Below are 43,018 nucleotides of genomic sequence, written 5' to 3'. Positions count from 1 at the left end.
ATTCTTTCTGGGAAAGAAGGGGGAGGGGGGGGGGGGGGCTGTGGGGGGGGGGGGTGGGGGGGGGGTTTTTGGGTTCCCACCCAAAACCCCCCCCCACGACCACCCCGGCCGACCTCATAAAGTGCGACGCATGAAGACCGAGGTAGTCGGCTACGGCGGGACCCGCATCGGTTTGTGGGTCGAGGGCGCCGAGAACACCCGTCCGATCGTGTTCGTGCACGGCTGGGCCCAGTCCGCCAAGGCCTGGGCGCCGCAGCTGGCGGATCCCAAGCTCAGCGAGCGGTTTCGCCTGGTCGCGATGGATCTGCGCGGGCACGGCGATTCCGAGGTGCCCTCCGCCGGCTACGACGATCCGCGGGTCTGGGCCGAAGATCTCGCCTCGGTCCTCGACTTCGCCGGTGAAGACGCGATCGTCGTCGGCTGGTCCTACGGCGGGCTCGTGATCACCGACTACCTCCGCGTGCACGGCTCGTCGAGGCTCGGCGGCGTCGTCTTTGTGGGCGCCATCACAGAAATCGGCAAGAACCGGCCCGGCGGCAAGGTCGGGCCCGCCATGCGCGAGGCCATCCCGGCGGTGCTGGCGGACGATCCGGCGGTCGCGATTCCCGCGTTGGTGCAGTTCAGCGAGCGGATGACCGCCGCCCCGGTGTCCGGCACGCTCACCCAGTCCTTGCTCGGCGCGTGCCTTTCCACTCCGCCCGCGGTGCGTTCCGCGCTGTTCCGGCGCGACATCGGGAGCGAGGACGTCCTTCGCGATCTGGACAAACCGGCACTTATCGTCCATGGTCTCGCGGACGCTGTGATCGATCCGACGTCGGCGGAATACGCGGCGGGGAAGATTCAGGGGGCTGTCGTGCGTTGGCTACCTGAGGTGGGGCATCTGCCGTTCGCCGAAGCGGCGGACGAGTTCGGTGATCTACTGCGCCGGTTCGCCGATCAGTAGGACTTCGGGAGTGTTGACCAGGTGACGATCCCCCTGCACGGGTTCGACGCCGCGCCCAGGCGCGTCGCGGTGCTGTCGTTGCACACCTCTCCGCTGGAGCAGCCGGGTACCGGCGACGCCGGCGGCATGAACGTCTACGTGAGCCAGACGGCCACCGAGATGGCCCGCCGCGGCGTCGAGGTCGAGGTGTTCACGCGGGCGACGTCCTCGGATCAGCCCCCGATCGCCGAGCTGGCGCCCGGCGTGGTGGTCCGGCACATCCCGGCCGGGCCGTTCGAGCCGCTGGGACGCGACGAGCTGCCCGCGCAGCTGTGCGCGTTCACCGCCGGGGTGCTGCGGGCCGAGGCGTTCCACGAGCCGGGCTACTACGACCTCATCCATTCGCACTACTGGCTTTCCGGTCAGGCGGGCTGGCTCGCCCGCGACCGCTGGGGCGTGCCGCTGGTGCACACCGCGCACACCCTGGCCAAGGTCAAGAACGCCGCGCTCGCCGAGGGCGACACCCCGGAGCCGCGCACCCGCGTGATCGGCGAGGAGCAGGTCGTCGAGGAGGCGGACTGCCTGGTCGCGAACACCCGCGTCGAGGCCCGCGAGCTGATCGAGCTGTACGACGCCGACCCGCACGCCGTGCACGCCATCCCGCCGGGCGTCGACCTCGACCGATTCACCCCCGGTTCCCGGCCCGCCGCGCGCAGGGCCCTGGGCCTGCCGGAGGACGCGATCGTGCTGGCCTTCGCCGGCCGCATCCAGCCGTTGAAGGCGCCGGACGTCCTCCTGCTCGCCGCGGCCGAAATGCTGCGCGAGCGGCCGGAGCTGGCGTCGCGGCTGGTGGTGCTGATCGTCGGCGGGCCGTCCGGGACCGGGCTGGAGCAGCCGCAGGCCCTGCGCGAACTGGCCGTCTCCCTCGGGATCGAGGAGCAGACCCGGTTCATGCCGCCGCAGCCCGGCCAGTCGCTGGTCAACGTCTACCGCGCGGCCGACATCGTCGCGGTGCCGAGCTACAACGAGTCGTTCGGGCTGGTCGCGCTCGAGGCGCAGGCCTGCGGGACGCCGGTGATCGCGGCCGAGGTCGGCGGGCTGCCGGTCGCGGTCCCGCACGGGGTCTCCGGGCTGCTCGTGCCTTCGCACGACGCGAAGGACTGGGCCGGTGCGCTCGCGAATGTCGCGCTGCGGCCCGGCTGGCGTGCCGAACTTTCGGCCAACGCCGTCGTCCACGCGCGGCGCTTCTCCTGGCGCCGTACGACGGACCGGCTGCTGGACACGTACGCTCAGGCGACCGGCGCGTTCCGGCGTGCCCTCGAACAGCGCGCGGAGGTGGCGGTTTGACGCTCGACGAGACCTTGCGGTCCTCTTTGGACAATGCGGGCCTGGAATACGAAAGGCGTGGCGAGGGAAAGTACTTCGTCACCTTGCCCGGTACCAAGAAGTTGCAGACCAACTGCTGGCTGGTCGCCGGGGACCACGCCTTCGCCGTCGAAGCCTTCGTCTGCCGCCGTCCCGATGAGTCCCATGAGGACGTTTACCGGTTTCTGTTGCGCCGCAACGCGAAGCTGTACGGCGTGCACTACACCGTGGACGCGATGGGCGACATCTACCTGGTCGGCCGGTTCGGCCTGGACACGGTCACCGAGTCCGAGTTGGACAAGATCCTCGGGCAGGTGCTGGAAGCCGCCGACGGCGATTTCAACACGTTGCTGGAACTCGGATTCGCGGAATCGATCAAACGCGAGTGGGATTGGCGCGTTTCCCGCGGCGAATCGCTGGCGAACCTGCAGGCGTTCAAACATCTCGTCGAGCCTTCGAACGGACACGAACCCGGAGCCTTGACCGACTCGTGACCCGAACGGTGCAACGGCACCGGATCCGGCTCCGTCTCTTTCCGCGACACTGGAGGGAGACGGTCTTGATGCGCAAGCGAGTGAGATGGGTCGCCGCCGCCGGCATCGTGCTGGCACTGGCGGGCTGCTCGGCGAACGATTCCGGCGGTGAATCCGCCGCGATGCCGATGTCGGCCGACACCAAGCAGGCGGCGCCGAACCAGGGGACGCCGAACAAGGAGGCCACCGACAGCAAGGCGGGTTCGGGCAAGGCCCCGGCGCCGGCGGGGCAGCCGGGGATCGCCGATCGCAAGCTGGTGCGCACGGCGAGCCTGGAGCTCACCGCGCCGAACGTCGCCGACGTGATCTCGCAGGTGCGCGTCATCACCCAGGGCGCCGCCGGCTACACGGGGCAGGAGAGCACCCAGGAGAAGCGGGCGTCGGTCAACGTCATCGTGCCGGCCGAGCGTCTCGACGGCGTGCTGGATCAGCTGGGGAAGCTCGGGAAGCAGGTCAAACGCGAGGTCACCGCGACGGACGTGACCGAGCAGATGGTCGACGTCGATTCACGGCTGGCCACCCAGCGCGCGAGCGTCGAGCGCATCCGTGCGCTGCTCGCGAGGGCGACGTCGGTCTCGGAGATCGCGTCGGTCGAGAGTGAGCTCACCAGCCGCGAGGCCGAGCTCGAGTCGCTCCAGAAGCGGCGCGAGAGCCTGGCCGGAAGTGTCGCCATGTCGACGATCTCCCTGCAGGTGAAGGCCGAGACCGTCGCGGCGGCGGAGGAATCCCGCAGCGGGTTCCTCGGCGGGCTGGCCGACGGCTGGGACGCGTTCCTGACCTTCGGCGGCGGCCTGCTGACCGTGCTCGGCGCGATGGCGCCGTTCCTGCTGGTCTTCGGTGTCCCCGCGGCCGCGCTGGTGTGGTGGCTGCGCAAGCGGCGCCGTCCGGCGGAGCCCGCGATGGCGACCGCCTCGGATCTGCCGTCCGCGCCTCCGCTGGACTGAAGCGTGAGTTCCGGCCCCAAGCACGCATGTTCGGTCTTCAAGCACGCGTGTGCGGGACTGGGCCCCGAAGAGAACAGGCGGGACGGCTCGAGGGAGGGGGGAGTCGCGATCTCGAGCCGCCCCGCTGAAGTTCCCGCCAAGGTGGACCCGGTGACGAGGGGGATGCCAACGGGGCCGGCGGGCGCCGCGACTCGGCAGGGGGGAGACGAGTCGCGGTCGTCACCCGCGTCGAACCGGGGAGTGCGTGGAATCCGGCCGCGCGGGACGTAGTCAACCTGTCAGATCTCCACCTGTAATCACAAGACTACCGGTTACTCCGTTCGAGTGAACTTGGAAAATGGGGATAACGGAGTGCAGTCTGATTTCCGGAGATCGGGACTTGTTGGCAACCCGTCTTCTGGACGGGTGAAGGTGTTACTCGCCGGTAACGCACTCTCCGTAGAAACAAGGCGAAGCGCGGCCCTCTGACCGGCACTTCCGCTCGCTCTGGCAGGCTGAACCCCATGGCTGAGCTTGGGACTCTGGTGCTGCTGCGTCACGGGCAGAGCACGTGGAACGCCGAAAACCTGTTCACCGGCTGGGTGGACGTGCCGCTGTCCGAGCAGGGCGAGCAGGAGGCGCGCAAGGGCGGGCAGCTCCTCGCGGAGTCCGGTCTGCTGCCGGACGTCGTGCACACGTCGCTGATGCGCCGGGCGATCTCGACCGCCAACCTGGCGCTCGACGCCGCCGACCGGCACTGGATCCCGGTGAAACGCGACTGGCGCCTCAACGAGCGGCACTACGGCGCGCTGCAGGGCAAGAACAAGAAGCAGACCCTCGACGAGTTCGGCGAGGAGCAGTTCATGCTCTGGCGCCGCTCCTACGACACCCCGCCGCCCCCGATCGACCCGGCCGACGAGTTCAGCCAGGTGGGCGACGCGCGCTACGCCGACCTCGGTGACGCCGCCCCGCTGACCGAATGCCTCAAGGACGTCGTCGCGCGGCTGCTGCCGTACTGGGAGTCCGCGATCGTGCCGGATCTGCGCGCGGGCAAGACCGTGCTGGTCGCCGCGCACGGCAACTCGCTGCGGGCACTGGTGAAGCACCTCGACGGCATCTCCGACGACGCGATCGCCGGGCTCAACATCCCGACCGGCATCCCGCTGCGTTACGACCTCACCGAAGACCTCAAGCCGGTCACCACCGGCGGAACCTACCTGGACCCGGAAGCCGCCAAGGAAGCTGCGGCCGCCGTGGCGAACCAGGGCCGCTAGACCCACGCATTTCGTCCTCTGAATGCGGTAGTTCGCTCTCGAACCACCGCATTCAGAGGACGAATTGCGTCAGGGGAGCGGCCCTGGTTCGCCACGGCGGCCGCGGCCTTCCACCCCTCGGGCAGCCGCTGGAGGCGCAGGACGATCGGCAGGTACCGCTTCGTCGCCTGCCCGGCCGCGTCCGTGACGTCCGTCGTCGCGAAGAGCAGCACGCTCGCCTTGTCGTCCACGACCTCCATGACCGCGGCGGCCGGGTTCGGCGACGGCGACGCCTTCGTGCCCCCGGACCGGATCTGGTTCAGCCGCGTCGCCTTGTCCTGCCGGAACTGGGTCAGCAACGGTCCGGTGGACACCGACTCGTAGCGGGCGTACGTGCCTTCGGGGTCGGCCGGGTCCACGTTCAGCAGGGCTTCCGCGGCGCGGAGGGCGCCGTCGCGGGCGGAATCCCGCACCCTCGCGAACACCCGGTCGCCGGCGCCCGGTTTCTCCGCCGCGGGCGAGGGCGCGGACGGGTTCACCTCGACCTTCCCGATCCGCCAGCGGTCGCCTTCGCGCACGGTCGCGAGCAGCACCGACGCGATGCCCTTGCTGGTGGCGCCCGCCCTGGTGCTGCTCTGGTCGAGCACCGTCAGCACCCGCGCCTTGTCCGGCGTCTCCTCGACCGCGGCCGAGACGATCACCCTCGTCACGAGTTTGATCGGTTCCGCCGACTTCCGGACCTCGGCGAACAGTTTCGCCAGCTCCTCGCGCGCGCCCGGCGTCAGGTTGCTGTCGATCGCCTTCTCGTAGGCGGGGACGGCCGTGCTGTCGTAGGAGAACACCGCCTCGGTGGCCGTCTTCACCGCCGTGAGCACAGCGGCCGTCCGCACCGGGTCGACCAGCGCGAGGTTCGAGGGCGGGGTTTCCGGCTCGGGCCGGGCAGTGCCGGAGACCGTGGTGGTGCAGCCCGCGAGCGCGAGCAGTACCGCGAGCCCCGCCCAGCGCTTCACAAGAGGCCGAGTTCCCGCGCCCGCGCGTCGACCTGGAGCCGCGACGTCACGCCGAGCGCGACCAGCAGTTCCGAGACGCGACGCTGATAGGTGCGCACACCCATGCCGAGGCTCTTCGCGGCCTTCTCGTCCTTGCAGCCGGTGGTCAGGAACTCGAGGATCTGCGGTGCCTCCATCCGGATGTCGGCGAACCGCGCGTCGAACGTCTCCAGGGTGGTGGACGCCAGCCAGGCGGTTTCGAACAGCGACAGGATGCCCTGCACCAGCTCGGGGCGCGAGATGACGCTGTACGAGCGCACCGCCTTGCCCTCGTCGCCCGCCATGATCGCGACCCGCTCGTCGAGCAGGATCGTCTCGTTGATCTCCTCGGTGCCGATCCGGATCTGCGCGCCGAGGCCGGACAGGTGATGCAGGTGCTCCGCGGTCTGCTCGTTCAGCAGGACACCGGGGCGGTACAGCTTGCGGATCCGCTTGTCGCGCACCAGCCGCTCACCCTGCCGCGTGAGCGACGGCCGGGAAAGCGCCCAGGTGTAGAGGTCGTCGGCCGCGCACGCGATGTCGGTCGCCGCGACGAACAGATGAGCCGTCCGGTCGAACAGCTCTTCTTCTCCGCGAATCAGGGAGATGTCACTGACGAGTTCCACGGCGACAGTCTTCCAACATTCCCCGGCAGCCGTGACGGGAACGTCGCTATTCGCCGGTGAGTGGGCGGAACACGGTCCGGAGAGTCACGACGAAAGTCGGAATCCGGGCAAGAGTCGTCACCGATGTCCCCGTTTCGGGTGACCCGTCTCACCCGGGAGGTCTCGGCCACGTGAACGAGGCCTGACCTGCAGGCGAACAGGGCGTCCCCAGGTGTCATAGGCATCACGAGTACGCGGCCGGGACTAGGCCAAAAGCCTACCCACGCGCTTACGATTCCCCTGTGACCACGCCTGTTGCACTCGCCATGGCCGTCGGCGGACTTATCGTCGGTGTGGTTTTCGGCTTCCTGATCGCGAGGGGTCGCACCCGCCGCGAGGAGCGGCGACCGACCGGCCCCACCGTGGCCGAACTGCTCGAACGCCTCGTGCGGTCCAGCAACAACGGCGTCGTCGTGCTCAACAAGTTCGGCGACATGGTCCTGCACAACCCGCGTGCCTACGAGCTCGGGCTGGTGAAGGTCAACCAGGCCGATCCGCGGGCCCGCAAGGCCGCCGAGCAGGTGGTCGAGACCGACGAACCGATGGAGATCGACCTCTCCCCGCTGGAGGCGAGGGGGCGTCAGCCCGAGGCCGTCCTCGGCGAGGTTCGCCCGCTCGGCGACGGGTTCACCGTGGTCGAGGCCGTCGACCACTCCGAGGCGATCCGCCTGGAAGCCGTCCGGCGGGACTTCGTCGCGAACGTCAGCCACGAGCTGAAGACGCCGGTCGGCGCGATCGCGCTGCTCACCGAGGCCGTCCTCGACGCCGCGGAAGACACCGAGGAGGTCCGCCGCTTCGGCGGCAAGATCCTCCGCGAATCGACGCGGCTCGGCCAGCTCGTCACCGAACTGATCGCGCTCTCGCGGCTCCAGGGCGCCGAGCGGCTGCCCGACCTGAACGTCGTCGAGGTCGACGCCGTGGTCCGCGAGGCGCTCGGCAGGACGACGCTTTCGGCGGAATCCGCCGAGATCACCATCACCACCGACGCGGCCAGCGGGCTCCTCATCGAGGGCGACCGGACGCTGATGGTCACCGCGCTGTCGAACCTGCTGGAGAACGCCGTCGCGTACTCGCAGCCGGGCAGCCCGGTGTCGATCAGCAGGCGGCTGGTCGACGGGAAGGTCGAGATCGCGGTGACCGACCGCGGCATCGGTATCGCGGAGGACGAGCAGCAGCGCGTCTTCGAGCGGTTCTACCGCGCGGACAAGGCTCGGTCGCGGGCGACCGGCGGCACCGGGCTGGGGCTGGCGATCGTCAAGCACGTGGCCGCCAACCACGGCGGTTCGGTCGGCCTGTGGAGCCGTCCCGGCACCGGGTCGACCTTCACGCTGCGGATCCCCGCGCACATCCCCGCCGAACCGGCCGCGCCCGCGAAACAGGCTCCGCCGGCGTCCCGGCCGGAGAAGACCCCCGAGCGGACACCCCGTCTCGTGGCAACAGGGCAAGAAAGCCCCGACCATGGAGGAAACCTGTGACGAGGGTTCTCATCGTCGAGGACGAAGAGTCGTTCGCCGACCCGCTCGCGTTCTTGCTCCGCAAAGAGGGCTTCACCGCCGCCGTCGCCGTGACGGGGCAGCAGGCACTCGAGGAGTTCGACCGCAACGGCGCCGACATCGTCCTGCTCGATCTCATGCTCCCCGGGATGAGCGGCACCGACGTCTGCAAGCAGCTCAGGCAGCGTTCCGCCGTACCGGTGATCATGGTGACCGCGCGCGACAGCGAGATCGACAAGGTCGTCGGCCTGGAACTCGGCGCCGACGACTACGTCACCAAGCCGTACTCGGCCCGTGAGCTCATCGCGCGGGTGCGAGCGGTGCTGCGCCGCGGTGGCGAGCCGGGCTCCGAAGGCGATCTGGCGCCTCTGGTGCTGGCGGCCGGGCCGGTGCGGATGGACGTCGAGCGGCACGTGGTGACCGTCGACGGCCAGGAGGTCTCCTTGCCGCTGAAGGAGTTCGACCTGCTCGAGTACCTGCTGCGCAACGTGGGCCGCGTGCTCACCCGCGGGCAGCTGATCGACCGGGTGTGGGGTGCGGACTACGTCGGCGACACCAAGACGCTCGACGTCCACGTGAAGCGCCTGCGCTCGAAGATCGAGCCGGACCCGGGATCGCCCCGGCACCTGGTCACGGTGCGTGGCCTGGGCTACAAGTTCGAGACGTGACAGGTCCGGTACCCGCCCCTGCGATACAGATCACGGTTACGGTTTCGTGACCTGATGTGGGGGCGGGTACCGTAGACGCTCGTGCGCCTAGGGGTACTCGACGTCGGTTCCAACACCGTCCACCTGCTCGTGGTCGACGCCCACCGTGGCGCCCACCCGACCCCGATGCATTCCGAAAAGGCCGTCCTCCGGCTCGCCGAGCAGATCACCCGCAACGGCGACCTGAGCCGCGCGGGCGCGGACAGCCTCGTGCGTGCGGTCGAATCGGCGAAAGCGGCCGCGGCGCGGCTCGGCTGCGAAGAGGTCATGGCGTTCGCCACCTCCGCGGTCCGCGAAGCCAAGAACGCCCCGAAGGTCCTGGCGAAGGTCCAGGAGCAGACCGGCGTCGAACTACAGGTGCTTTCCGGGATCGACGAATCCCGGCTCACCTTCCTCGCCGTCCGCCGCTGGTTCGGCTGGTCGGCGGGAAAGCTGCTGGTGCTCGACATCGGCGGCGGCTCTCTGGAGGTCGCGATGGGCCGCGACGAGGAGCCGGATCTGGCCGAATCGCTGCCGTTGGGCGCGGGCCGGACCACCCGGACGCGGTTCCAGCACGACCCGCCCACCCGGTCGGAGCTCATCGCGACTTCGGTGTGGCTGGAAGAACAACTCGCCCCGCTCGCGAAGAAGGTCGCCAAATTGGGTGAACCCGATCGGGTCGTGGCGACGTCGAAGACGTTCCGGTCGCTCGCCCGGCTGACCGGAGCGGCGCCGTCGGCCGGCGGGCCGCATGTGCGCCGTACCCTGACCGACACCGCGTTGCGCCAGCTCATCGCGTTCATCTCCCGGATGACCGCCCATGACCTGGCACAACTCGAGGGGGTCAGCGCGAGCAGGTCGCATCAGCTGGTGGCGGGCGCGCTCGTCGCACAAGCCACCATGCGGGCGCTTTCCCTGGAAGAACTGGAGATCTGTCCGTGGGCGCTGCGAGAAGGTGTCATCCTTCGACGGCTGGACCATTCGAACGGTGCGGACGAGACTGTGGGCGGCAGCGCCCGACTGGACTTAGTCGACGGAGAACGGGCACGGTGAAGTGGTGACGGAAATGCGGATGACGGTGGACAGCGCGCGCGACGCCGCCGATGCCCCGTCGCGTGCCGGTTCGCAACGGCTTGAGCGCGCATTGGACTGCACGGTATGACGGACGAGACAGAGAGCGGCCAGCCACAGAAGACCGTGGCGGAGCTGCTCGCGCAGCACGGAGCCCAGCCCGAGGGCGGGCGCCGCAGGCGACGCCGCGCGGCCGACGACGACGAGGCTCCCGAGCCCACTCGCGGGCGGCGCGCGCCGTCCCCGAGCGATACGGCGCCGCAGGCGATCATCGACAGGGTGTCCGGCGACACCCCGCCGCCTGCCAACCGTCCGCCACGCCGCTCGCGCCCGCAAGATTCCGGCGCGCGTCCGCTTCCGCAGCCGCAGCAGGACTCCGCGCCGCTGCCGGTGCCGCCGGACGTCGCGTCCACCCCGACCCGGCAGACGCCGCCGGTGCGCCCGCCGCAGGAGCAGAGCGGTTATCAGCAGCGTCCGCCGCAGCAGTCGGGTCAATTCCCGCGGCCGGCTCCGCCGCAGGAGCAGAGCGGTTATCAGCAGCGTCCCCCGCAGCAGTCCGGTCAGTTCGTCCGGCCGGCTCCGCCGCAGGAGCAGTCCGGTTACCAGCAGCGCCCGCCGGACTCCGAGGGCCTGCCCCCGCGTGGCCGTCCGCGTCCGGAGGAGACCCGTGGCGCGATGCCGCCGGTCCGCCGTCGCCCGGAGCCGCCCGCCGGACCCCCGTCCTCGGGGCTGTCGGCGAGGCTCGACGGCGGCCTCGACGCCCCGGCCGAAGACGTGCAGGACCAGCCGGGCCCGATGGCCAGCGGCGCGTTCGCGACGCCGCCCGCCCAGCCGGCGCGGCGCCGCCGTCCCGCGGCGCGCCCGCCCCAGCCGAAGGCCGAGCCGAGCACCGAACAGTTCGCCGCGGTCGGTGACGAACCAGCGGCCGAGCCCGAGGTCCCCGCGCCCGTCGAGCCTCCGGCGCCGCCCGCCGGCCTCGCCGGATGGCGCAAGCGCAGGCAGAAGGTGCAGTCCGAGGACACCGAAATCGGTGGGATCCCGCCGGTGCCGCCCCCGGTCGCGCCCGTCGAACCGGACGCCGACCCCGAGCCGGACCCGTTCGACGCCGGTCCGCCCACCATGGGGCATCCGGCGCCGATGCCCTTCGTGCCGCCGCATTCGCTCGACGACCGCGACCGGCAGGACAACCTCGACGAGTACGAGCGCGAGTTCGCCGACCCGGCGTACCCGGACGGTGGCCCGGACTTCGGCCGCGACGACTACGGCTACCGCGCCGACGACTACGAGGACGACTACGACGACAGCGTCGACGACGTCGTCGAGGAGGACGAGCCCGCGGCGCCCGCCGAGAAGGTCTCGCCGGGGAAGCAGTGGCTGGCGCTGGCCGGCCAGCTCGCCCTCGGCGTCGTCGGCGGCGCCGGTGTCTGGCTGGGCTTCAACTGGCTGTGGGTGAACATCCCCGCCGCCGCGCTGGTCGCCGCGCTGCTGGTGATCGTCGCGCTGGTGTGGATCGTCCGGAAGATCCGCAAGGCGGAGGATCTCCAGACCCTGGTGCTCGCGGTACTGGTCGGACTGGTGGTGACGGTCTCACCGGCCGCACTCCTGCTGGTCGCGCGTTAGCGGACTCGGGAAGGATGCCGGAATGGTTCAGCAGATTCCGGTAGGTCTCTCGACGGCGTCCGTCTGGCCGTTGCGGGCGGGCACGGCGTTCGAGCTGGCCGCCGACCTCGGTTACGACGGTGTCGAGGTGATGGTCTGGGCGGACCCGGTCAGCCAGGACATCTCCGCGCTGCGCCGCTGGTCGCGCCGTACGGGTGTGCCGGTGCTGTCGATCCACTCGCCTTCGCTGCTGATCACCCAGCGCGTGTGGTCGCCGGATCCCGAGGTGCGCCTGCGGATGTCCGTGGACGCGGCGCAGGAGCTCGGCGCGCGCACGGTCGTGGTGCATCCGCCGTTCCGGTGGCAGCGCCGCTACGGCGACGCGTTCGGTGACCTCGTCGACGAGCTCGAAGAAGCCAGCGGGATCGAGATCGCGGTCGAGAACATGTTCAAGGTCCGGCCGCCCGGCGGCTCGCGGACGTCGCGCGTGTCGGCCTTCCGGCCGTCGATCGACCCTACGGACGTAGGGTTTCGCCACTACACGCTCGACCTGTCCCATACAGCGGCAGCCGGGATGGACGCCCTCGCGCTCGCCGAACGGATGGGTTCCGGGCTCGCGCACGTCCATCTGGCGGACGGCACGGGCCTGCCGAAGGACGAGCACCTGGTGCCCGGACGCGGGATCGAGCCCTGCGCCGAACTGCTCGAAAAGCTCGTGAACAGCGATTTCTCCGGGCAGGTCGTGCTGGAGATCAACACCCGGCGGTCGCCGAGCGCGGCGCGGCGGTCGCGGGACCTCGCGGAGTCACTCCTGTTCGCGAGGCTTCACCTCGGCCAGTGACAAAGATCGTCTCCGGGTGCGGAGATTCATTCCTCCCTGCGCTCGAGGCGCTGGTACACGTAAAGTTCCGACCGTGAAGCAGCTGCGCTTGTTGATCTCCCGCACCCCGATGGATCGGCTCGTGGCCTGGGTCAGTGCTCGGTGAGCGCGGCTGACGAAACGAGCACCTCCTTCGACGCGGCGTGCGCGACGAGATCACTGGGTGACGGCACTTTCACGGCGGTCCTCCGGACCGAATGGTCGATCGGTGGACACCCCCACGGCGGCTTCCTGATGGCCTTGATGGCCAGGGCCGCCCTCACCTTCCTCCACGAACGCGGCGAGCCGCCGTCCGAGCCGCTCGCGATCAGCGCGGAGTTCCTGCACCCGCCGGCGGTGGGGCCGGTGTTGCTGCGCATGGACGTCCGGAAGGTCGGAAGGCGCGCCTCGGTCGTCGCGGTCACGCTGGAGCAGCGGGGCCGCAGTTGCGTCGAGGCCAGGGTGACCACCGGGCGGCTGCCGATGCGGCGTCCGGAGTGGACCGACGTCCCCGCCATGCCCGCGGAGCCGCCGCCCGGCGCGGTCCCCATGACCGGTGAGACCTCCGAAGGCCGGTTCAACCTCGCGAAGGGCTGCGAGGTCCGGCTCGACCCCGCGAGCGTCGGCTACCTGCACGGCCGGATCGGCGACCCGCCGAGGATCCGGCTGTGGGTCCGGCCGAGGCACGGGCTCGCGGATCCGTTCTTCGCCCTGCTCGCGAGCGACGTGAACCCGCCGGTGGTCTACAACCTCGGCCGGGTCGGCTGGGCGCCGGCCGTGCAGCTGACCGCGTTGCTGCGCACGCGGCCGGCGCCGGGCTGGCTGCGGGTGCTCGTCCAGAGCCAGTCGGTGCACGAGGCCTGGTTCGACTCGGACGCGCTCGTGGTCGACGCGCAGGGCAGGCTCGTCTGCCAGGCGCGGCAGCTGGCGCTTGCCCCGGCGCCCGGTGGCTGACGGCCGTTTGGCACGCTGAAAGACATGAGCGAGCTTGCGAGCGAATCATCGACGCAGTGCCCGCTCATGCGACGGAACGTGACCCAGTACGGGAAGAAGGCATGAGCGTGATCGCGGTTCTGGGTGCCGGGAAGATCGGGGAGGCCCTGCTCTCGGGCCTGCTGCACGGCGGGCACAGCCCGGACGACCTGCTGTTCACCGAGCGGTACCCGGCGCGCGCGGCCGAGCTGACCGAGCGCTACGGCGTGCACGGGGTCACCGTCGCCGACGCCGCCCGCCGGGCCGACGTGCTGGTCGTCGCGGTCAAACCGCAGGACATCGAACCGGTGCTGGACGAGCTCGCGCCGTTGCTCGGCGCGGAGTCACTGGTGGTCTCGCTGTGCGCGGGCCTCCCGACCGCCCTGTACGAGCGCAGGCTGGCCGACGGCGTCCCGGTGGTGCGGGTCATGCCGAACACCCCGATGCTCGTCGGAGAGGCGATGAGCGCGGTCTCCGCGGGGGCGCACGCGACCGCCGAGCACATCGCGGTGGTGAAGGACCTGCTGTCGCACGTCGGGCAGGTCGTCGAGGTGCCCGAGTCGCAGCAGGACGCCGTCACGGCGCTGTCCGGCTCCGGGCCCGCGTACTTCTTCTACCTGGTCGAGGCCATGATCGACGCCGGGATCCTGCTCGGCCTGCCCCGCGCGCTCGCCGGGCAGCTGATCATCCAGTCGGCGGTCGGGGCGGCGAAGATGCTCGCCGAATCCGACGAACACCCGGTGCTGCTGCGCGAAGCCGTCACCTCGCCCGCCGGGACGACCATCAACGCCATCCGCGAGCTGGAGAAGCATGGCGTCCGCGCGGCGCTGCTGGCCGCCATCGAGGCCGCGAAGGACCGCTCGACCGAGCTGGGCGCCGCCCACGATCCCCGCATTTAGTCCTCTGGATGCGGTAGTTCGTCGTCTGACTACCGCATTTAGAGGACTAAATGCGTAGTCGTACGGGCCCATCTCGGTGACTCGCGTCGCTTTAGCCACACGTGTCCCGCTACTCTCAGGAGAGCACGTGCGTGTCGATACCACAGGTGGGGAAGCCTCGTGGCGCGACACGTGTCGAAGGACACGGTGAAACATGCCGCCGAACAAGAAAGACGATCTGCCCTCAGTGGGCCAGGTCCAGTTCCTGACGGTCGCCGAGGTGGCCACGCTGATGCGGGTCTCCAAGATGACCGTCTACCGCCTCGTTCACTCGGGCGAGTTGCCCGCGGTGCGCGTCGGGAAGTCGTTCAGAGTGCCCGAAAAGGCCGTTCATGAGTATCTGCAGGGCGCGTACTTCGACGTGGGCTGAGGCCCGTTTCGCGGGGCACAACGTGCCCGCCCGAGGGCGTCTTCCGGGGCGCGAGTACCCTGGAAGACCGCTCGTGCCTGTGCGCTCCACCCGTTGGACGCTGCGCCGGGCAGCGTGACCGACGACGAAGGAAGGAGCGCTCACGATGGGCTCTGTGATCAAGAAGCGCCGTAAGCGCATGTCGAAGAAGAAGCACCGCAAGTTGCTGCGCCGGACGCGCGTTCAGCGTAGGAAGGCCGGCAAGTAAGACACAGCCGGTGAGTGGCCCGTCCAGTTTCTGGACGGGCCATTCCCATTTGGTGGGCGGTTTCCGCCCATCCGAGTGAGACGTGCATCCCCTCTGCGAGCGGCTGGTTAATAGCATGTAAGCGCTGCCTCGACTACCCCTAATGAGCGGTAACATCTCAAGGGCAGCCGCGCGATGCTTCCCATGAGTGCAGGTACGCGCACACTCGGTGGATCGACCAGTGCTCAAGGTCATCCGGACCCCGTGATCGAAGTCCGAGAACCGCCCAAGCCGCAGGGAGTCCTATGCCGTCGAACATCGTGCTCGTGACCGGGGTCGGGGGAGACCTTGGCGGGAAGCTGCTCGCCAGACTCGGCAACAATCCGGAGTTCGAGCGGGTGATCGGCGTCGACACCACGCCTCCGCGCAAGTCGGTCCTGCAGCGGATGGGGCACGCCGAATACGTCCGTGCCGACATCCGCAACCCGCTGATCGCCAAGGTGATCAGCACGGCCAAGGTCGACACCGTGGTGCACGCGTCGTGCACCGCGCATCCGGCCGGCCCGGCTCGCCGGACGGCGATCAAAGAGGTCAACGTCATCGGCACGATGCGGCTCTTGGCGGCCTGCCAGCGCTCGCCGCTCGTGCGCAAGCTCGTGGTGAAGTCGACGGCCGCCGTCTACGGCGCGGGCGCGCGCTCGCAGGCCGTCTTCACCGAGGATTCCGAACTCATCCCCACCTCGACCAGCGGTTACGCGAAGGACGCCGTCGAGATGGAGGGATACGTCCGCGGGCTACTCCGTCGCCGTCCCGACATCACGACGACGCTGTTGCGGTTCGCCAACATCATCAGCCCCGAGATCGACACCGTGCTCTCGCGCTACTTCGCGTTGCCGTTCGTCCCGACCGTCTTCGGCTACGACGCGCGGCTCCAGCTGCTCCACGCTTCGGACGCGCTGTCGGTGTTCGAGCAGGCGACCCTGAACGACAAGCCAGGCGTGTTCAACGTCGGTTCGGACGGGGTACTCACCCTCTCGCAGGCGATCCGGCGAGCCGGCCGGGTCGAGCTGCCGATGCCCAGCGGTGTCGTGCCGTCGGTCGGCAAAGTGCTGCGCGGAGCCCGCGTGGTCGACTTCTCCGCCGACCAGGTGCGGCTGCTGAACTTCGGCCGCGTCGTGGACAACACGAAGCTCAAGAAAGATTTCGGCTACACCCCGCGCTGGACGACGCGGGAAGCGTTCGACGACTACATCTCCGGCCGCGGGCTCCGTCCCGTGGTGGACGGCGGCAAGCTGGCCGGGTTCGCGAGCAAGGTGCTGGTGGCCGCGGCGACCGGACAGGCGGCGCACCGGTGAGCAGGCCACACGAGAACGATCCCGAAAACTCTCACGAAGGCGAGGCGGAAAACGTGAGCGGCGCTGAAGCGCAGGTCATCCCGTTGCACGGCCCCGGCAGAGAGAAGCCGGACCCGGCGGTCGAAGCGGAACGGGATCTTCGCGAGTCGGAAGAAGCGCGAGAACATCTGGAGCAGGAGCGCCGGGCGGACGCGCCCGTCGTCGAATTCCCCGGGGCGGCGCGCGTCGCGCCCGCCAGGACCCGTCCGGCCGACGCGGATCTCCTCCCGGCCTCGCTCAGGACGGCGCTGGGGTTCCTGCGTGACCGGTTGACCGGTGACTACACCGTCGACGAGTTCGGCTTCGACGCCGAGCTCACCGAGACCCTGCTGTTGCCGCCGCTGCGCGCGCTGTACGAGAAGTGGTTCCGCGTCGACACCTTCGGCGTCGAGAACCTGCCCGCCGACGGCGGCGCACTGCTGGTGTCGAACCACTCCGGCACGTTGCCGCTCGACGCGCTGATGACCGCCGTCGCCGTGCACGACCACGTCCCCGGCGGCAGGCATCTGCGCGGCCTCGGTGCGGATCTGGTGTTCCAGGTGCCGCTGGTCGGCTCCTTCGCCCGCAAGTCCGGGCAGACACTCGCCTGCGCCGCCGACGCGGAACGCTTGCTGCGCAAGGGAGAACTCGTCGGCGTCTGGCCGGAGGGGTTCAAGGGGATCGGGAAACCGTTCTCGTCGCGGTACAAGCTGCAGCGGTTCGGCCGCGGTGGTTTCGTTTCGGCCGCGCTGCGGACCGGCGTGCCGATCATCCCCGTGTCGGTCATCGGCGCGGAGGAGATCTATCCGAAGATCGGCGACATCAAGCTCCTCGCGCGCGTGCTCGGCCTGCCGTACTTCCCGGTGACGCCGTTCTTCCCGCTGCTCGGCCCGCTCGGCGCGATCCCGTTGCCGACGAAGTGGAGCATCGAGTTCGGCGAGCCCATCCGCACGGACACCTATGATGCGGACGCCGTCGACGACCCGATGCTGGTCTTCACGCTGACCGACCAGGTACGGGAGTCGATCCAGCAGTCGCTGTACAAACGCCTTTCGCAGCGGAAGAGCGTCTTCAAGGGCTAGAACGCGTCACTCGCGTGATCAGACCCGGAACTCGCGAGTGACGGGCTTCAGGCCGGCCGTGCCCTGAATGACCGATTGATGGCCAAAGTACGGTTCGTGGGTCGGGTTGGTCGTGAGTGGCGTTTCGGGTTCTAACCCGAAACGCCACTCACGACAGTGATGATGGTCCTTTGGTGGGATTTGTCGGCCAGGGAAGCCGAGCGCGTGACCTGCGGCAGCCCTCACCGCTTACGATCCAGGCCCCCATCCAAGATCAACTTAAGCTACGTGGCATCGGGTTCCAACCCTCTTTACCGTCCACGACCTCTCGTTAATCTGCGCAAAATCCCCGAATCGGGCATCCTGATCAGGATTAGCGTCCCTTATGGACGGTCAGGGGAGCGCCAGGCCTTCGTGGCGGGCCCGCTCCGGCCGCCGACTCACCTACTCACGGCCGCGATCGCCGCAAGTAGGTGACTGATTGCGTGGAAGGTCAGCGCTTCCGATAGGCCATGCCCGCCGCGACGGCACCGGCCACGGCACCGACGCCGAGCACCGAAGGCACGCCGATCTTCGCGGCCTTGCGTCCGGTCCGGAAGTCGCGGATCTCCCAGCCGCGCGCCCGCGCGACGTCGCGAAGACCGCCGTCCGGGTTCACCGCGACCGCGGTTCCGACTACCGACAGCATCGGGACGTCGTTCTGCGAGTCCGAATACGCGGTGCAGCGCTTGAGATTCAGCCCTTCGCGTGACGCCAGCGCCCGGACGGCGTGGGCTTTCGCCCGGCCGTGCAGCAGGTCGCCGACAAGACGGCCGGTGTAGACGCCGTCCTTGGTCTCCGCGACGGTGCCCAGCGCGCCGGTGAGGCCGAGGCGCCGGGAGATGATGGCCGCGAGCTCGATCGGGGTCGCGGTGACGAGCCAGACGCGCTGTCCGGCGTCGAGATGCATCTGCGCGAGCGCCCGGGTGCCGGACCAGATCTTGTCCGCCATCAGCTCGTCGTAGATCTCTTCGCTGATGTCGGTCAGTTCCTGCACGGTGCGGCCGGCCACAAAGGACAGTGCGCGCTCGCGGTGGGTCTTGATGTCCTCTTTGTTCTCCCGGCCGCCGAGCCGGAATTTCACCTGCTGCCAGACGAATCCGGCCAGATCGGCGGAGGTGAAGAACTTGCGCGCGGCCAGGCCGCGGGCGAAGTAGAAGATCGACGCGCCCATCATCATGGTGTTGTCGACGTCGAAGAACGCGGCCGCCGTCAGGTCCGGCGGAGCGGGCGGCGCGGGCGGTTCGAGTGCTTCGGCGGACGCGGTCGCCATGGCGGCCTCGGCCGACGCCTCGCCCGCCAGCTCGGCCAGTCGTTCGAGCTCTTGACTCTTATCCTTGCCCCGCCAAACTGACACGCACACCGCCTCCGGAATCCCAGGTGCCTGTGCACAGCGTAGCGAGCGGCCGACCACGCTGCCCCGGGTGTGGTGCCTCCCTCATCGACGGTGAGTCAGCCGATGGTTATCGGCGGTAATCCCGGAATGAGCGGCGGAATCGAAACCAGCGGCGGCTTCGGCGTGGTGGTGGTCGTCGGCAGCGGCGGCAGGTTGGTGGGGCCGGGGACGGGGACCACGGGTGGCGGTGTGCCTCCGGTCGGCGGCGCGATCGGCCCGGTCGGGGCCGCGGTGTCCACGGCGGACGACGACGGCGGCACCGAGGTCGGCGCCGGTGACCCGGTCGGTGCCGACGACGGCGGGGGAGACGTCACCGGCGGCAGGACCGCGTGGGGGGAATCGGGGTCGCGGACGCAGTCACCGACGGCCGGGACCGCGCCGAGTTCGTCGGAAGAGCCCGTGGTGATCGTGTAGCAGACCAGGCGCGAGCCGAGATCCGTCGTCCGCTCCTGGACCTTGTCGAGCAGGACACGGGCCGCGGCGAACTTGTCGCGCGCCTCGGCGGGGGCTTGGTCGACCTGGAGACCGAGCCGGTCGGACTGCTGCCGCGCCCAGGTGCGGAGTTCGGCGAGCCGGGTCTGGCCACCCTGATCGGTGACGAACGCGGTCAGCCGGGAGACACCGGCTCGCAGATCCGTCTCGAAATCGGTGAGGCCGGTGAAGTAGGCGTCGGTGGGCGCGCCCTGCCGCGTCAGTTCGTCGAGCTCGCCGACGCGGTTCGCGGCGAACTCCAGATGCTTCTTCGCCTTGTCCTGCTCGTCGAAGGTGAGCCCGAGCGCGGCCGATTCACCCGCTCGTTTGATGCCGTACAGCGGATCGCCCGGCAACGCGTCCTTGGATAGCAGCAGGGTGATGCCGCCCAGGGCCAGCACGAGCGCGACGGCGGCCGCGGCGAGGTTGGCGACGGTGTGACCGCGACGCTTGGGCGCGGCCTCGGCCTCGGCGAGTCGTCCGGCGATCTCGTCACGGATCCGTTGCCGGGTCTCCGCGTCGGGGGCGCCGCCGGCGCCGAGTTCGCGCAAGCCGCCGACGAGCGCGAGTTCGTGCGCGAACTCGTCGTCGTCCGGGGATTCGGTGCCGTCGACAAGGTCGGCGAAGCGGTCACCGTCCGCCCGCTCCCGCGCGAACCATCCCGGCACGCCCACGGCGAAGTCTCCATCTGCTCAGCCCGGTCCTGACACCGGTCTGGCAGTGAAAACGAGCGGGGACGCCCAAGGGTTACGGCAAGGCCCGGCGAGGGACAAATATGGGACTTTAACGCAATCCGGTGGGCAGAAGTTGTGCCAAACGGCGTACCGCGCGGTGCTGAAGGGCCTTGATGGCGCCCTCGTTGCGCTTCATGATCGCCGCGGTCTCGGCGACCGAAAGCCCCTGCATGAACCGCAGCACGATGCACTCGCGCTGATCCTCGCCGAGTTCGGCGACGCAGCGCAGCAGTTCGGCTCGAGTGGCGCGGCTGATGGCCTGCTGTTCGGGTCCCGCGACCGCCTGCACGCCCACGTTCCCGATCGGCGCCCCGTTGGGCTCGGCCACCTCGTCGGTGACCACCTCGAGGCGGAACCGGCTCGACTTCACGTGGTCGAGGATGATGTTGCGCGCGATGGTGACGAACCAGGCGCCGACGTCACGCCCCTGGTAGCTCACCGACGTGATGCGGCGCAGCGCGCGGAGGAACGTCTCGCTGGTGACGTCCTCGGCGAGGTCCCGGTCGCCGAGGCGGAACAGGACGTAGCGGTAGACGACGTCGACGTAGCGGTCGTAGAGCCGCCCGAATGCGGAGGTGTCACCGCCTTGCGCGGCGCTGACCAGATCCCACGCTTCGGCCTTCGCGGCTTCGGCCGCGGCGTCGCCCTCGTCGACCTTCGCCCGGGGCGACGGCGCCGCGGGGAAACCACTCCGGCGGAGGATGTGGCCCGCCACCATTGAGACGGGATTCGGTGCGGGAAGAGTCATGGCGCACCTCCCGTTCCGGACAGGGAGCACCGGCTCGCATGTCCCACCGCCGCGTGGGCCTGCAAGATCTGCACGTCCGGACTCCCTTTCTCACCATCGAGTGATCAACACCACTCGACGACGCCCAGCAGCATACGTGTAGTTACCGCGAAGTAGGTAGCGGTGCCGGGGTTACGGAACTGCGACGAAAGCGAGTGACCCCCATGACGGTGGCCGAGATGACAAACTGACAACGCCGTTCACCGAGGGAAGAGGTTCGCAGTTGAGCGCGGAGCAGGTTGCCGAAGGAAGCGTGCCCACTTTGCTCGCCGAGGCCGCCCGTCAGTGGCCAGGCAAAGCGGCCGTCCAGGAGACCGGCGGCGGGGTCGCACTGACCTGGTCGGAGCTCGACAACGCCGCCCACGCGTTGGCCCGCGCCCTGCTCGACGCGGGAATCGAGCGCGGCGACCGGGTGGCGTTGCGGCTGCCGACTTCGGCCGCGTTCGCCGTCTCGCTGTTCGGGGCGCTCCGGGCGGGCGCGGTGGTCGTCCCGATCTCGCCGCAGGGGCCGGCGGCGGAGCTGAACGGGTTGCTGGAGCACAGCGGCGCACGGCTCGTCCTCGAACGCGAAGTCTCCGAGGAGCTCCCCGAGGGAGTGACAAGCCTCTCACCGCCTGTTACCTCGGATGGAGCAGCCGAACCGGTCGACGAGGCCGGCGCCGGTGAGGACATAGCGGTCATCTCGTACACCTCCGGCACGACCGGCCCGCCGCGCGGCGTGATGCTGTCGCACCGGGCGCTGCTGGCGAACCTCGGCCAGCTGAGCCGCATCGTCCCGGCGCCGCTCGTGCACGGCGACCGCGTGCTCATCACCATCCCGTTGTTCCACGTCTACGGCCTCGGTCCCGGTCTGTTGCAGACCACGGCGGTCGGCGCGACGGCGATCCTGTCCGAACGCTTCCTCGCCGAGCGCACGCTGGCCGACTGCGCCGAATTCCGGGTGACGTCGATCGCCGGCGTGCCGGCGATGTACGCCGAGTTCGCCGCGATGGACCCCGAGGAACTCGGCCGTGGCCTGTCCACCGTCCGGCGGATGACGTCGGGCGCGGCGCCGCTGCACCCGAAGGTCCTCACCGCGCTCCGCGGCGCCACCGGCCTCGACGTCTACGAGGGCTACGGCCTCACCGAATGCGCGCCGGTGGTCACCACGACGCTGGTCACCGGCTACCCGAAGCCGGGTTCGGTCGGGCGGCCGCTGCCCGGCGTCGAGCTCCGGCTGGTCGACAGCGACGGCGACGCGGAGCCCGTCCCGCTGGACCCGGACGACCTCGGCGACGCCTTCGACGAGGACGGCGGCACCGGTCTGGTGTCGATCCGCGGTGCGAACCTGTTCTCCGGTTACTGGCCCGACGGCTCGCACGGCCCCGGTGAGGACGGCTGGTTCCGCACCGGCGACGTCGGCTACCTGGACAGCGACGGCGACCTGCACCTGGTGGACCGGGCCAACGACCTGATCATCGTCAACGGCTTCAACGTCTTCCCGCACGAGGTCGAGAACGTGATCTCGATGCTGGACGAGGTCGTCGAGGCGGGCGTCGTCGGCGTCGTCGACGAGCGGACCGGCGAAGCGGTGAAGGCCGTCGTCGTCCCCGCGCCCGGCGCTTCGCTCTCGGAACAGCAGGTCGTCGAGCACTGCGCGGAGCACCTGGCCGGGTACAAGGTGCCGCACACGGTCGAGTTCGCGGAGTCGCTGCCGCATTCCGCCACTGGAAAATTGCGCCGTATGCGACTGCGCTGATGGGCCCTCGGCGGGAAAGAGTGCCTCGGACCGGGTAAGGATTGGACGCATGGCCCACCACGTGACCGTCATGACCCGCACGGGTTGCCACCTGTGCGAGGTCGCGGAACAGGACATCGAGCGGATCTGCGGCGAACTGGGCGTCGCCTGGTCGGCGCGGGATGTCGACAGCGACCCAGAATGGCGCGCCGAATACGGCGACCGCGTGCCGGTGATCCTGATCGACGACGCCGAGCACGGCTACTGGCGCGTCGAAGAGGACAGGCTCCGGAAGGCGCTGGCGTAACAGTCTCGTAAGGGCGATCGGCCGACTTCCGGGCGTATCCGTGGCGAAGATGGAGTCGTGGACGAACGCAGGCTCACCGCTTCCCAGGCCGCGCTGACCGGGCTCCTGTCACTGGCCGCCGCCCTCGGCGTGGGGCATCTCGTCGCGGGCTTCGTCGGGTACACGGCTTCGCCGTTCGTCGCCGTCGCGAACTTCGTCATCGACCACAGCCCGCACGCGGTGGTCGCCTGGGCCGAGCAGACCCTGGAGACCTGGGACAAGTTCGTCCTCAAGATCGGTCTCGCCGTGGTGCTGGTGCTGTTCGCGCTGCTCGCCGGGCAGCTCTCGCGCCGCACTCCGCTGCCGGGCCAGGTGATCGTCGGCGTTCTCGGCGCGGCGGGCGTCGCCGCCGTCTTCGTGCGCACCGACCTGGGGCAGATCGCGCTGCTGGCGCCGGTGATCGCCACCGTCGTCGCGCTCGTCGTGTTCACCCGGCTGCACTCGTTCTTCCGCCCGAAGGTGTTCTTCGACGACCGTGAAGGCGAGGGCCCGGACCGGCGGAAGGTGCTGATCACCGGGGCGTCCGTCGCGGCCGGGGCCGGGGTCGCCGCGCTGACCGGTCAGATCATCGGGACCAGGAAGAACGCCGAGGAGTCGCGTGCCGCCGTCGGCAGGCTCGTCGCGGCGAGGACCGCGCCGCCGATCCCGCCTGACGCGGACTTCGCGAAGCTCGGCACCCCGCCGTACATCACTCCTTCGAAGGATTTCTATCGGATCGACACGGCGCTGGTGGTCCCGCAGGTCCGAACCGAGGACTGGAGCCTGCAGATCCGCGGCATGGTCGAGCGGGAGGTCACCTATAGGTATGAAGATCTGCGCTCGCGGCCGCTGATCGAACGCGACGTAACCCTGTGCTGCGTCTCCAACGAGGTCGGCGGCCCGTACATCTCCAACGCCCGCTGGATCGGCATCGACCTGCGCGACCTGCTGAACGAAGCGGGCGTGAAACCGGGCGCCGAGCAGATGTTCGCGACCAGTGTCGACGGCTGGACCTGCGGCACCCCGGTCGAAGCCGCCCTGGACCCGCGGCGCGGCGCGATGCTCGCCCTCGGCATGGACGGCGAACCGCTTCCGATCGAACACGGCTTCCCCGCGCGGATCGTGATTCCCGGGCTGTACGGCTACGTGTCCGCCACTAAATGGGTGACCGAGCTGGAGATCACCACGTGGGAGGAGCGCCAGGCGTACTGGCTCGGCCGCGGTTGGGCCAGGGAGGCGCCGGTGAAGACGCAGTCGCGGATCGACGCGCCCGGCTCGGCGGTGAACGCGGGCAAGGTCGTGGTGTCCGGGACCGCGTGGGCGCAGCACACCGGCGTCGCGAAGGTGGAGGTCCGGGTCGATCAAGGGCCGTGGCAGGAGGCTGTCCTGTCGGCGGAGACCTCGAAGGACACCTGGCGGATGTGGTGGACCGAGGTCCAGGTCGGCCCTGGTCAGCACGAGATCGCCGTCCGGGCGACGGACCAGTCGGGCTACACGCAGACGCCGGAGCGCGCCGGAACCGTGCCCGACGGCGCCACCGGCTGGCACACGGTGTCTTTTAACGCGCGCTGACGGAAACCTTTCGCAGGGCGCGGGGCCGTTCTACGCGTCACCCAGGTGCGAAGGGCGCCCTGCAAAACGTTTCCGTGGGCCTTCGGCCCGAAAGAGGCGCGCCGGTGAAGTCCCCTCGTCGCGCTGACGCGCTACTGAGCGGACGGTCCGCCGGTAGCGGTAGAAGCCCCCGCGCGACCTTGGACACAGCACCTACCAGTGACTTTGTGCCTGCGTTCACAAGTGGCTACCGTAGATACGTCGCCTCCGAAAGCGCCCGGCATCGAACCGGACTCAGCGCCGCGGGTCAAGAGCCGATTTCCAGGTTCGGGTGACTCATGTCGTCGCAGGACCAGAGGAGCGGACAAGCGTGGTGTCGCAACGAGGCCGGCGCACCCGGGTGACACCGGACGCCGACAACGCGCCCACCGCGGAGATGCCCGCCGTCGAGGCCACCGCCGAACCGGAAGCGGTCCGCGCGAAGTCGATCCCCGAGGCCGCTGTCGCCCGCCTCGCCGTCTATCTCCGTGTCCTCTCCGGGCTGGCCGAGCAGGGCGCGACGACGATCTCCAGCGAGGAACTCTCGCAGGCCGCGGGCGTCAACTCCGCGAAACTGCGCAAGGACCTGTCCTACCTCGGCTCGTACGGCACCCGCGGCGTCGGCTACGACGTCCAGGTCCTGGTCAGCCAGATCGAGCGGATCCTCGGCCTGACCCGCAAGCACAAGGTCGCCGTGGTCGGCATCGGTAACCTCGGGCACGCGCTGGCCAACTACGGCGGGTTCCCCGGCCGCGGGTTCCCGGTCGAGGCGCTGTTCGACCTCGACCCGGATCTGGTCGGCGTCCCGGTCGGCGGCCTCCCGGTCTCGCATCTCGACGAGATCCCCAAAGTCTGCGCCGAACGGCAGATCTCCATCGGCGTCATCGCCACTCCGCCCACCGCCGCGCAGTCGGTCTGCGACCGGCTTGTCGCAGGTGGCGTGCAGTGCATCCTGAATTTCGCCCCGGTGGTGCTGCAGGTTCCGGCACATATCGAGGTGCGCAAGGTCGATCTCGCGGTCGAACTGCAGATCCTGTCGTTCCACGTCGCTCGTCGCGCCGATCTGGCCGCTAACGGCAACGGCGGCGGAGACGGTGGCCCCGGGAGCCCCGAGAATGGCAGCGTGAACGGCCACGGCAACGGAATGGTGGTGCGCTGAAATGAGCGTGTTGGCGGTCGGGCTCTCACACCGCAGCGCCGAGCTGAGCACCCTGGAACGCGTCGCGGTCCCCGCGACCGACGTGACCAAGGTGCTCAACGAGCTGCAGCAGGCCGAGCACGTCAGCGAGGCGATCCTCGTCTCGACCTGCAACCGCATCGAGGTCTACGCCGTCGTCGAGACTTTCCACGGCGGTCTGAACGACGTCTCCGACGTGCTCGCCCGCCAGGCCGGGATGCAGCCCGCGGACCTGTACGACTCGCTGTACGTGCACTACGCGGGCGCCGCGATCGAGCACCTGTTCTCGGTCACCTCCGGGCTGGACTCGATGGTCGTCGGCGAGACGCAGATCCTCGGCCAGATTCGGTCCTCGTACGCCACCGCGCGTGAGGCCGGCACCGTCGGCCGCACGCTGCACGAGCTGATCCAGACCACGCTGCGCGTCGGCAAGCGCGTCCACACCGAGACCGGCCTCGACCAGCTGGGCGCTTCGGTGGTCTCCGAGGCGCTGGCCGCCGCGGGCGATCTCGCGGGCAAGCACGCGCTGATCGTCGGCGCCGGTTCGATGGGCGCGCTGACCGCGTCCCACCTGCGCAAATCCGGGATCGGCGAGATCACCATCGCCAACCGCACCGAGGCGAGGGCCGCCCGCCTCGCCGCCGCCAGCGTCGAGCAGGGCGTGCCCGCCAAGGCCGTCCAGATGAGCGGCATCGCGGACGCGGTCGCCGAGGCGGACGTCGTCGTCTGCTCCACCGGCGCGCAGGCCGCCGTCTTCACCGCCGAGCACGTCCCGGCCCGCGCCGGACGCCCGCTGGTGGTCTGCGACCTCGGTCTCCCGCGTGACGTCGACCACGACGTCGCCGAACTGGCCGAGGTCACCGTGGTCGATCTCGAGACCATCCAGCGCCGCATGCGGGAAGCGGGCACCCCGACCACCGAACGGCAAACCGCGAAGGCCGCCGGAATCGTGCTCGACGAGGTGCGCGAGTACCTCGCCGGCCAGCGCAGCGCCGAGGTCACCCCGACGGTGACGGCGCTGCGGCGCCGGGCGGCCGAGGTGGTCGACGCGGAACTGCTGCGGCTGGACAACCGCCTGCCGGACCTCGAACCCGGGGTTCGCGAGGAGGTCGGCCGCACGGTCCGCCGCGTGGTCGACAAGCTGCTCCACGCGCCGACGGTGCGGGTCAAGCAGCTGGCCGCCGAGACGGCCGACACCGATTACGCCAACGCGCTGCGCGAGCTGTTCTGCCTCGACCCGCAGGCGCCCGCCGCGGTGGCCAGTCCTACTGCGACGCCGAAAGACGAGTGATCATCCAGTGAGCAGAGTCATCCGCATCGGGACGCGCGGCAGCAAACTCGCCCTCGCGCAGACCGGCACCATCGCCGACGCCCTGCGCGCCACCGGCGCAGAGGTCGAGCTCGTCACCGTGACGACGCCCGGCGACAAGTCGTCCGCGCCGATCCCGACGATCGGGGTCGGCGTCTTCACTTCCGCGCTGCGCGAAGCCTTGCTGCGCGAGGAAGTCGACGTCATCGTGCACTCGTACAAGGACCTGCCGACGAAGCCGGAGCCGGGCATCACGCTCGCCGCCGTGCCGCCCCGCGAGGACCCGCGCGACGCGCTGATCGCCCGTGACGGGCTGACGCTGGGCGAGCTCCCGCCCGGCTCGACCGTCGGCACCGGCTCGCCGCGGCGGACCGCGCAGCTGCGCGCGCTCGGTCTCGGTTTGGAAATCGTGCCGATCCGAGGCAATATCGACACCCGCATGCGCAAAGTGAGCGACGGAGAGCTGGACGCCGTCATCCTGGCGCGTGCCGGACTGGCCAGGATCGGCCGGGCGGAGGAGATCACCGAGACCCTCGACCCGATCCAGATGCTGCCCGCGCCCGCACAGGGTGCGCTGGCGGTGGAGTGCCGGACCGGTGACGTGGACATCGAGCACCTGCTCGGGTCCACAGTGGACGATGAAGGCACCCGTGCCGTGGCGACCGCCGAACGGGCGTTGCTCGCGGCGCTGGAAGCCGGGTGCAGCGCACCGGTCGGAGCGCTGGCGGAGATCGTCGAGGACCTGGACGCCGAAGGGCGGGTCGTCGAGCGGATCTCGTTGCGGGGCACCGCCGCCGTCGAAGGGGACGGGGACGCGGTCGACATGGTGCGCGCTTCCGCGCTCGCCGACTTCCGCGATGCTGATCAGCTCGGCCGGACACTGGCCGCCGAGCTGCTCGACCTGGGGGCCGGCGCGCTGTCCGGCCCCGCCCAGTGAGTCAGAACGTTGAAGGTAGGGCCGCGCTCGACTGCGGCCGCTCAAGAGGAGAACGCACAGATGACCCCCGCGCGTAAGACCACCGGGCGTGTCGCCTTCGTGGGCTCGGGCCCCGGTGACGCCGGTCTGCTGACCGTCCGCGCTCAGGAGCTGCTCGCCAAGGCCGAGGTCGTGGTGACCGACCCGGACGTCCCAGCAGGCGTCCTGGCCTTCGCCGCCGAAGGTGCCGAAGTGCGCCCCGCCGTCGGCGAGGCCACCGAGGTCGCCAAGGACCTGGTGAACGAGGCCAAGGCCGGACGGCTGGTGCTCCGGCTGATCGCCGGTGACCCGCTGACCCAGCCCGCCGTCGTCGCCGAGGTGCAGGCCGTTTCCCGGACCAGCGCCGTATTCGACATCATCCCGGGCGTCTCGCCCGGCGCGGCCGTCCCGGCGTACGCCGGTGTCGCGCTCGGTGGCACGCACACCGAGGTCGACGTCCGCGGCGACGTCGAATGGGCCGCGCTGGCCGCCACCCCCGGCCCGATCGTGCTGCACGCGACGTCGGCGCACCTGGCCGAGGCCGCGTCCGCGCTGACCGAGCACGGGCTGGCGCCGACCACCCCGGTCGCGGTGACGTCCAACGGCACCATCAACACCCAGCGCACCCTGGACACCACGCTGGCCACTGTCGCGAACGAGGCGGGCGAGCTCGTCGGCCCGCTCATCGTGACCATCGGCCAGGCCGTCGGCCAGCGCTCGAAGCTGTCGTGGTGGGAGTCGCGCGCGCTGTACGGTTGGAAGGTCCTGGTGCCGCGCACCAAGGAGCAGGCCGGTGAGATGGCGGAGCGGCTTCGCGGCCACGGCGCCACCTCGCACGAGGTCCCGACCATCTCGGTCGAGCCGCCGCGCAGCCCCGCCCAGATGGAGCGTTCGGTCAAGGGTCTCGTCGACGGCCGCTACCAGTGGATCGTCTTCACCTCGACCAACGCCGTCCGCGCGGTGTGGGAGAAGTTCGAGGAGTTCGGCCTCGACGCCCGCGCCTTCTCGGGCGTGAAGATCGCCTGTGTCGGCGAATCGACCGCCGCGAAGGTCCGCTCCTTCGGCATCATCCCCGAGCTGATCCCGGAAGGCGAGCAGTCCTCGGAGGGCCTCCTCGCCGAGTTCCCGCCGTACGACGACGTCCTCGACCCGGTCGACCGCGTGCTGCTGCCGCGGGCGGACATCGCCACCGAGACCCTTTCGGCCGGTCTGCGCGAACGCGGCTGGGAGATCGACGACGTGACCGCGTACCGCACGGTGCGCGCCGCGCCGCCGCCCGCCGAGACCCGCGAGATGATCAAGACCGGCGGTTTCGACGCGGTCTGCTTCACCTCGTCCTCGACCGTGCGGAACCTCGTCGGCATCGCCGGCAAGCCGCACACCCGCACGCTGGTCGCGTGCATCGGCCCGAAGACCGCGGAGACCGCCGTGGAGTTCGGGCTGCGGGTCGACGTCCAGCCCGAGAAGGCCGACGTCCCGCACCTGGTCGACGCGCTCGCCGAGCACGCCGCGCGGCTCCGTGCCGAAGGTGCGCTCCCGCCGCCTCGCAAGGCGAAGCGAGCCCGCCGCTCCTGATTCACGAAAAGCCCCCTTCTCACGTTCGCGTGAGGAGGGGGCTTTTTCGTTCCTCAGTGAAACTTCGCCGTGTGCGTAGCGGCCGGTCATAGCCTCGGTGATTCCGACAAGCACTGGGGAGCGATCATGAAGTCTCTGGCCTTCACCGTCGCCGCCCTGGGCGTGCTGGCCCTCGGTTTCCCGGGCACCGCGGCCGCCGCCACGCCCTTCGAGGTCTGCACCCCGGCCGGGTGCGCGGTCCAAGTGGTCACGGTGACCGACCGTTCTCCCGTCTCGGCGCACGCCCGCCGAGTTCAGCGTGTCCCCGGCGGGCGTGCGGATACGGGCCTCGTGTGGCGGCATTGGTCGTGAGTCCGTGAAGGCCTCCTTCCCTACCCTGAAGGTAGGGAAGGAGGCCTTCACACCTTCCCGAGTACATGCAGGCGGGTGCAGGGGCGAGCAAGGGTGGCGGTGGCGTGGTGGGGCATGTCTCGTGAGTGGTAAGGACGGTTAGAACCGTCCTTACCACTCACGAGAAGAACTTCACGACCTCCGTGTAGGCCAGGTACGCGAACATCGCCAGGCACACGCCCAGCAGCCCGTTCGACAGCCACCGCGAACGCCCTTCCCGAGGCACCCGCGAAGTGTTCAGCAGCACCAGCAAGGTCGCCGCCAGGAACGGCATGAACAACGCGCCCAGCACGCCGTAGATCACGGTGAGCTGGAAGGGCTGGTCCAGGAACAGCAACGCCATCGGCGGGAAGGTCAGCCACAGCACGTATCCTCGGTACGCGACACTGCGCTCACCGGCCTTTTTCTCATACGCCTCAACGCTTTCCGTCGCGTTCCTGGGCAGCCGCAGAATGCGCCACCAGTCCGCGAAGAGCAGGCTCACGCCGTGCCAGACACCGATCACCGACGTGAACGAAACGGCGAAGAAGCCGATGAGGAACGGGATCCGCGCCCATTGCCCGTAGTCCGCGGCGAGGGTGTCGCCGAGGAACAGCAGGCCCTTGTCGCCCGAGATGATCTTCTGGCCCATCAGCAGTTCCGCGCCGACGATCAGCATGGCGATCACGAAGATCCCGGTCATGACGTACCCGACGGCGTTGTCGGTGCGCATCATCGGGAGCCACTTCGACGAACGCCAGCCCTTCGCGAGCGTCCAGTAGCCGTACGCCGCCATGGTGATCGTGCCGCCGACGCCGCCGACCAGGCCGAGGACGTAGACGAGCGAGCCGTCGGGCAGGGTCGGGACAGCGCCCTTGAACAGTTCCGCGAAATTCGGCACGACGAGGATCGCGGTCCCGACCACGGTCACGAACATGATGCCGACCAGGACGGTCATCAGTTTCTCGATGATCGCGTAACGCCCGAACCACACCAGCGCGAAGCCGAGCAGGCCGCAGATCATCGCCCAGTACCGCACCGAAAGCGCGGGGAAGAGCGCGTTCAGTGGCAGGCCCGACGCGGACATCGCGGTCGCACCGTAGACGAAGCCCCAGATCACCGCGTAGATCCCGAAGTAGATCAGCGCCCAGATCCCCAGTGTCCGCCAGCCGGACAGGATCGTCCGGCCCGAGGTCAGATGCCAGCGGCCGACGGCTTCGGCCAGCGCGAGTTTGAAGATCGTGCCGACGAGTACCGCCCACAGCAGCGTGTACCCGAAGCGCGATCCGGCCACCATCGTCGCGACGAGGTCACCCGCGCCGACCCCGGTCGCCGCGGCCATGATCCCTGGCCCGACCTGGCGCAGCCGTGCGCGCCAGCCGACGGGCGGTTCTTCCAGTTGGTCGGTCACCGTTGAGCTCGACATGGAGGGAAAGGTAACCCACGTCACACCGCTAGGAATCGGGCAAAGGCGACTCTTTACCGTTCCTTAGGAAAGGTTCGGCCGCCTGGCCCCTGAGCCGTTCACCGCCCCTCTAGCGAGCGGGAGTACCGTCGTAGGGGTGTTCCCCGAACATCGTCCCCGCAGGCTCCGTACCACTCCGGCGATGCGCAGGCTGGTCGGTGAGACGACGCTGCGCCCCCGCCAGCTGATCCTTCCGATGTTCGTGGCCGAGGGCGCCGACGCGCCCCGCCCGATCTCCAGCATGCCCGGCGTCGTCCAGCACACCCGCGACACGCTGCGCAAAGCCGCCGTCGACGCGGTCAACGCCGGGGTCGGCGGCCTGATGCTGTTCGGTATCCCGAAGGCGCGGGACGCCGAGGGCTCCGGCGCGATCGACCCGGACGGCATCCTCAACGTCGCCCTGCGCGACCTGAGGTCCGATCTCGGCGACGCGACGGTCCTGATGGCGGACACGTGCCTCGACGAGTTCACCGACCACGGCCACTGCGGCGTCCTCGACGCCGAAGGCGGTGTCGACAACGACGCGACCCTGCGCGTGTACGCGGAAATGGGGCTGGCGCAGGCGGAGGCGGGGGCCCATCTGCTCGGTCCCAGCGGCATGATGGACGGCCAGGTCGGCGTCATCCGCGCCGCGCTCGACCGCGCCGGGCGCACGGACACCGGCATCCTCGCGTACTCGGCGAAGTTCGCCAGCGCGTTCTACGGCCCCTTCCGTGAGGCCGTCGATTCGCAGCTGAAGGGCGACCGGAAGACGTACCAGCAGGATCCGGGCAACGTGCGCGAGGCGTTGCGCGAGATCGAGCTGGACATCGCCGAGGGCGCCGACATGATCATGGTCAAGCCCGCGCTGACCTATCTGGACGTCATCAGGGCCGCCGCCGAGACGTCGACGGTTCCCGTGGCGGCGTACAACATCTCGGGGGAGTACGCGATGGTCGAGGCCGCCGCGGCGAACGGCTGGCTCGATCGCGAACGCACGATCCTCGAGGTACTGACGTCGATCCGCCGCGCGGGGGCGGACATGATCCTCACCTACTGGGCCGCCGAAGCCGCTGCTTGGCTGGACTGAGCCTCGTGACGAAAGGGCCCCTTCGCCACGGAAACCGCGGCGAAGGGGCCTTCTCGTTCTCGCTACTCAGCCTGCAGCAGGAAGACGTCCACGCTGAGATTCGACCACTTGCCCGCCACCGCGTAGACGCGGTCGTCGGCCCAGAGATACCGGTAGAACCCCGGGATCGGGCCGGTCTCGTCCTGTTCGGAGTTCCTGATCTGGGCTTCCAGGAACGGCGTCACCTTCCCGTCCGCGACCGCGATCTTGACCGTCCGCTGGGGTCCGGTGTTGTACACCGGGCCGACCTGGGCCAGGATCTGGCCGTCCACGATCTTGATCGGCGCCTGGATCGTGCCCTCCGGAACCGAGGCCGTCCACTTGCGCTGTCCGGTGTTCAGATCCACCGCGACCAGCGTGTTCATCTGTCCGCCGATCGTCCTGGTAGGCGTGTAGAACGTGTCGCCGTCCACGATGATGGCGCTCGGATGATGTTCGGTACCCGAGGCGCTGACCCCGAAACCCTGTGACGTGGTGCCGTCGAGCTCCTCCTCGGAGTTGGGTTTGCCACCATCGATCTTCGACTTGAGTTTCAGGTTGTCGTCGAAGAGGAAGTACGTGCCCTGCTCGGTGTTCGAGCCGTACGCCAGCACCGGCTTCACCGACAGGAGACCGATCCCCGAGATCGAGTAGCCGTCGTGAGGGACGCTGTCCTCCAGTTCGACGTTCCCGGTCGCCGGGTCGATCTGCAGCACGGTGACCGAGAAGTCACCGGTGAGGCAGGACGCCACGACGACGGCCTTCCCGTCCCTCGGCATCATGTCGTGCCCCGCGCAGGTGTCTTCGCCGTCGGCCTTGCGGGAGAACGTTTTCGTCCACTTGATCGCGCCGGTGGCCAGGTCGAGGGCCGCGTAGCCCTGGTCCGCGGTGACGAACACGACGTCGCCCATGATCTGCGTGACGACGGCCTCCACCGAGACCACCCGGTCCTGCATCTTCTGCGGGATGGCCATCGGCACCTGCCATCCGAGCTTCCCGTCCTTCAGGTCGAGGATGGTGGCGTTGTCGCAGCTGCCGTCTTCGCTGCCGGCCTTCGCCTTGCCGAAGGCGAGGACGATCTTGCCCTCGACCGGTTCGACTCCGGTGCCGCAGAAGATCTTGCCGCCCGGCGCCTCGGTCAGCCAGCGCTGCTTGCCGTCCGCCCTGGTGAAGGCAGCCACGTACTTGTCGCGGACGACGACGAGGTCGTCTTCGTGCAGCCAGGTGGTGATCCCGTGCTTGTACTCCGGGACGTCCTTCTTCACCCCTGACAGTTCCCATTTGACCTTCGGCGAGCCGGCCGGCGATCCGGAGGCGGGCGGAGGGGCCGCCTGCCCCTGGCCTTCGTCTCCGCCGCCGCTCAGCGTGATCGGCACGATCACCGCGGCGGCGACCACCACGACGATCAGCGGCACGAGCCAGAAGAGGAACTTCTTGCCCTTGGGCGGTTCCTGCCGCGGGGGGCCGTACTGGTTCTGCGGGTAGGGCTGCTGGTGAGGGTGGGGCGGTGGCTGCTGCCAGCCCTGCTGCTGGTGCGGTTGCCAGGGTTGGTGCGGCTGCCATTGCCCGCCACCGGGCGGAGTGGGTGGTCTGGTCATTCGGTTCCCCGGTTGTTTCGGTGCGATCTAAGGTTCGACGGTGTAGATGTCCAGGCTGAACTTCGGAAAACGGCCGCATACGGCGTAGACGCGGCCGTCCGCCCAGAGATAGCGGTAGAGGCCGGAAATCGGCCCGTTCTTGTCGTTGTCGGCGTTCTCGATCGGTGCTTCGACCATCGGCGTCACCGCTCCGTCCGCGACGGCGACCTTGACCACTCGCTGCGGCCCGGTCCGCGTGACGGGCGCGACCTCGGTGATCACCTGGCCGTCCTCGATCGCGAGCGGAGCCATCACGGTGCCCTCGGGCACCTTCGCCGACCACTTGCGCTGCCCGGTCTTCAGATCCACCGCGACCAGCGCGTTCACCGTGCCCGCCTGGGGCATCGTGATGGTGTAGAGCACTTCTTCGGTGACCAGGGCCGGGCTGACGAGGTGTTCGGTGCCGGACGCGTCGCTGTCGAAGCCCTGGCCGTCGGCGCCGGTGAGACCGTCCGGCGTGAACGGGTCGCCACCGTCGATCTTCGACTCGAGCTTCAGGTCGTCCCCGAAGCGGAAGTACGTGCCCGTGTCGGTGGTCTTGCCGTAGACCAGGAGGGGCTTCGCCGAGATGATCCCGACGTTGCCGAGCGAACTGCTCTCCTTCGGCTGGTGCTCCGCCACCTCGATGTTCCCGGTCGACGCGTCGACCCGCAGCATGCTCAGGCCGTAGTCCCCGGTGAGGCAGGTCATCACGACGACGATCTTGCCGTCCCTGGGTACGGCGTCCTGCCCGGCGCAGGTCGGATCGTCGGCCCGGTCGGGTTCGCGCGTATGGGTCTTCGCCCACTTCGGGGCGCCGGTGGCGAGGTCGAGCGCGGCCATTCCCTCGCCCTGCGTGACGAAGACGGCGTCACCGGCGATCTGCAAGATCGCGGACTTGGGCGGGCGGTCGCCCTTGAGCTTCTGAGGCACCTCCATCGGCTGCTGCCAGTGGAGCTTCCCTTCCTTCAGGTTGATGAGGGCAGCGTTGTCACAGGTCTTTTCCTCGCCGTAGGCGAAGGCGATCTTCCCGTCGACCGGTTCCACGGAGGCACCGCACGCCCGCTTCCCGTCCGGCACCTCGGTGAGCCAGCGCCGCTCACCGTTCGCCCTGGTGAACGCGGCGACGTACTTGTCCCGGACGACGACAAGGGTGTCCTCGTGCAGCCAGGTCGTGACGCCCTGCTTGTACTCGGGGACGTCTCCCTCCAGTCCGGACAGCCGCCATTTCACCTTCTTGGCCGCCGGCGCCGAAGTGCTCGGCGGCTGGGCGGCTGGCTCCCGAGGCTCTTCCCCGCCCGCCAGTGCGATCGGGATCACGACGGCCGCGGCGACGACCACCACGATGAGCGGAATCAGCCAGAAGAGGAACTTCTTGGACTTCCCGGGTGGTGGTGGGGGCGCCTGGTGCCAACCGCCTGGGTACTGCTGCTGTGGTGGCTGCGGGTAGCCGTATCCCTGCTGTGGCCAGGGCTGTCGCTGCCCATGCCAGGCCCCATCGGACTGGCTCGGTGTGGTCATTGTGAGATCCCCAGTGTTCGTCGATTCGCGCACAAGCTACCCGGGCGGCAACGGCCTGGCCTGCGAAACCACGTAGGCTGCCTCGCGTGAGCGACAGCAGAGCCGACGAAACGGACGACGAGCGCCGCAAGCGGGGAATGTCACCGGATCCGATCCTCCCCGGCCAGAAGCCGCCGAAGATCACGGTGCCGAAGCCGGTGGCCATCTCGTTCTGGCTGTGGATCCTCGCCGGTGTCGTCCTGGTGGCCGGGCAGATCGCCCTGCTGGTGCTGAAGGACGAACTGACCGAGGGCATCCTCAAGCAGATCAGGGAGAACCCGGTTCCCGGTCAGCCCGCCGATCCGGTGCAGGTCGCTTCCGGCGTGAACACCCTGCTGTGGATGCTGTTCGGCGGCGCGCTCACCTTCGCGGTCCTGTTCGCGCTGTTCGCGTACAAGGCCCGTGAGGGAACGCGGTCGGCCAGGACGGTCCTCACCGTGGGCGCGGTCTTCCTGGTCCTGGTGGAACTGCTGATCCTGCGCGGTTCGCTCAACGTGTTCCTGCTGGTGTCCACCCTGCTGGTGGCGATCGCGCTGGTGCTCATGTACCTGCCCAGCGTCGCCGACCATTTCCCGAAGGTGGGGCGCACGCTGCCATGACCTCCGAGCCGTCCCTCTACGACGAACCCGGCGTCGGCTGGACGGCTTTGCTGTGGGCGCCGCTGTTCGCCCTCGCCGGGCTGCTCGCGGAGCTGGCGACGGGCGGCCCGGTCCACTGGCTCGCCTGGATCCTGGTCGCGGTGGGGCTGGTGGCGATCACCGTGCCCTGGGTGTACGCGCGTCGCCGGTACCTCTCGCTCGAGGTCACCGCGGACGGCTACCGGCAGGGCAGGGAAACGCTTGAGGCGGCCCGGATCGCCGAGGTACTCGAAGACGAGGCCCCGGTCGGCTCGCGGGTCCTCGGCGGAGGTTGGACGATCCCCAAGAAGCACGGCGAAGTCGGGTTGAAACTCGAAGACGGCGTTTTCGTGCGCGCCTGGGCCAAGGATCCGGACGCCCTCCGCGAGGCACTCGGGGATTTGGTGCGTGCCCGCACCACAGAGTCATGAGAAACTGCCCACCGTGATCGACCTTCCCCAGCCGACCGGTGCCGATCTGTGGCCACCGGAGGACTCCCGGCGAGACGCCCGGCTGCACAAACCCCTGCGCGCCGTGGTGGGGGCGGTCGAACTGATCCTCGCCGCGCTCGCGGTGTGGGGTTCCTTCGCGTGCTGGAAGGCCGGTGTCGTCCCGGTCGTGATCACCTACGGCGAGACGACGACGCTTGAATCGCAGCGCTACTTCGGTGGCCCGCTCGCCGGCGCCATCGGGCTGGGCGTGCTGGCCGCGATCCTGGTGGTGGACGCGATCCGCCAGTTCCTGCTCGCCATCCGGGCCAAGGGCCGCAAGCCCAAGGAACCGAAGCTCAGTTGAGCCACACGACCGCGGCGTTGACCGCGGTCGAGAACAGCAGCCACAGCAGATACGGCACGAGCAGCCAGGCCGCGAGTTTCGACCGGCGGCCGAACTCCGCCATCGTGATGGGCACGACGAAGTCCAGCACGACGACGTCGGCCAGGGCGAGGGCGTGTGCGCCGCCGGCGAAGAACAGCGGCGTCCACAGCAGGGTCAGCAGCAGGCAGACGCCGTAGAAGGCGAAGCCGCGCGTTTCGCCGTCGGTGCGCCAGTAGCACCAGCCCGCGAAGGCGACCAGGAGCAGCAGGACCGACCACATCGGCCCGTAGAGCCAGCCCGGCGGCGCCCACGACGGGCGAGCCAGCGCGTTGTGCGTTTCGGAGCGGGTGGCGACCGCCAGCCCGGCCACGATGCCCACGATTCCCGCCATGGCGATGAATCCGGCCAAGGCCTGCCAGCGAAGGCGACGGTGGTGGGTCGGTGGTGACGGCACCGTGGACACGTGGATTCCTCCGCGAGGGTTTCGACGGGAGTGCTCCCACCCTAGTGGGCCTGGTCACGCCGTGCCCGGAACCGCGAGGACCAGGACACGACCTAACGGCGGGTGTCATCCGTGATTTGCGAGACTGGGGACGTGACTACCGGAGTCGATCAGTCCAAGGCATGGTTCGAACGAGCGAAGGCCGTGGTCCCGGGCGGGGTGAACTCCCCGGTGCGGGCCTTCAACTCCGTCGGCGGCACCCCGCGGTTCATGGTGCGCGGCGAGGGCCCGTACCTCTGGGACGCCGACGGCAACCGCTACGTCGATCTGGTCTCCTCGTGGGGCCCGATGATCCTCGGGCACGCGCATCCGGACGTCGTCTCCGCCGCGCGTGAAGCCGCTGTCGACGGGCTGTCTTTCGGCACCCCGACGCGTGGCGAGGTCGAACTCGCCGAAGAGATCATCGGCCGTGTCGAGCCGGTGGAGCAGGTGCGCCTGGTCAACTCCGGCACCGAGGCGACGATGAGCGCGATCCGGCTGGCCAGGGGGTTCACCGGCCGGGCGAAGATCATCAAGTTCGCGGGCTGCTACCACGGTCACGTCGACGCGTTGCTCGCCGAAGCGGGCTCCGGCGTCGCGACCCTCGGCCTCCCGACCTCGCCCGGTGTCACCGGCGCGCAGGCGGCCGACACGATCGTCTTGCCCTACAACGACCTCGACGCGGTCCGGAAGTCCTTTGTGGACAATCCGGACTCGATCGCCGCGATCATCACCGAAGCCGCCGCGGGCAACATGGGCGCCGTCGCCCCGGCCGACGGTTTCAACGCCGGCCTCAAGGAGATCGCGCACGAGCACGGCGCGCTGCTGATCATGGACGAGGTGATGACCGGGTTCCGCGTCTCGAAGGCGGGCTGGTTCGGCCTCGAAGGCGTCGCCGGTGACCTGTACACCTTCGGCAAGGTGATGTCGGGTGGGTTGCCCGCCGCGGCCTTCGGCGGCCGCGCCGACGTGATGGCGAAGCTGGCCCCGGGCGGGCCGGTGTACCAGGCGGGGACGCTGTCGGGGAACCCCGTCGCCGTCGCCGCCGGGCTCGCGACGCTGCGCGCGGCCGACGACGCCGTGTACGCGGCCCTCGACGCGAACGCGAAGCGGCTCGGCGACCTGTTCGACCGGTCGCTGACCGAGGCGGGTGTCACGCACACCGTGCAGTACGCGGGCAACCTGGTCAGCGTGTTCTTCAGCGAGAACCCGGTGACGAACTACCCGGGCGCGCAGGCCTCGGAGACCTGGCGGTTCCCGGCGTTCTTCCACGCGCTGCTGGACAACGGCGTGTACGCGCCGCCGAGCGCGTACGAGGCGTGGTTCGTCAACGCGGCCATGGGCGACGCCGAGTTCGAGATCATCTCCTCCGCGTTGCGCGTCGCCGCCCGCGCCGCCGCCGAGGCGGTCCAGGCGTGAGCGAGACGACGATCGTGCACCTGCTCCGCCACGGTGAGGTGCACAACCCGGACAAGATCCTGTACGGCCGCCTGCCCGGCTTCAAGCTCTCCGACCGCGGACAACGTCAGGCGCTGACGGTCGCCGAAGCCGTCGCGAAGCACGACATCACCTACGTCGTCGCTTCGCCGCTTCAGCGCGCGCAGGAGACCGCAGCGCCGATCGCCGCCGCGCACCGCCTCGACGTCGACACCGACGATCGGCTCATCGAGGCGGACAACCAGTTCGAGGGCGAGCGCGTCGCAGTCGGCGATGGCGCCCTTCGCCAGCCGAAGCACTGGCCGAAGCTGGTCAACCCGTTCCGGCCGTCCTGGGGCGAGCCGTACGTCGAGATCGCGCACCGCATGCTCGGCGCCATCCACCGCGCGCGGCGGGCGGCCGAGGGCCACGAGGCGCTGTGCGTCTCGCACCAGCTCCCGATCTGGACCGTGCGGCGGTTCCTGGAGGCGAAGCGGCTCTGGCACGACCCGCGCAACCGGCAGTGCTCGCTCGCGTCGCTGACCAGCCTGGTCTTCGAGGGCGAGGAACTCGTGCGGATCGTCTACAGCGAGCCCGCCGGCACGACCGACCCGAAGGTGACCGGCGCATGAAGCGACTCGTGGCGGCCGTCGTCGGGCTGGCGCTCGTCGTCACCGGCTGCACCACCGGCAAGGACGCCGTCGTCACCGGCGGCTCGTTCAACTTCGTGTCGCCGGGCGGGAAGGTCGACATCACCTACGACGTCGCGGACCGCCAGCCGTCGCCGACGCTGTCCGGCGACGACCTGATGAACGAGGGCAAGCAGCTCTCGATCGCGGACTTCCCCGGCAAGGTCATCGTGCTGAACCTGTGGGGCCAGTGGTGCGGGCCGTGCCGCGTCGAGGCGCCGGAGATGCAGAAGGTCTACGACCAGACCAAGGCGTCCGGCGTCGAGGTGATCGGCATCGATCTGCGCGACAACGACCGGAAGCCGCCGCAGGATTTCATGCGGGACCGGAAACTGACGTACCCGTCGATCTACGACCCGTCGGGGCGGACGCTGCTGCAGCTTTCGGGTTATCCGCGCAACATCATCCCGTCGACGATCGTGCTGGACAAACAGCACCGCGTCGCCGCGGTGTTCCTGCGGGACCTGCTGGCGTCGGACCTGCTGCCCGTCGTCCAGCGCCTGGCCGCCGAACCCGCCTGACCACTTCACGCGTTTCGTCCTCTGAATGCGGTCCTTGCGTGTGCAACTACCGCGTTCAGAGGACGAAACGCGGTAAAGGGGACGGGACCAAGGTCCTGACCGGGTGCGACGTAGGTCCCGTTGGGCCAGCCCCGGCGTTTTCACTTGAACCACACTCCCTACGCTCCTTTGCGTGAACGGTGTTACCGAGCTGGCGCTCTCAGGGCCGCTGCTGCTCGCGGCGGGTGTGGCGCTGCTGGCCGGGACGATCTCCTTCGCGTCGCCGTGCGTCGTGCCGCTGGTGCCCGGGTATCTCGCGTACCTGGCGGCGCTGGTCGGCGCGGACGCCCCCGCGGTCAGCCCCGGCGAGGGGCGCAAGAAGGGCCGCTACGCCGTCGTCGGCGCGGCGGCGCTGTTCGTGCTCGGGTTCACCGTCGTCTTCGTGGTGACGCTGGGGACGCTGGTGTGGATCGCCGACGTCGTCCAGCTCAACATGGATCTCCTCCAGCGCCTCGGCGGCGTGCTGACCATCGCGATGGCGTTGGTCTTCCTCGGCTGGATCCCTGGCCTGCAGCGCGAGTTCCGGTCGCACCACGTGCCGCGCGGCGGACTGTGGGGCGCGCCGGTGCTCGGCGCGGTGTTCGGGCTCGGCTGGACGCCGTGCATCGGGCCGACGCTGTCCGCGGTCACCACCCTGGCCAGCGCCACCGGTGGCGCCGCCGTCCGCGGCTACGCGCTGATCCTGGTGTACTGCCTCGGCCTCGGCGTCCCGTTCCTCCTCATCGCGGTCGGCGCCCGCTGGGCCGTCCGCGCCACCGACTGGCTGCGCCGCCACGGCCGTCAGGTGCAGGTCTTCGGCGGTGTCCTGCTGATGATCGTCGGCATCCTGCTGGTGACCGGGCTGTGGGGCGACATGATCGGCTGGATCCGGAACACCCTCGTGAACGACCTCAGGCTGCCCTTGTGACCACCCAATACCGCCAGACACCGCTGAAGCGTGTCCTCGGCTTCCTGCGCAACACCTGGCGCGGACTGACGTCGATGCGCACCGCGCTGGTGCTGCTGTTCCTGCTCGCGCTCGCCGCGATGCCCGGCGCGCTGCTGCCGCAGCGGAACCTCAACGTCGCCAAGACCGACGAGTACATCGCCGCGCACGGCTGGTGGGGCGAACTGCTCGACCGCTTGCAGTTCTTCGAGGTCTACGGCAGCGTCTGGTTCTCGGCGATCTACATCCTGCTGATGGTCTCGCTCATCGGCTGTCTCGCGCCGCGCAGCTTCGAGTACGCGAAGGCGATGCGCGCGAAGCCGGTGCTCACGCCGCGCAAGCTCTCGCGGATGCCGCATCACGTGTCCACCACGACCGACCGGACCCCCGAGACGGTCATGAAGGACACGCACACGCTGCTCAAGGGCTGGCGCCGTGTCGAGCGCGAAGAGGCAGACGGAAGCCGGAGCATCTCCGCCGAACGCGGGTACCTCCGCGAGACCGGCAACCTCGTCTTCCACTTCGGCATGCTCGGGCTGATCATCTTCTTCGCGCTGGGGAAGATGTTCGGCTACGAAGGCCAGGTCATCGTCCAGGCCGACGGCAGCCCGTGGTGCAACTCCGGGATCCTCGGCTACGACACCTTCAACGCCGGGCTGCGCGTCGACGGCACCGACCTCAACGCGTTCTGCATCCGCCTCAAGGACTTCGAGGCGCGCTACACCGAGAGCGGGCAGGCGAACTACTACCACTCCAACATGGAGTACCAGTCCGGCGAAGACCTGAAGACCGGTGCTTGGAAGCCGTACGGGCTCGAGGTCAACTCGCCGCTGCGCACCGCGGGAGACCGCGTCTACCTGCTGAACTTCGGCTACTCCCCGAAGTTCACCGTGACCTTCCCCGACGGCACCGTGCGTACCAACATCACTCCGTGGCGTCCCGCCGACGAGCCGACGAAGCTCTCCGAAGGCGCGACGAAGATCGACCAGCCGGGGATCACCGACCCGATCGAACGCCGCACCCGTCAGCTCGCGATCACCGGCCTGCTCGCGCCGACCGCGTTCATGCACGGCAACGTGCTCACGTCTTCGCGGCCCGAGGCGAACAAGCCGGCCGTGGCCGTCGACATCTACCGTGGCGACCTCGGTCTCGACGCCGGCCGCGGGCAGTCGATCTTCCAGATCGACCAGTCGCTCGTCGAGGACGGCAGGCTCAAGAAGCTCACGCGGCAGAACCTGGACCAGGGCCAGGAGACCGTGCTGGACGACGGCACGAAAGTCCGCTTCGACGGCGTCCAGGAATGGGTCGCCATCCAGGTCTCGCACGATCCGGTGCAGGGCTGGGTGCTGGTCTGCGCGGTCGCGATGCTGATCGGGCTGGCGGGATCGTTGCTGGTCAAACGGCGCCGCGTGTGGGTCCGGGTGACCCCGGCGCGCGAAGGTGAGACGGGTACCGTGATCGAGGTCGCCGGGCTGGCGCGCACCGATCAGGCGGGCTACGGCGAAGAGTTCCAGCGGATCAGCGACAAGCTGGTCCAGGGGCAGAGAGGCAACTAGAGGTCATGCCGATCAACGAGACGCTGTCCCAGTACAGCGACTACTCCTACACCACCGCGGCGGCGATCTACGTCCTCGCGCTGATGTTCGCCCTCATCGAGCAGGGCTTCGGCGCGAAGGGCCGTCTGGCGGCGCAGCGCAGCATGCAGCGCTCCCGCGAACTGGTCGGCGCGGGCGGCCCGCCGCCGGCTTACGGGACGCCCGTCGAGCCCCCGCGCGAGATCGGCCGCCCCGAGCGCATCGGCCGCATGGGCGCCGCGCTGCTGGTGCTGGCCGCGCTGCTGCACCTGGCCGCGATCGTGCTGCGCGGGTTCGCCGTGCACCGCGCGCCGTGGGGCAACCTCTACGAATACGGCATGGCCACGACCTTCATCGCCGTCGTGACCTGGCTCGTCATCATGCGGAAGTTCCCGGTCCGCCACCTCACCGGCTTCCTGCTGCTGCCGGTC

43 protein-coding genes (1 of these 43 cut by a window edge) are annotated in these 43,018 nt (G+C 69.5%); 34 read left to right on the top strand and 9 right to left on the bottom strand.

Annotated elements, in window-relative coordinates:
• Window positions 1-130: 130 nt before the first annotated feature.
• From AC069I_RS03655 to AC069I_RS03635, 5 genes are all read left to right on the top strand, one after another.
• The gene (locus tag AC069I_RS03655; protein ID WP_478264780.1) at window positions 131-943 is read left to right on the top strand and encodes an alpha/beta fold hydrolase; all 813 of its coding nucleotides are present in this window, start codon (window positions 131-133) and stop codon (window positions 941-943) included.
• Window positions 944-964: 21 nt separating this feature from the next.
• Window positions 965-2,269, top strand: a complete 1,305-nt coding sequence (mshA, locus tag AC069I_RS03650) for a D-inositol-3-phosphate glycosyltransferase (protein WP_340686842.1) — start codon at window positions 965-967, stop codon at window positions 2,267-2,269.
• Complete coding sequence (locus AC069I_RS03645; RefSeq protein ID WP_034310547.1) at window positions 2,266-2,781, top strand: type III secretion system chaperone family protein; 516 nt, start codon at window positions 2,266-2,268, stop codon at window positions 2,779-2,781. The genes mshA and AC069I_RS03645 overlap by 4 nt, the downstream gene beginning before the upstream one ends.
• 68 nt (window positions 2,782-2,849) lie before the next feature.
• On the top strand, window positions 2,850-3,764 hold the full coding sequence (locus tag AC069I_RS03640; protein WP_478229485.1) for a DUF4349 domain-containing protein: 915 nt from the start codon (window positions 2,850-2,852) through the stop codon (window positions 3,762-3,764).
• A 503-nt stretch (window positions 3,765-4,267) separates the two neighbouring features.
• Window positions 4,268-5,017, top strand: coding sequence for a phosphoglyceromutase (locus AC069I_RS03635; protein WP_400948377.1), 750 nt, complete (start codon window positions 4,268-4,270; stop codon window positions 5,015-5,017).
• Here the strand turns inward: AC069I_RS03635 and AC069I_RS03630 are convergent.
• Both AC069I_RS03630 and AC069I_RS03625 read right to left on the bottom strand, forming a co-directional pair.
• The gene (locus tag AC069I_RS03630; RefSeq protein WP_478264779.1) at window positions 5,014-6,006 is read right to left on the bottom strand and encodes a hypothetical protein; all 993 of its coding nucleotides are present in this window, start codon (window positions 6,004-6,006) and stop codon (window positions 5,014-5,016) included. The genes AC069I_RS03635 and AC069I_RS03630 overlap by 4 nt on opposite strands.
• Window positions 6,003-6,650 carry a hypothetical protein gene (locus AC069I_RS03625; protein ID WP_034310555.1) on the bottom strand — a complete coding sequence of 216 codons (648 nt, stop codon included), beginning with the start codon at window positions 6,648-6,650 and terminating at the stop codon, window positions 6,003-6,005. The genes AC069I_RS03630 and AC069I_RS03625 overlap by 4 nt, the downstream gene beginning before the upstream one ends.
• Window positions 6,651-6,931: 281 nt before the next feature.
• On the opposite strand from AC069I_RS03625, the gene AC069I_RS03620 reads away from it, so the two are divergent.
• The 11 genes from AC069I_RS03620 to AC069I_RS03570 all read left to right on the top strand — a co-directional run bounded on the left by AC069I_RS03620 (window position 6,932) and on the right by AC069I_RS03570 (window position 17,358).
• Window positions 6,932-8,164, top strand: coding sequence for a sensor histidine kinase (locus AC069I_RS03620; RefSeq protein WP_478229487.1), 1,233 nt, complete (start codon window positions 6,932-6,934; stop codon window positions 8,162-8,164).
• The gene (locus AC069I_RS03615; RefSeq protein WP_034310560.1) at window positions 8,161-8,850 is read left to right on the top strand and encodes a response regulator transcription factor; all 690 of its coding nucleotides are present in this window, start codon (window positions 8,161-8,163) and stop codon (window positions 8,848-8,850) included. Before AC069I_RS03620 ends, AC069I_RS03615 begins: the two co-directional genes overlap by 4 nt.
• 81 nt (window positions 8,851-8,931) lie before the next feature.
• Complete coding sequence (locus tag AC069I_RS03610) at window positions 8,932-9,921, top strand: Ppx/GppA family phosphatase (protein WP_478229488.1); 990 nt, start codon at window positions 8,932-8,934, stop codon at window positions 9,919-9,921.
• 105 nt (window positions 9,922-10,026) lie between these two features.
• On the top strand, window positions 10,027-11,559 hold the full coding sequence (locus tag AC069I_RS03605) for a hypothetical protein (RefSeq protein ID WP_478264778.1): 1,533 nt from the start codon (window positions 10,027-10,029) through the stop codon (window positions 11,557-11,559).
• A gap of 22 nt (window positions 11,560-11,581) precedes the next feature.
• Complete coding sequence (locus tag AC069I_RS03600) at window positions 11,582-12,379, top strand: sugar phosphate isomerase/epimerase family protein (protein WP_126733212.1); 798 nt, start codon at window positions 11,582-11,584, stop codon at window positions 12,377-12,379.
• A 141-nt stretch (window positions 12,380-12,520) separates the two neighbouring features.
• Window positions 12,521-13,351: a thioesterase family protein gene (locus tag AC069I_RS03595; protein ID WP_478229490.1), complete on the top strand. Its 831-nt coding sequence runs from the start codon at window positions 12,521-12,523 to the stop codon at window positions 13,349-13,351.
• 101 nt (window positions 13,352-13,452) lie between these two features.
• Window positions 13,453-14,268 carry a pyrroline-5-carboxylate reductase gene (gene proC / locus AC069I_RS03590; RefSeq protein ID WP_478229491.1) on the top strand — a complete coding sequence of 272 codons (816 nt, stop codon included), beginning with the start codon at window positions 13,453-13,455 and terminating at the stop codon, window positions 14,266-14,268.
• A 193-nt stretch (window positions 14,269-14,461) separates the two neighbouring features.
• A complete protein-coding gene (locus AC069I_RS03585) occupies window positions 14,462-14,677 on the top strand; it encodes a helix-turn-helix domain-containing protein (protein WP_016330918.1) in 216 nt (71 codons plus the stop codon).
• 145 nt (window positions 14,678-14,822) lie between these two features.
• Complete coding sequence (locus AC069I_RS03580) at window positions 14,823-14,924, top strand: 30S ribosomal protein bS22 (protein WP_007030867.1); 102 nt, start codon at window positions 14,823-14,825, stop codon at window positions 14,922-14,924.
• Between the two features lie 284 nt (window positions 14,925-15,208).
• On the top strand, window positions 15,209-16,258 hold the full coding sequence (locus AC069I_RS03575) for an NAD-dependent epimerase/dehydratase family protein (RefSeq protein WP_340684902.1): 1,050 nt from the start codon (window positions 15,209-15,211) through the stop codon (window positions 16,256-16,258).
• Window positions 16,255-17,358 (top strand): lysophospholipid acyltransferase family protein, encoded by a 1,104-nt coding sequence (locus AC069I_RS03570; protein ID WP_478229492.1) that lies wholly within the window; start codon window positions 16,255-16,257, stop codon window positions 17,356-17,358. Before AC069I_RS03575 ends, AC069I_RS03570 begins: the two co-directional genes overlap by 4 nt.
• 472 nt (window positions 17,359-17,830) lie before the next feature.
• On the opposite strand, the gene AC069I_RS03565 is transcribed toward AC069I_RS03570, so the two are convergent.
• From AC069I_RS03565 to AC069I_RS03555, 3 genes are all read right to left on the bottom strand, one after another.
• The gene (locus AC069I_RS03565) at window positions 17,831-18,733 is read right to left on the bottom strand and encodes an HAD family hydrolase (protein WP_192747707.1); all 903 of its coding nucleotides are present in this window, start codon (window positions 18,731-18,733) and stop codon (window positions 17,831-17,833) included.
• 95 nt (window positions 18,734-18,828) lie between these two features.
• Window positions 18,829-19,917: a DUF5667 domain-containing protein gene (locus tag AC069I_RS03560; RefSeq protein WP_478231356.1), complete on the bottom strand. Its 1,089-nt coding sequence runs from the start codon at window positions 19,915-19,917 to the stop codon at window positions 18,829-18,831.
• A gap of 109 nt (window positions 19,918-20,026) precedes the next feature.
• Window positions 20,027-20,725, bottom strand: a complete 699-nt coding sequence (locus tag AC069I_RS03555; RefSeq protein WP_478229494.1) for a sigma-70 family RNA polymerase sigma factor — start codon at window positions 20,723-20,725, stop codon at window positions 20,027-20,029.
• Between the two features lie 292 nt (window positions 20,726-21,017).
• Here AC069I_RS03555 and AC069I_RS03550 point away from each other — a divergent pair, with 292 nt between their 5' ends.
• The 8 genes from AC069I_RS03550 to AC069I_RS03515 all read left to right on the top strand — a co-directional run bounded on the left by AC069I_RS03550 (window position 21,018) and on the right by AC069I_RS03515 (window position 29,763).
• Window positions 21,018-22,502, top strand: a complete 1,485-nt coding sequence (locus AC069I_RS03550; protein ID WP_478264777.1) for an AMP-binding protein — start codon at window positions 21,018-21,020, stop codon at window positions 22,500-22,502.
• A 49-nt stretch (window positions 22,503-22,551) separates the two neighbouring features.
• Complete coding sequence (locus tag AC069I_RS03545) at window positions 22,552-22,788, top strand: glutaredoxin family protein (protein ID WP_007030874.1); 237 nt, start codon at window positions 22,552-22,554, stop codon at window positions 22,786-22,788.
• A gap of 57 nt (window positions 22,789-22,845) precedes the next feature.
• A complete protein-coding gene (locus AC069I_RS03540) occupies window positions 22,846-24,378 on the top strand; it encodes a molybdopterin-dependent oxidoreductase (protein ID WP_478264776.1) in 1,533 nt (510 codons plus the stop codon).
• Between the two features lie 349 nt (window positions 24,379-24,727).
• Window positions 24,728-25,555, top strand: a complete 828-nt coding sequence (locus tag AC069I_RS03535; RefSeq protein ID WP_478229497.1) for a redox-sensing transcriptional repressor Rex — start codon at window positions 24,728-24,730, stop codon at window positions 25,553-25,555.
• A gap of 1 nt (window position 25,556) precedes the next feature.
• Window positions 25,557-26,864 (top strand): glutamyl-tRNA reductase, encoded by a 1,308-nt coding sequence (locus tag AC069I_RS03530; RefSeq protein ID WP_478264775.1) that lies wholly within the window; start codon window positions 25,557-25,559, stop codon window positions 26,862-26,864.
• A gap of 7 nt (window positions 26,865-26,871) precedes the next feature.
• Window positions 26,872-27,819 (top strand): hydroxymethylbilane synthase, encoded by a 948-nt coding sequence (hemC, locus tag AC069I_RS03525; RefSeq protein ID WP_478229499.1) that lies wholly within the window; start codon window positions 26,872-26,874, stop codon window positions 27,817-27,819.
• A 60-nt stretch (window positions 27,820-27,879) separates the two neighbouring features.
• Window positions 27,880-29,412 carry a bifunctional uroporphyrinogen-III C-methyltransferase/uroporphyrinogen-III synthase gene (locus AC069I_RS03520; RefSeq protein WP_034310603.1) on the top strand — a complete coding sequence of 511 codons (1,533 nt, stop codon included), beginning with the start codon at window positions 27,880-27,882 and terminating at the stop codon, window positions 29,410-29,412.
• A 126-nt stretch (window positions 29,413-29,538) separates the two neighbouring features.
• Window positions 29,539-29,763, top strand: coding sequence for a hypothetical protein (locus AC069I_RS03515; RefSeq protein WP_478229500.1), 225 nt, complete (start codon window positions 29,539-29,541; stop codon window positions 29,761-29,763).
• 157 nt (window positions 29,764-29,920) lie between these two features.
• Here AC069I_RS03515 and AC069I_RS03510 read toward each other — a convergent pair whose 3' ends face one another.
• A complete protein-coding gene (locus AC069I_RS03510; protein WP_478229501.1) occupies window positions 29,921-31,207 on the bottom strand; it encodes an Nramp family divalent metal transporter in 1,287 nt (428 codons plus the stop codon).
• A 136-nt stretch (window positions 31,208-31,343) separates the two neighbouring features.
• Here AC069I_RS03510 and hemB point away from each other — a divergent pair, with 136 nt between their 5' ends.
• Window positions 31,344-32,315 (top strand): porphobilinogen synthase, encoded by a 972-nt coding sequence (gene hemB / locus AC069I_RS03505; protein WP_478229502.1) that lies wholly within the window; start codon window positions 31,344-31,346, stop codon window positions 32,313-32,315.
• Window positions 32,316-32,377: 62 nt separating this feature from the next.
• Here the strand turns inward: hemB and AC069I_RS03500 are convergent, their stop codons facing one another.
• Together AC069I_RS03500 and AC069I_RS03495 are read right to left on the bottom strand one after the other, a co-directional pair.
• Window positions 32,378-33,931 carry an outer membrane protein assembly factor BamB family protein gene (locus AC069I_RS03500; protein ID WP_478229503.1) on the bottom strand — a complete coding sequence of 518 codons (1,554 nt, stop codon included), beginning with the start codon at window positions 33,929-33,931 and terminating at the stop codon, window positions 32,378-32,380.
• A 27-nt stretch (window positions 33,932-33,958) separates the two neighbouring features.
• Window positions 33,959-35,470, bottom strand: a complete 1,512-nt coding sequence (locus AC069I_RS03495) for an outer membrane protein assembly factor BamB family protein (protein ID WP_478229504.1) — start codon at window positions 35,468-35,470, stop codon at window positions 33,959-33,961.
• 86 nt (window positions 35,471-35,556) lie between these two features.
• Between AC069I_RS03495 and AC069I_RS03490 the strand changes: the two genes are divergently transcribed.
• The 3 genes from AC069I_RS03490 to AC069I_RS03480 are packed head-to-tail and all read left to right on the top strand — an operon-like array spanning window position 35,557 to window position 36,921.
• A complete protein-coding gene (locus tag AC069I_RS03490; RefSeq protein ID WP_378434401.1) occupies window positions 35,557-36,108 on the top strand; it encodes a hypothetical protein in 552 nt (183 codons plus the stop codon).
• Window positions 36,105-36,557: a hypothetical protein gene (locus AC069I_RS03485; RefSeq protein WP_478229505.1), complete on the top strand. Its 453-nt coding sequence runs from the start codon at window positions 36,105-36,107 to the stop codon at window positions 36,555-36,557. The genes AC069I_RS03490 and AC069I_RS03485 overlap by 4 nt, the downstream gene beginning before the upstream one ends.
• Window positions 36,535-36,921 (top strand): hypothetical protein, encoded by a 387-nt coding sequence (locus AC069I_RS03480; protein WP_478229506.1) that lies wholly within the window; start codon window positions 36,535-36,537, stop codon window positions 36,919-36,921. The genes AC069I_RS03485 and AC069I_RS03480 overlap by 23 nt, the downstream gene beginning before the upstream one ends.
• Here the strand turns inward: AC069I_RS03480 and AC069I_RS03475 are convergent.
• Window positions 36,914-37,405 carry a TspO/MBR family protein gene (locus AC069I_RS03475; RefSeq protein WP_340684887.1) on the bottom strand — a complete coding sequence of 164 codons (492 nt, stop codon included), beginning with the start codon at window positions 37,403-37,405 and terminating at the stop codon, window positions 36,914-36,916. The genes AC069I_RS03480 and AC069I_RS03475 overlap by 8 nt on opposite strands.
• Window positions 37,406-37,537: 132 nt before the next feature.
• On the opposite strand from AC069I_RS03475, the gene hemL reads away from it, so the two are divergent.
• The 6 genes from hemL to ccsB all read left to right on the top strand — a co-directional run.
• Window positions 37,538-38,842, top strand: a complete 1,305-nt coding sequence (hemL, locus tag AC069I_RS03470; RefSeq protein ID WP_340684886.1) for a glutamate-1-semialdehyde 2,1-aminomutase — start codon at window positions 37,538-37,540, stop codon at window positions 38,840-38,842.
• Window positions 38,839-39,471, top strand: coding sequence for a histidine phosphatase family protein (locus AC069I_RS03465; RefSeq protein ID WP_340684885.1), 633 nt, complete (start codon window positions 38,839-38,841; stop codon window positions 39,469-39,471). The genes hemL and AC069I_RS03465 overlap by 4 nt, the downstream gene beginning before the upstream one ends.
• A complete protein-coding gene (locus tag AC069I_RS03460) occupies window positions 39,468-40,049 on the top strand; it encodes a TlpA family protein disulfide reductase (RefSeq protein WP_478229507.1) in 582 nt (193 codons plus the stop codon). The genes AC069I_RS03465 and AC069I_RS03460 overlap by 4 nt, the downstream gene beginning before the upstream one ends.
• A gap of 172 nt (window positions 40,050-40,221) precedes the next feature.
• Complete coding sequence (locus tag AC069I_RS03455; protein ID WP_478264774.1) at window positions 40,222-40,995, top strand: cytochrome c biogenesis CcdA family protein; 774 nt, start codon at window positions 40,222-40,224, stop codon at window positions 40,993-40,995.
• Window positions 40,996-41,069: 74 nt separating this feature from the next.
• Window positions 41,070-42,569 (top strand): cytochrome c biogenesis protein ResB, encoded by a 1,500-nt coding sequence (gene resB / locus AC069I_RS03450; protein ID WP_478231418.1) that lies wholly within the window; start codon window positions 41,070-41,072, stop codon window positions 42,567-42,569.
• 5 nt (window positions 42,570-42,574) lie between these two features.
• Window positions 42,575-43,018, top strand: the 5' end (the start) of a protein-coding gene (ccsB, locus tag AC069I_RS03445; protein ID WP_478229508.1) for a c-type cytochrome biogenesis protein CcsB. 528 nt of this gene lie beyond the right edge of the window; 444 of the gene's 972 nt are visible here — the first part of the coding sequence; its start codon is at window positions 42,575-42,577; its stop codon lies beyond the right edge, outside the window.

Source organism: Amycolatopsis sp. NPDC043885, from assembly GCF_056435685.1.
This window is presented reverse-complemented; position numbering and strand designations above follow the sequence as displayed.

Coding starts and splice junctions, on each gene's coding strand:
- AC069I_RS03575 (WP_340684902.1), top strand. CDS start 15,209: ATGCCGTCGAACATCGTGCTCGTGACCGGGGTCGGGGGAGACCTTGGC.
- AC069I_RS03485 (WP_478229505.1), top strand. CDS start 36,105: ATGACCTCCGAGCCGTCCCTCTACGACGAACCCGGCGTCGGCTGGACG.
- AC069I_RS03580 (WP_007030867.1), top strand. CDS start 14,823: ATGGGCTCTGTGATCAAGAAGCGCCGTAAGCGCATGTCGAAGAAGAAG.
- AC069I_RS03600 (WP_126733212.1), top strand. CDS start 11,582: ATGGTTCAGCAGATTCCGGTAGGTCTCTCGACGGCGTCCGTCTGGCCG.
- AC069I_RS03500 (WP_478229503.1), bottom strand. CDS start 33,931: ATGACCAGACCACCCACTCCGCCCGGTGGCGGGCAATGGCAGCCGCAC.
- AC069I_RS03605 (WP_478264778.1), top strand. CDS start 10,027: ATGACGGACGAGACAGAGAGCGGCCAGCCACAGAAGACCGTGGCGGAG.
- AC069I_RS03585 (WP_016330918.1), top strand. CDS start 14,462: ATGCCGCCGAACAAGAAAGACGATCTGCCCTCAGTGGGCCAGGTCCAG.
- AC069I_RS03495 (WP_478229504.1), bottom strand. CDS start 35,470: ATGACCACACCGAGCCAGTCCGATGGGGCCTGGCATGGGCAGCGACAG.
- AC069I_RS03655 (WP_478264780.1), top strand. CDS start 131: ATGAAGACCGAGGTAGTCGGCTACGGCGGGACCCGCATCGGTTTGTGG.
- proC (WP_478229491.1), top strand. CDS start 13,453: ATGAGCGTGATCGCGGTTCTGGGTGCCGGGAAGATCGGGGAGGCCCTG.
- AC069I_RS03530 (WP_478264775.1), top strand. CDS start 25,557: ATGAGCGTGTTGGCGGTCGGGCTCTCACACCGCAGCGCCGAGCTGAGC.
- AC069I_RS03635 (WP_400948377.1), top strand. CDS start 4,268: ATGGCTGAGCTTGGGACTCTGGTGCTGCTGCGTCACGGGCAGAGCACG.
- AC069I_RS03545 (WP_007030874.1), top strand. CDS start 22,552: ATGGCCCACCACGTGACCGTCATGACCCGCACGGGTTGCCACCTGTGC.
- AC069I_RS03555 (WP_478229494.1), bottom strand. CDS start 20,725: ATGACTCTTCCCGCACCGAATCCCGTCTCAATGGTGGCGGGCCACATC.
- AC069I_RS03515 (WP_478229500.1), top strand. CDS start 29,539: ATGAAGTCTCTGGCCTTCACCGTCGCCGCCCTGGGCGTGCTGGCCCTC.
- AC069I_RS03460 (WP_478229507.1), top strand. CDS start 39,468: ATGAAGCGACTCGTGGCGGCCGTCGTCGGGCTGGCGCTCGTCGTCACC.
- AC069I_RS03640 (WP_478229485.1), top strand. CDS start 2,850: ATGCGCAAGCGAGTGAGATGGGTCGCCGCCGCCGGCATCGTGCTGGCA.
- AC069I_RS03520 (WP_034310603.1), top strand. CDS start 27,880: ATGACCCCCGCGCGTAAGACCACCGGGCGTGTCGCCTTCGTGGGCTCG.
- resB (WP_478231418.1), top strand. CDS start 41,070: ATGCGCACCGCGCTGGTGCTGCTGTTCCTGCTCGCGCTCGCCGCGATG.
- AC069I_RS03510 (WP_478229501.1), bottom strand. CDS start 31,207: ATGTCGAGCTCAACGGTGACCGACCAACTGGAAGAACCGCCCGTCGGC.